This is a genomic window from Enterococcus infantis (assembly GCF_049166715.1).
Classification (GTDB): Bacteria; Bacillota; Bacilli; order Lactobacillales; family Enterococcaceae; genus Enterococcus_C; species Enterococcus_C leclercqii.
This window is the reverse complement of record NZ_JBMHFB010000001.1, coordinates 173,015-230,685: the sequence shown is the minus strand read 5'-3', so window position 1 is coordinate 230,685 and position 57,671 is coordinate 173,015. Positions and strand designations below refer to the sequence as shown.

The 57,671-nt window shown below is 44.1% G+C and carries 47 protein-coding genes and 1 tRNA gene; 33 read left to right on the top strand and 15 right to left on the bottom strand.

The features are described 5' to 3' along the window. Positions 1 to 342 precede the first annotated feature (342 nt). From ACOMA8_RS00995 to ACOMA8_RS00970, 6 genes are all read left to right on the top strand, one after another. Positions 343 to 1,314 (top strand): diaminopimelate dehydrogenase, encoded by a 972-nt coding sequence (locus ACOMA8_RS00995; RefSeq protein WP_421367660.1) that lies wholly within the window; start codon positions 343 to 345, stop codon positions 1,312 to 1,314. Between the two features lie 198 nt (positions 1,315 to 1,512). Next, positions 1,513 to 2,952 carry a glycoside hydrolase family 1 protein gene (locus ACOMA8_RS00990; RefSeq protein ID WP_421367657.1) on the top strand — a complete coding sequence of 480 codons (1,440 nt, stop codon included), beginning with the start codon at positions 1,513 to 1,515 and terminating at the stop codon, positions 2,950 to 2,952. Between the two features lie 44 nt (positions 2,953 to 2,996). Further along, on the top strand, positions 2,997 to 4,148 hold the full coding sequence (locus tag ACOMA8_RS00985) for a glycerate kinase family protein (RefSeq protein ID WP_421367655.1): 1,152 nt from the start codon (positions 2,997 to 2,999) through the stop codon (positions 4,146 to 4,148). Positions 4,149 to 4,224: 76 nt separating this feature from the next. Then, a tRNA-Gln gene (locus tag ACOMA8_RS00980) sits at positions 4,225 to 4,297 on the top strand. A 60-nt stretch (positions 4,298 to 4,357) separates the two neighbouring features. Continuing rightward, on the top strand, positions 4,358 to 4,669 hold the full coding sequence (locus tag ACOMA8_RS00975) for an MGMT family protein (protein ID WP_421367653.1): 312 nt from the start codon (positions 4,358 to 4,360) through the stop codon (positions 4,667 to 4,669). Positions 4,670 to 4,930: 261 nt separating this feature from the next. Further along, positions 4,931 to 5,833, top strand: coding sequence for a cation diffusion facilitator family transporter (locus tag ACOMA8_RS00970; RefSeq protein WP_421367651.1), 903 nt, complete (start codon positions 4,931 to 4,933; stop codon positions 5,831 to 5,833). A gap of 160 nt (positions 5,834 to 5,993) precedes the next feature. Here ACOMA8_RS00970 and ACOMA8_RS00965 read toward each other — a convergent pair whose 3' ends face one another. The 4 genes from ACOMA8_RS00965 to ACOMA8_RS00950 are packed head-to-tail and all read right to left on the bottom strand — an operon-like array spanning position 5,994 to position 9,521. Further along, positions 5,994 to 6,485 carry a C-GCAxxG-C-C family protein gene (locus ACOMA8_RS00965; protein WP_161898123.1) on the bottom strand — a complete coding sequence of 164 codons (492 nt, stop codon included), beginning with the start codon at positions 6,483 to 6,485 and terminating at the stop codon, positions 5,994 to 5,996. Positions 6,486 to 6,498: 13 nt separating this feature from the next. Continuing rightward, positions 6,499 to 7,479: a TDT family transporter gene (locus tag ACOMA8_RS00960; protein ID WP_421367648.1), complete on the bottom strand. Its 981-nt coding sequence runs from the start codon at positions 7,477 to 7,479 to the stop codon at positions 6,499 to 6,501. Between the two features lie 36 nt (positions 7,480 to 7,515). Further along, positions 7,516 to 8,355 (bottom strand): acyl-CoA dehydratase activase, encoded by an 840-nt coding sequence (locus ACOMA8_RS00955; RefSeq protein WP_421367645.1) that lies wholly within the window; start codon positions 8,353 to 8,355, stop codon positions 7,516 to 7,518. Next, complete coding sequence (locus tag ACOMA8_RS00950) at positions 8,355 to 9,521, bottom strand: double-cubane-cluster-containing anaerobic reductase (protein WP_161898126.1); 1,167 nt, start codon at positions 9,519 to 9,521, stop codon at positions 8,355 to 8,357. The genes ACOMA8_RS00955 and ACOMA8_RS00950 overlap by 1 nt, the downstream gene beginning before the upstream one ends. A gap of 260 nt (positions 9,522 to 9,781) precedes the next feature. Here ACOMA8_RS00950 and ACOMA8_RS00945 point away from each other — a divergent pair, with 260 nt between their 5' ends. Then, positions 9,782 to 10,132, top strand: a complete 351-nt coding sequence (locus tag ACOMA8_RS00945; protein ID WP_421367643.1) for a DUF2200 domain-containing protein — start codon at positions 9,782 to 9,784, stop codon at positions 10,130 to 10,132. Between the two features lie 322 nt (positions 10,133 to 10,454). Then, positions 10,455 to 11,309, top strand: a complete 855-nt coding sequence (modA, locus tag ACOMA8_RS00940; RefSeq protein WP_421367641.1) for a molybdate ABC transporter substrate-binding protein — start codon at positions 10,455 to 10,457, stop codon at positions 11,307 to 11,309. 328 nt (positions 11,310 to 11,637) lie between these two features. Here the strand turns inward: modA and ACOMA8_RS00935 are convergent, their stop codons facing one another. The 3 genes from ACOMA8_RS00935 to ACOMA8_RS00925 all read right to left on the bottom strand — a co-directional run bounded on the left by ACOMA8_RS00935 (position 11,638) and on the right by ACOMA8_RS00925 (position 14,240). After that, positions 11,638 to 12,075 (bottom strand): universal stress protein, encoded by a 438-nt coding sequence (locus ACOMA8_RS00935; RefSeq protein ID WP_421367639.1) that lies wholly within the window; start codon positions 12,073 to 12,075, stop codon positions 11,638 to 11,640. After that, positions 12,068 to 13,648 (bottom strand): Nramp family divalent metal transporter, encoded by a 1,581-nt coding sequence (locus tag ACOMA8_RS00930; RefSeq protein WP_161898130.1) that lies wholly within the window; start codon positions 13,646 to 13,648, stop codon positions 12,068 to 12,070. Before ACOMA8_RS00930 ends, ACOMA8_RS00935 begins: the two co-directional genes overlap by 8 nt. Positions 13,649 to 13,907: 259 nt before the next feature. After that, positions 13,908 to 14,240 carry a hypothetical protein gene (locus ACOMA8_RS00925; protein WP_421367636.1) on the bottom strand — a complete coding sequence of 111 codons (333 nt, stop codon included), beginning with the start codon at positions 14,238 to 14,240 and terminating at the stop codon, positions 13,908 to 13,910. 222 nt (positions 14,241 to 14,462) lie between these two features. On the opposite strand from ACOMA8_RS00925, the gene ACOMA8_RS00920 reads away from it, so the two are divergent. Both ACOMA8_RS00920 and ACOMA8_RS00915 read left to right on the top strand, forming a co-directional pair. After that, positions 14,463 to 14,912, top strand: a complete 450-nt coding sequence (locus ACOMA8_RS00920; RefSeq protein ID WP_421367634.1) for a GNAT family N-acetyltransferase — start codon at positions 14,463 to 14,465, stop codon at positions 14,910 to 14,912. A 178-nt stretch (positions 14,913 to 15,090) separates the two neighbouring features. Continuing rightward, positions 15,091 to 15,969, top strand: coding sequence for an alpha/beta fold hydrolase (locus tag ACOMA8_RS00915; protein WP_161898133.1), 879 nt, complete (start codon positions 15,091 to 15,093; stop codon positions 15,967 to 15,969). A 619-nt stretch (positions 15,970 to 16,588) separates the two neighbouring features. On the opposite strand, the gene ACOMA8_RS00910 is transcribed toward ACOMA8_RS00915, so the two are convergent. The 3 genes from ACOMA8_RS00910 to ACOMA8_RS00900 all read right to left on the bottom strand — a co-directional run bounded on the left by ACOMA8_RS00910 (position 16,589) and on the right by ACOMA8_RS00900 (position 20,306). Then, positions 16,589 to 17,458 (bottom strand): sugar ABC transporter permease, encoded by an 870-nt coding sequence (locus tag ACOMA8_RS00910; RefSeq protein ID WP_161899241.1) that lies wholly within the window; start codon positions 17,456 to 17,458, stop codon positions 16,589 to 16,591. Between the two features lie 3 nt (positions 17,459 to 17,461). Then, complete coding sequence (locus tag ACOMA8_RS00905; protein WP_161899240.1) at positions 17,462 to 18,811, bottom strand: carbohydrate ABC transporter permease; 1,350 nt, start codon at positions 18,809 to 18,811, stop codon at positions 17,462 to 17,464. A gap of 226 nt (positions 18,812 to 19,037) precedes the next feature. Next, a complete protein-coding gene (locus ACOMA8_RS00900; RefSeq protein WP_161899239.1) occupies positions 19,038 to 20,306 on the bottom strand; it encodes an extracellular solute-binding protein in 1,269 nt (422 codons plus the stop codon). Between the two features lie 465 nt (positions 20,307 to 20,771). On the opposite strand from ACOMA8_RS00900, the gene ACOMA8_RS00895 reads away from it, so the two are divergent. From ACOMA8_RS00895 to ACOMA8_RS00880, 4 genes are all read left to right on the top strand, one after another. Further along, positions 20,772 to 22,535, top strand: a complete 1,764-nt coding sequence (locus ACOMA8_RS00895) for a glycoside hydrolase family 13 protein (RefSeq protein ID WP_421367630.1) — start codon at positions 20,772 to 20,774, stop codon at positions 22,533 to 22,535. Between the two features lie 128 nt (positions 22,536 to 22,663). Then, positions 22,664 to 24,298, top strand: a complete 1,635-nt coding sequence (locus ACOMA8_RS00890; RefSeq protein WP_421367627.1) for a glycoside hydrolase family 13 protein — start codon at positions 22,664 to 22,666, stop codon at positions 24,296 to 24,298. Next, on the top strand, positions 24,295 to 25,953 hold the full coding sequence (locus ACOMA8_RS00885; RefSeq protein ID WP_421367624.1) for a glycoside hydrolase family 13 protein: 1,659 nt from the start codon (positions 24,295 to 24,297) through the stop codon (positions 25,951 to 25,953). Before ACOMA8_RS00890 ends, ACOMA8_RS00885 begins: the two co-directional genes overlap by 4 nt. A gap of 503 nt (positions 25,954 to 26,456) precedes the next feature. Then, positions 26,457 to 27,386, top strand: a complete 930-nt coding sequence (locus ACOMA8_RS00880; protein WP_421367621.1) for an outer membrane protein assembly factor BamD — start codon at positions 26,457 to 26,459, stop codon at positions 27,384 to 27,386. A 135-nt stretch (positions 27,387 to 27,521) separates the two neighbouring features. Here ACOMA8_RS00880 and ACOMA8_RS00875 read toward each other — a convergent pair whose 3' ends face one another. Then, positions 27,522 to 27,881 (bottom strand): iron-sulfur cluster biosynthesis family protein, encoded by a 360-nt coding sequence (locus ACOMA8_RS00875; protein WP_421367618.1) that lies wholly within the window; start codon positions 27,879 to 27,881, stop codon positions 27,522 to 27,524. A gap of 145 nt (positions 27,882 to 28,026) precedes the next feature. Here ACOMA8_RS00875 and ACOMA8_RS00870 point away from each other — a divergent pair, with 145 nt between their 5' ends. Continuing rightward, positions 28,027 to 28,983 (top strand): cation diffusion facilitator family transporter, encoded by a 957-nt coding sequence (locus tag ACOMA8_RS00870; protein ID WP_421367616.1) that lies wholly within the window; start codon positions 28,027 to 28,029, stop codon positions 28,981 to 28,983. Positions 28,984 to 29,079: 96 nt separating this feature from the next. Then, entirely contained in the window at positions 29,080 to 29,643 is a 564-nt protein-coding gene (efp, locus tag ACOMA8_RS00865) for an elongation factor P (protein WP_161899232.1), read from the top strand. A 286-nt stretch (positions 29,644 to 29,929) separates the two neighbouring features. Here the strand turns inward: efp and ACOMA8_RS00860 are convergent, their stop codons facing one another. Continuing rightward, positions 29,930 to 30,916: a LacI family DNA-binding transcriptional regulator gene (locus ACOMA8_RS00860; RefSeq protein ID WP_421367613.1), complete on the bottom strand. Its 987-nt coding sequence runs from the start codon at positions 30,914 to 30,916 to the stop codon at positions 29,930 to 29,932. Between the two features lie 348 nt (positions 30,917 to 31,264). Here ACOMA8_RS00860 and ACOMA8_RS00855 point away from each other — a divergent pair, with 348 nt between their 5' ends. The 6 genes from ACOMA8_RS00855 (at position 31,265) to gtfA (ending at position 39,474) form a co-directional block, all read left to right on the top strand. Next, entirely contained in the window at positions 31,265 to 32,752 is a 1,488-nt protein-coding gene (locus ACOMA8_RS00855; protein ID WP_421367611.1) for an ABC transporter substrate-binding protein, read from the top strand. Positions 32,753 to 32,838: 86 nt separating this feature from the next. Continuing rightward, complete coding sequence (locus tag ACOMA8_RS00850) at positions 32,839 to 33,732, top strand: carbohydrate ABC transporter permease (RefSeq protein WP_161899229.1); 894 nt, start codon at positions 32,839 to 32,841, stop codon at positions 33,730 to 33,732. Continuing rightward, positions 33,732 to 34,571, top strand: a complete 840-nt coding sequence (locus ACOMA8_RS00845; RefSeq protein WP_421367609.1) for a carbohydrate ABC transporter permease — start codon at positions 33,732 to 33,734, stop codon at positions 34,569 to 34,571. The genes ACOMA8_RS00850 and ACOMA8_RS00845 overlap by 1 nt, the downstream gene beginning before the upstream one ends. 10 nt (positions 34,572 to 34,581) lie before the next feature. Next, entirely contained in the window at positions 34,582 to 36,285 is a 1,704-nt protein-coding gene (locus ACOMA8_RS00840; RefSeq protein ID WP_421367607.1) for an alpha-glucosidase, read from the top strand. Further along, the gene (locus ACOMA8_RS00835; RefSeq protein WP_421367604.1) at positions 36,275 to 37,969 is read left to right on the top strand and encodes an alpha-glucosidase; all 1,695 of its coding nucleotides are present in this window, start codon (positions 36,275 to 36,277) and stop codon (positions 37,967 to 37,969) included. The genes ACOMA8_RS00840 and ACOMA8_RS00835 overlap by 11 nt, the downstream gene beginning before the upstream one ends. 68 nt (positions 37,970 to 38,037) lie before the next feature. After that, positions 38,038 to 39,474, top strand: a complete 1,437-nt coding sequence (gene gtfA, locus ACOMA8_RS00830) for a sucrose phosphorylase (RefSeq protein ID WP_421367601.1) — start codon at positions 38,038 to 38,040, stop codon at positions 39,472 to 39,474. Between the two features lie 128 nt (positions 39,475 to 39,602). Here the strand turns inward: gtfA and ACOMA8_RS00825 are convergent, their stop codons facing one another. Together ACOMA8_RS00825 and ACOMA8_RS00820 are read right to left on the bottom strand one after the other, a co-directional pair. Beyond that, on the bottom strand, positions 39,603 to 41,615 hold the full coding sequence (locus tag ACOMA8_RS00825) for a KUP/HAK/KT family potassium transporter (protein ID WP_161899224.1): 2,013 nt from the start codon (positions 41,613 to 41,615) through the stop codon (positions 39,603 to 39,605). A gap of 161 nt (positions 41,616 to 41,776) precedes the next feature. Next, positions 41,777 to 43,147 carry an MATE family efflux transporter gene (locus tag ACOMA8_RS00820; protein ID WP_421367598.1) on the bottom strand — a complete coding sequence of 457 codons (1,371 nt, stop codon included), beginning with the start codon at positions 43,145 to 43,147 and terminating at the stop codon, positions 41,777 to 41,779. A gap of 461 nt (positions 43,148 to 43,608) precedes the next feature. On the opposite strand from ACOMA8_RS00820, the gene ACOMA8_RS00815 reads away from it, so the two are divergent. The 8 genes from ACOMA8_RS00815 (at position 43,609) to ACOMA8_RS00780 (ending at position 50,879) form a co-directional block, all read left to right on the top strand. Continuing rightward, a complete protein-coding gene (locus ACOMA8_RS00815) occupies positions 43,609 to 44,052 on the top strand; it encodes a DUF3290 domain-containing protein (RefSeq protein WP_161899222.1) in 444 nt (147 codons plus the stop codon). Positions 44,053 to 44,131: 79 nt separating this feature from the next. Continuing rightward, positions 44,132 to 44,794 (top strand): DUF421 domain-containing protein, encoded by a 663-nt coding sequence (locus tag ACOMA8_RS00810; protein WP_421367596.1) that lies wholly within the window; start codon positions 44,132 to 44,134, stop codon positions 44,792 to 44,794. 224 nt (positions 44,795 to 45,018) lie between these two features. Further along, positions 45,019 to 45,780, top strand: coding sequence for an IclR family transcriptional regulator (locus tag ACOMA8_RS00805; RefSeq protein WP_421367593.1), 762 nt, complete (start codon positions 45,019 to 45,021; stop codon positions 45,778 to 45,780). Between the two features lie 121 nt (positions 45,781 to 45,901). Beyond that, a complete protein-coding gene (gene kduI / locus ACOMA8_RS00800) occupies positions 45,902 to 46,744 on the top strand; it encodes a 5-dehydro-4-deoxy-D-glucuronate isomerase (protein WP_421367590.1) in 843 nt (280 codons plus the stop codon). A 70-nt stretch (positions 46,745 to 46,814) separates the two neighbouring features. Next, entirely contained in the window at positions 46,815 to 47,618 is an 804-nt protein-coding gene (locus ACOMA8_RS00795; RefSeq protein WP_161899218.1) for a gluconate 5-dehydrogenase, read from the top strand. Between the two features lie 251 nt (positions 47,619 to 47,869). Then, entirely contained in the window at positions 47,870 to 48,517 is a 648-nt protein-coding gene (locus ACOMA8_RS00790; protein ID WP_161899217.1) for a bifunctional 2-keto-4-hydroxyglutarate aldolase/2-keto-3-deoxy-6-phosphogluconate aldolase, read from the top strand. A gap of 4 nt (positions 48,518 to 48,521) precedes the next feature. Continuing rightward, positions 48,522 to 49,520, top strand: a complete 999-nt coding sequence (locus ACOMA8_RS00785) for a PfkB family carbohydrate kinase (RefSeq protein ID WP_421367585.1) — start codon at positions 48,522 to 48,524, stop codon at positions 49,518 to 49,520. Positions 49,521 to 49,781: 261 nt separating this feature from the next. Next, complete coding sequence (locus ACOMA8_RS00780; protein WP_421367582.1) at positions 49,782 to 50,879, top strand: lactate oxidase; 1,098 nt, start codon at positions 49,782 to 49,784, stop codon at positions 50,877 to 50,879. A 775-nt stretch (positions 50,880 to 51,654) separates the two neighbouring features. On the opposite strand, the gene ACOMA8_RS00775 is transcribed toward ACOMA8_RS00780, so the two are convergent. Then, on the bottom strand, positions 51,655 to 51,825 hold the full coding sequence (locus ACOMA8_RS00775) for a hypothetical protein (protein WP_202622172.1): 171 nt from the start codon (positions 51,823 to 51,825) through the stop codon (positions 51,655 to 51,657). Between the two features lie 296 nt (positions 51,826 to 52,121). Between ACOMA8_RS00775 and ACOMA8_RS00770 the strand changes: the two genes are divergently transcribed. The 3 genes from ACOMA8_RS00770 to ACOMA8_RS00760 all read left to right on the top strand — a co-directional run bounded on the left by ACOMA8_RS00770 (position 52,122) and on the right by ACOMA8_RS00760 (position 57,520). After that, positions 52,122 to 54,557, top strand: coding sequence for a DNA translocase FtsK (locus ACOMA8_RS00770; RefSeq protein WP_421367579.1), 2,436 nt, complete (start codon positions 52,122 to 52,124; stop codon positions 54,555 to 54,557). A gap of 406 nt (positions 54,558 to 54,963) precedes the next feature. Further along, entirely contained in the window at positions 54,964 to 55,713 is a 750-nt protein-coding gene (locus ACOMA8_RS00765) for an ABC transporter ATP-binding protein (RefSeq protein WP_421367577.1), read from the top strand. Beyond that, positions 55,703 to 57,520, top strand: coding sequence for an ABC transporter permease (locus ACOMA8_RS00760; RefSeq protein WP_421367574.1), 1,818 nt, complete (start codon positions 55,703 to 55,705; stop codon positions 57,518 to 57,520). The genes ACOMA8_RS00765 and ACOMA8_RS00760 overlap by 11 nt, the downstream gene beginning before the upstream one ends. The last annotated feature ends 151 nt before the right edge of the window (positions 57,521 to 57,671 follow it).

Sequence of the window (57,671 nt, the reverse complement as noted above, 5' to 3'; positions counted from 1 at the left end):
ATGAGTATGAATCTGGATTGATCTTCTAAAATGATTGTTTAGATTAACGTTTAACAGTTTGGACTGGTCGTGGAAGACATGGCGGTAATATTTTAAAAGAGTGCGCGCCTGAATTATTTTGTTGGTGCAACAGGCTTTCGGCAATATTGTCGGAAGCCTTTTTTCATTTGCGATTAGTTGATGAGGAAAAGAGCTTTTCGAGAAAGAGGACACCATACAAAAATAGCAGATTATTTGGCGATAATTCAGAATTTTTCCACTTTAGTAAACAGAATAGAGTATAATTTCAGTAAGAGTTTTGTATCAAAAATCAGCTTTTAGGCAAAAAAGGAGCGAGAAAAGATGATAAATGTTGCAATCGTTGGTTACGGAAATCTAGGACGCGGAGTGGAGCAGGCATTGGGCTTGAATCCTGACATGGCATTGGTGGGGGTCTTTACTCGCCGCGATCCAAAAACAGTGACGACAGCCGGAGCACAGGCTTACCACCTGGATCAGCTGGTCGAGCAAAAGGAAACCATTGATGTGTGTATTCTTTGCGGGGGGTCCGCCACTGATCTGCCAGTCCAGACGCCGGCACTGACAAAAGATTTCAATACGGTAGATAGTTTTGATACCCATGCAAAAATTCCTGAGCATTTCGCCAAAGTTGCACAGGTGGCCAAAGAAAATAACACTGTCGCCGTGATTTCCACCGGTTGGGATCCCGGATTGTTCAGTTTGAATCGGCTGTATGCTCAAAGTATTCTGCCAACAGGAGCCACCAATACTTTTTGGGGCAAAGGTGTCAGTCAAGGACATTCCGATGCGCTGCGGCGGATTAACGGAGTGGCAGATGCGACGCAGTATACGATTCCCAATGAGACAGTGATTCAACAGTTGCGGGCAGGGAAAAAACCAAAATTAACGACAAGAGACAAACACTTTCGGGAATGTTTCGTCGTTTTAGAAGCAGGCGCTGATGAAAAAAAAGTGAGACAAACGATTGTGACGATGCCTGACTACTTTGTGGATTACGATACAGAAGTTCACTTTATTTCTCAAGAAGAACTGAATCAAAACCACAAAGCCATGCCTCACGGCGGAACAGTCCTTCATACGGGGGAAACTTCTACTGGTGTCCAGCAGGTGATTGAATACAATTTGCATCTGGACAGCAATCCGGAATTTACCGCCAGTGTACTGGTGGCTTACGCCCGGGCTTGTGTTCGACTGGCGGCAGAAAAGCAGTATGGTGCTTACACGGTCTTGGATATTGCCCCAAAATACCTGTCACCGAAAAGTGATGAGGAGCTGCGGGAAACTTTGCTTTGACGAAAATAAAAAGAAGCATCGGTTAACGATGCTTCTTTTTTGTTGGAAAAAAGGCCAGGACCTGATTGAGTGTGATAGTGAAGATTTAGTGCGTTAATCTGAAGGGTTTATTTTAGTCTCTCGAGAAAAACTACGATACAATAATGTTATGAAAACGTTCTTTTGTAACTATAAATAACAAATTGGAGGAAGATAAGGATGAACAAAGCTTTTCCAGATAACTTTTTATGGGGCGGCGCAACTGCAGCCAATCAATTGGAAGGCGCGTACCTGACGGATGGCAAAGGATTATCGGTAGCTGATGCGATGCCAGGTGGTAAAGAGCGCTTCAAGATCATCGGATCAAAAGAATTCGTCTGGCAAATTGATGAAGCAAAGTACCGTTATCCCAATCATAAAGGAATCGATCATTATCAGAGGTTTAAAGAAGATATAGCCTTGTTTGCTAAAATGGGTTTCAAGTGCTATCGTTTTTCAATTGCTTGGAGTCGTATCTTCCCACAAGGAGACGAACAGACTCCTAATGAAAAAGGATTGGCATTTTATGATCAGCTCATCGATGAATGTCTGAAGTATGGAATTGAACCGGTTGTTACGATTTCCCATTATGAAATGCCGCTGAATTTAGCCAAAGCTTACGGCGGTTGGAAAAATCGCCAGTTGATTGATTTTTACGAACGCTTCGCAGCGGTGGTATTGAATCGTTATTATAAAAAGGTTCGTTATTGGATGACCTTTAATGAAATCAATTCGGCTTTTCATTTTCCAGCTTTGAGTCAAGGAATGGTGCCATCAAATGGTGGGGATGATTACCAAAATATCTTCCAGGCTTGGCATCATCAGTTTGTAGCCAGTGCGAAAGCTGTAAAGATTGCTCACGAGTTGGATCCGGCGGTACAAGTAGGTTGTATGCTGATCTACGCAACAACTTACAGCTATGATGCCAATCCAATCAATCAGGTGGCGACTTTAATTGCGAATCAGGAGTTTAATTATTTCTGCGGCGATGTTCAAATCCGGGGGCAATACCCTGCCTTTACACAACGAATCTTTGAAAAATATGGTGTGACAGAGTTGGACATTGTGGATGGCGATCTGTCTCTTTTGGCAGATTATCCGGTGGACTATATAGGGTTTAGCTATTATATGTCTATGGCAGTCAATGAAACGGATCCAGATCCGGAAACTTCTGCCGGCAATCTGCTTGGTGGTGTCAGCAATCCATTCTTAAAAGCTAGCGAGTGGGGCTGGCAGATTGATCCTGCAGGTCTGCGGATTGCCTTAAACGAATTATATGACCGCTACCAAAAGCCGGTCTTTATCGTTGAAAACGGTTTGGGTGCACTAGATCAGCCGGATGAAAACCACTATGTTGCAGATGATTATCGAATTGATTACTTGCGGGCTCACATTGAAGCGATGGCAGAGGCTTTACAGGATGGTGTTGATTTGATGGGCTATACCCCGTGGGGCTGTATCGATTTAGTCAGTGCTTCTACCGGTGAAATGAGCAAGCGTTATGGCTTTATCTATGTCGACTTAGACGACGAGGGCAATGGCACTTGTGACCGCTTTGAAAAGAAATCTTTTGACTGGTATAAAAAAGTTATTGCTTCAAAAGGGCAAGATTTAAGCTAAATAACAAGTTGGTTTTGTTATTATTCAAAAAAGCAGGTGATGAAATGCCGCAGCAAAAAAGCCCGGCAATCTTGATTGCAATGGACTCGTTTAAAGGAAGTGCCACTAGCCTTGAAGCTGGTACGTGGACAGCCCAGGGAATTCGACAGATTGTGCCGCAAGCAACAATCACTGTTCTTCCGGTTGCAGATGGCGGCGAAGGTACGGTAGCGGCATTAGTTTCAGCTTTTTCAGGGGAAATCCAGCAGGTGCAAGTCACTGGGCCCGCTGGAAAGCCTGTAGTAGCGGCGTATGGTTGGCTGGACGCTGAGACGGCAGTGATTGAAACGGCAGCCGCTGCCGGACTCAATCTGACGGCGGGGACCCGCGAAGACGCTGTGACAGCCAGTACACGTGGCGTAGGGGAATTGATCAAGCACGTACTAAATCAAGGAGCAAAGCAGATTTATTTTGGCTTAGGCGGCAGTGGGACCTCAGACGGCGGCGCTGGAATGGCTCAAGCACTTGGCGCCCGTCTGTTGACCGCTGATGGTGATGAAATAGCACCGGGAATCGCTGGTCTGGTTGAGCTGGCAAGCATCGATACGACAGCTTTCGATGCCCGCCTACAACAGACACGACTGGTGATCTTAGCTGATGTGCGCAACCCGTTAGTTGGTGAGCAGGGCGCTATCGCCGTGTATGGGCCACAAAAAGGAATCCCTGAAAATGAGATTGAAATGTGGAATCCTGTGATGGCGCGCTATGGTAACCTTTTGCAAACCACTTTCCAACGAGAAATTGCCGCCCTTCCCGGGGCAGGCGCGGCTGGTGGTTTAGCCGCTGGATTAGCGGCCTTTTGTGGCGCAACAATCGAGCCGGGAATCGATACAATCTTGAAACTGATTGATTTTGACGAAAAAGTTCGAAGCGCGGATTTGGTAATTACCGGTGAAGGGCGAATGGACAGTCAATCGGCGAATGGCAAAGCACCGACAGGAATTGCCCAAGCTGCTAAAAAATACAAGAAGCCGGTCATTGCTCTAGTAGGCAGCCGTGAAGGAGACCTTACGCCAGTTTACCAAGAAGGAATCCGACTGGTTCTGCCTATTGTTCCAGGACCGGTGGATTTGGCAACGGCACTCCAACAGATCCGGCAAAATCTTCTGGAGGCAGGAAAAAATGTTGCACGAATCTGGCAACTACGGGAAAGATAGCGAGGCGGGGCTGTGTGCAGAGGCTTTTTGCTTGAAGAAATCTCTCAACAGCGGTATGATGTCAACGTTGGATTTTTGGGATATGGCCAAACTGGTAAGGCGCCTGACTCTGAATCAGGTAAGTGCAGGTTCGAGCCCTGCTATCCCAATCAAAAAGACCGCAGAGCATATGGTTCTGCGGTCTTTTTCGTTAACGGGGAGGAAAAACTATGACGAAATTAAACGAAGAATTTGCCTTTTTGGTACTTGCAATCGTTGCTGAAATTCCTCGAGGCAAAGTTGCGACATATGGACAAATTGCCGAGTTAGCAGGGTATCCCCGCAATTCTCGATTAGTGGGAAAAGTCTTGAGGCGTGGGGAATACTATGGTCGCTATCCTTGCCAACGTGTAGTGAACGCGCAAGGTAGTTGTGCGAAAAACTGGCCGCAACAGCCTGCACTGTTGCAAGCAGAAGGGGTCGTTTTTAGAGAAAATGGCAGTGTAGATCTGCGACAGTGCCGCTGGAACGGCGATCGATAGCAAAGCAAACCTGGTGAGTATCAAAATAGTCTACGGTTTCTCATAAATGGACCTACAATAACTGTCTGATTGTTGCTGTAAAAAAGGAACGGAAATTCGCAGAAGGTCGTGACTTGTGCTAAAATGCAGTTAAATATGAATGGATATTCATTTGATAGTATCTCTTTTGCGCCCGCCTTCTTCAACTTCGGGAAAGAAGGTAGACACCGCGGGAATACTTAAAAATTGAATTTGCTGCAATTGAAAAGAGGTAATTGTATTATGCATGAACATCATCATGAACATTCTGATGCTTCTGAGGGAATGGATCGTGCCTTTAAAATCGGAATTGTTATCAATCTGCTCTTTGTAGTCATTGAGGCCGGCTTTGGTTTTTCTGCGAATGCTTTGTCACTGGTGGCAGATGCCGGTCATAATCTCAGCGATGTTTTGGGACTGGCGGTCTCTTGGATTGCGCTGCTTTTGAGCCGCCGTCCTCGGACAGTGAAACGGACTTACGGGTATAAGCGCAGCTCGATTTTGGCGGCTTTGTTCAACGGAGTATTTTTACTGGTTGCTGTCGGGGGTATTCTATTAGAAGCTGTGCAGCGTTTGTGGGCTCCGCAGGCAGTCGCTGAAAATCAGGTAATCGTTGTAGCGACAATTGGCATCTTGATTAACGGCTTTACCGCATGGTTGTTTATGAAAAATCAAAAGCGTGACCTCAATATCAAAGGGGCATTTTTACACATGGCTGCCGATACGCTGGTTTCAGTGGGGGTTGTGTTAGCAGCTTTGGTAATCAAGGTAACGGATTGGTTCTGGTTGGATCCAGTCATCAGTATACTCATCGCAGTGGTGATTTTTATTGGCAGCTGGCAGCTTTTGCGAGACGCGTTGGCTTTGTCTGTAGACGGTGTTCCTCCTTCTGTAGACTATCAAGAGGTAGCTGCATTCCTGCTGTCCCAGCCAACGGTGATTGGGCAGCATGACCTGCATATCTGGGCGCTGAGCACGACAGAAAATGCGATGACTGTCCATCTTTGCCGAGAAACTTTAGCGGACAATAACCAGTTTTTGGAACAGCTGGACCATGAGTTGACTAGTCGGTTTGATTTGGCGCATATTACCATCCAAGTGGAGCTGGGAGAAATTAAAGACGAATCTGTAAAGCACAGTATTTGATTAGCTGAAGAGCTTTTGCAGCTGAACACAAGGTACTGGGATTATCTATAAGAGCTTGTTGCTATTTAAAGGATTAAAGGTATTTCTCAACTGAAAACAAAACACCGCAAACAGTAGGCAAAATTAGCTGCCGGCTGTTTGCGGTGTTTTTTATGTGTCATCAAACGTGGGCGTGGATAACCGGTGCTTTTTCCAAATCCAATACGCCTCGTTCAAGTAGCTCATTTACGATCCAAACGGAAACTTCTCCGGTAATGCCGATACAATGCTGTTTGCGGCCTTCTGACATAAAGTCATCCCCTGCCCATTGTCGCGTGATGACGCGGCAACAACAGGAACGGTATTTTTCTTTGATAAAGTCGTGGAGTCCTTTAGAGATTTCAAACATTTCGGGGTTCATTGGTTCCCCCCGTTTGCGGCCGTAGACCATACCCAAAGAGATTTGTCCGCCAGAAACGGCCCCACACAGACATTGTGCCTTTCCCATACCGATGGGAAATCCCGAGGCTAGCCGCACGACATCTTCGTCATAAGGCTGACCCAAGACATCGTTTAATGTCTCGACGACCGCTTCGGAACAATAATAGGTTCCGGTACTGAAATAAGTTTCAGCGACTTCTCTTACCATATCCAGATATTCTTGCTTTTCCATTGTTCAACTCTCCTTAACTAGTGTGATCTTCATCCATTAAATCGTTAGTCATTGCCGATTTTTCCTGCCAGGCTGATTTTAGAGGTAAGATTAGGCCAGTTACCAGATAACCCAAGAAGACATAAGTGATAAACAGGCCGGCTAAAATCATCTCAAAACGAAGCAGGACAGAAAAAAACGGGATTGAAACATTCTGAGCTGCCAGGTATTTTCCCGCTGCCTTTAATGAAAGAGCAGTGATTACTGTTGGAAAAGTGAAGGCAGAAAAACTGGGCAAAAAGGCTTTGGTGAAAAAACTCGGAACTTGTATCAAAATAAAGAAATAGAGCAATTGCGAGATTAGTAGTAATCCGAAAAATACCCCTTTGTGAGGTGTTGCAAAACTGTTCAAATAACCTGCCAGCAACAGGGAAACTGGTGCACAGATGATGGTGATATTGGCTCGCAGCACGGAGGGAATCTTTTTTACTTTGTAAACTCTATACAAAACCAGTGGCAATACAGCAACAATCAAGCCAGCCCCCAGTAAAAAGAAGAGCTGCCCCACCAAAAACTGTTGGTGAATTGGAGCCGTGACGCTGGCAGTGACAATTCCGATATAGACAATCAGCCAGCTGGGATAGACGTTTTCAATGTGAAAATCAAAGACCCAGCGTTTGGTAAAAAGTAACAGCAAGAACAGATGCAACAGGATTCCGAAAATCCAAACCAGCAATGCAATTTGGGAATGAAAGGCAGCAATATAAGTGGAGAAGACCATCAGACTCATGCTATAGGTAGGAAAAACAGAAGCGGGCACTGGCTGCTGCAGCTCACTTTTAAACTGTTGGCGATCAGCGAAAATCCGTAGGGTAATTACTCCTAATAACAGTGTTGCCAAAATTCCTAAGCCGTCATGGGCGAGTTGCGAATCACTTTGCAGCAGATTGCCCAAGACAAACATCGCTAAAATCAAGCCGGTGATGGGCAATGGTATTTTTTTTATCAGTGTCATCTTTTTTCCTCTTTTCTTTGATTGTTAAAAGAAGAGCTAGACTTGTGGAGATGGCGCAAAGCGAGGGTGCCCCGCTGATTTTTTGATCCCGATTTGGGCGGCACCAATTGCACCTGCATACTGTGACAAAGGATTAGTTATTACCGGGGCGCCAATCGTATCTGCCAGGACTGTGGTGAAGGCTTTGCTGGCGGACAGCCCACCAGTAAAGAAGACCGCAGCACCTTTTGGCGGCCGGAGTTTACTGTATTGACCGTTAATCCGTTTAGCGATTGCATAAAGGACGCCTAGTGCGATATCTTCACGTTTTTCACCTTTTGCAATCAAGCTGACGACTTCTGACTCGGCAAAAACAGTGCACATGCTGTTGATAGTGACCGGTACAGCCCCGGCAACAAAGGAATCCAGCACCTCGATTTCTTCCCCTAAGGTTCGCATCATCACTTCCACAAAGCGGCCGGTACCCGCAGCGCAGCGGTCATTCATGCTGAATTCAGCAACACCGCCTTGTCCATTCAGTAAAATTGTTTTGCAGTCCTGTCCGCCGATATCAATAACTTGTTGGGTACCCGTCCGCAGATATTCGGCTCCTTTACCATGACAAGTAATCTCGGTGACAACTAGATCGGCCGGCAGTAATTTGCGACCATAGCCGGTAGTTACTAAAAAGGTGTCTGCTGGCGAGTCTTCATTGTGAGCAGTATCACTTACTTCTGCAAGCTCTGGGAGACTAGGGTCTAATTGCGCTAGCACGGCTTGCATAGCTTTTTTTGGATCGCCGGCTGTGGGAAGCAGGCTCTTTTTGGTCAGACGTCCGGCTTCAAAGAGGACACCTTTAGTGGTAGTGGAGCCGGAGTCTAGGCCGATGACCCGCATCACACGCGCACCTCCAGCATTTCCACAAAGGCTGCAACCCGGGTATTGATCTGCTCGATATCAGCAGTCGAGTAGTCGGTTTCCAGATACATATAAGGCGTTTGTTTTTCTTCTTGCAAGAAACGTTTAATCTGCAAAGATTCCACCGAAAATGGAATACAGTTTTGTAAAACCATATCGATAACGCCGTCGACTTGATAGTCATCAACCATTTGGCTGAGAAGCTCTTTTCGAGGCTGGTTGTTAGACATGCAGGCACAACCAATCTGCAAGTATTTATCAGTCAAAGCTTGATAGACGTCTTCTTGGGTTTCATCGACTAACTTTTCAACCGCTTTGGCTACTGTACAATTTTCAAAAGCTACTACGATGCCGCCATTTTCTTCGATGGCGCGGATGACTTTTTCTGTCACGCCACCAATGGGAGAACCTGTCACCAGAATTCTCGGCTTATCATCAAGGCGGTGTCCCGCTTCATACTGGGCTTTGACTTTGGCGGTGGTTTCCTCTAACGTCTGGATGATTTCTTCTTTATCAAATTTGTATTGGGCACCGTACATCACTCGAAAAATTTCCCCACCAGAAATGGCCGGTGGATTCAGTTGTCCAAGACGATAGAAATTTTGTTTAGCGATTCGTTCCCGATTCTTCAATTGAATTGCAGCTTGAATTTGACGATCAGTGATGGTCACGCCAAAATAGTCTTCCAGCTTTTCTTTAAAGGCGACCAGTTCACTGTACCAAAGGCGGCGACTGGTTTCGCTGTCCCGGTTGTGAGGCAGCTGCATCAAGTAAAGGTCTTTGAAACCGGCCATGTATTCGTACATTTTTTTCTTGCCGTCACAGGTGGTTTCCCCTACCACCAAGTCGGAAAAATAAAAATAGGGACATTTGTCGGTTTTACCAAAGCCGTAACTGGATTTGATCAAGGGACAGAGGTTTCGAGGCAGATCCTCTTCGGCTTCCGGTATCGTTTCGTCAGAAGTGGAGCAGAGACTGATCTGGATTGCTCCAGCAGCTAATACCAGTTCTTCTGGCATAAACGTACAGTAGACACCGACGACCGGCTGACCACTTTCTTTCATTTTTTTGACGGTCAGAAATCCTTGCTGGCGAGCCTCCCCAAACTCGTCAAAAATTTCTGGTAAGGTAGTTTTGACTTCCATGTGATTGATACTCCTTTTATGTTCTATTTTGAAAAGATAGCGTCGGGTTTCGACGTTATGTAAACGTTGTCAAAAGGAGTATAGTAGTTTTGTACTAGTCTGGCAAGAGCTGATGAGAGTCGGGTGAAAGGAGGAATAAAAAATATTAATCTATAATAAAAAATATTTTGTTTGTTTTTTGAATGACATTTAAAAGCGGAGCGCGGGGCATTTTAAAAAGCAAATGGTAAAATGGAGAAAAGCTGAAAGGTGGCGTTTTTGTGACCGGACCACGAATTTATAACATGCCTTTTGCCGCGGTTTATCCTCTCTACGTGGCAAAAGCAGAGAAAAAGGGCCGTAAAAAAGAGGAAGTCGATGAGATAATAACTTGGTTGACAGGTTATTCAAATGAAGCATTGGCGAAGCAGATTGCTGCCACAGTTGATTTTCGGCAGTTTTTTGAAGAAGCCCCCCGGTTAAATCCCCAGCGATCGCTGATTAAGGGCGTTGTCTGTGGCGTCCGCGTGGAGGAGATAAAGGAACCTTTAATGCAGGAAATCCGCTATTTGGACAAATTGGTGGATGAGTTGGCCAAAGGAAAAGCGCTGGAGAAAATCTTGCGCAGCTGACAAGTTTTGTGAAGGGGGACTACAAGGGGTGGCGGCTTTGTTTTGGTTGCTTTTAGGGAAACTAGAGGGTAACCAGAAAACAGCTGAAACCATGATTAGAGCCGAATGGTTAGAAATAAGTGAGTATCGCTGACTATCAAGGGAGAAAAAAACTTGATAGGACAGGGGTACTTTTTTTGGAATTCTTTAACTAAAAAATATTTATTAGAATAAAAAATATTTTATCGGTTGCGCTATCTTTTTGCAGGATATCGTGCTAGACTTTTGAGTGTTGAAAGAAAGCGCTTGATTTTAGAAAAATTGAATTGATGGAGGGTAAAAAATGAAGAAGTTTTGGACAGCTGTAATGGCGGTAAGCTTGGCAGCATTACTAGGTGGTTGTGGTGGAAATAGTGGAAATGCAAATGCAAGTGCAAGTGATAGTACGGGAGAAAGTAGGACTGCCGCCAGTACGACAGCTTCGACAGAGAAAGCGGAACCCGTGAAGCTGCACTTGGCAGCTGCAGCCAGCTTGGAATATGCCTTTCAGGAAAAATTAATTCCGCTGTATCAAAAAGAACATCCAGAAGTGACTATTGAAGGGACTTACGACAGCTCAGGGAAACTGCAGACACAGATTGAATCAGGAATGGAAGCCGATCTTTTCTTCTCAGCAGCGACTAAACAAATGGCTACACTGGTGACTGAAGACTTGATTGACAAAGATACAGTGACAGATTTGTTGGAAAACAAGGTGGTTTTGATTACACCTACCAATGATCCAGAAGGTCTAAAGGCATTCACAGACATCGAAAAAGCCAAAACGATTGCAATTGGTGATCCGGAAAGTGTTCCTGCAGGGCAATATGCAAAAGAAGTTCTCACCAAGCTGTCGCTTTGGGACAAGTTGGAAAGCCGCTTTAGTTTGGGGACCAATGTGACGGAAGTCTTGAACTGGGTGGCAGAAGGGAGTGCCGATGCCGGGATCGTCTATGAAACAGATGCCAAAACGACGGATAAAGTTAAAATTATTGCTGAAGCACCGGCAGACAGCCTGGAAAAACCAATCATTTATCCAGCCGGAATCGTCAAAGCAAGTAAAAATGCCGAAGCAACAAAAGCATTTTTGGCCTTCTTACAGACGGCAGAAGCCGCTGACATCTTTAAAGAATACGGCTTTACACCGATTGCTAACTAAGCTGTCCACAAGAAACGCGGGTTAGCAAAAAGTGTTGGGGGCGCTGACAATTAGGAGGCTGTGACACTCGTTTAGTCACTACCTTTGAAGCGAATACTACCAAACGTGAGTCACAAACAAGAGACGGCGACCTTCCATGAATAATCGGAAGGTCGCCGTCTTTTCATGATGAAAAATTTCAAATGCTGACAAGCCTTGCTTTCATCAAAGGAGATCAGTGTTGTGTACTTTTTTATACATGAGGCAGGGCTCATTTTTCGTTGGAGAATTATCGATACCCCAGCGTCAATTCTTTTGCAGGCAATCGCCGGTAGACCTAAGAACAGCTTTAGCGGACGACCATTACTGAGATGGGGGCATTTTTTGCGATATAGGCTGCGTGAGAACCGAAATAGCCAATCAGCCCTTTTTTGTCATTGGAACCCACCACTAAGAGATCAGCGGTGACATTGGGCAAAATGGTCTTGACGATGACTTCCGCGACATCCCCTTCGCCAGTATAGGTTTCTACTTCTTTGACACCGTGAGCTACCGCATATTGCTGATAGGTCAGCAGCCGTGCCATTAGTTTCTCCCGCTCGCTTTTAATATAATTATTGTCCATTGCTTGATAGACATTCATGTTATCGGTCTCCAAAATCGAGACAATTAATAGCTTGGCAGCATCGATATGCGCCCGTTCAACAGCGTAATGAAATGCTTTTTGCGCATCTTCGGAAATGTCGACTCCCACCATGATGTTTTTGAACTTAAAGACTTCACTCATCTTTTTCACCAGCTTTCAGGCTTTCTTCATAGCGTTTATTGCTCTTATAAAGATCGGTGATAGTCCATGCCAACAACGCCAAGACCCCAGCAATCAGAAAATAAGCAATGCCATTGGCTAACTGAATCTCGCCGGAAGTAGGGGAATCCCCGAAAAATCCTTGAATTGCACTGGGCAGTCCCCTTAAGTTCAGATAAGTCAGGGAAACAACCGAAAACCAACCGAGAATTTGGACGATCAGGCGATTTTTAAAACGATGGCCCATTTCGTTTTCGCTATTGGTCATAATCAATAACGGCAACATGGAGAATGGTAGCGCAAAGGCCAGAAAGACTTGGGAATTGTTCATCAGATTGTTCAAAGCGGTGTGTTCTACCACTGGATTATCACTGCGGGTGAACAACACACAGATCATTACCGGCACCACAGAAATCAAACGGGTTACCAAGCGACGCAGCCAGATAGGAATCCGCAGATGGATGAAGCCTTCCATAATTACTTGGCCGGTCAAAGTCCCGGTAATGGTAGAATTTTGACCAGAAGCAAGCAATGCGACAGCAAACAGCGTCGATAAGAGGCCGGTCTTTGCGACATTCATCAACACGCCATTACTCATAGTTTCTGGATCTGACAGTGCATGGAAAAGTCCGAAGAAAGAAGGATCTTGAACAGTCCCAGATTTGAAAACCGCCACCCCCATGATTAACAAGAGTGCGTTTACGACAAATGCCAGTGAGAGTTGGATATTGGAATCCCAAGTAGTGAAGCGGACAGCTTGTGCCACATCTTCTTCGTCGTTGTGGTCAATTTCACGAGTTTGAGAAACTGCTGAATGCAGATACAAATTGTGAGGCATGACCGTAGCTCCAATGATCCCCAATGCGCCAGTTAAGGGTGTTTGACCATTGACTACGGTATCTTCTGAAAAGGTCTTGGCAGTTGGGATGAAGCCCTTTAAGACGGCGCTCCAATCAGGATGAGACAGAGCGACTTGATAGACGAATACAAATAAGATCACGAAAATCAGACAGACTACAATACCCTCGATCTTTCGAAAGCCGATCTTAGTCAGAAGCAGCAATAATAAGACGTCAAAGACTGTGATGAAGACGGCAATCACCAGGGGAATATCAAACAATAAATAGAGTGCAATCGCAGCCCCGATAACTTCGGCGATATCTGTCGCCATAATCGCCAGCTCAGTGATGATCCAAAGAACAATCCCTAATTGCTTACTCGTACGTGCGCGAATTGCTTGTGCCAAGTCCATTTGGGTAACAATCCCCAGCTTGGCAGCCATATATTGCAAGAGCATAGCAATCAAACTGGAGATCAAGATGACCGACATCAGTAAGTATTGGAAATTTTGCCCGCCGGTAATGGAAGTGGACCAGTTCCCCGGGTCCATATACCCAACGGCTACCAGTGCCCCCGGACCGGAGTAGGCTAAAAGTGTGGGCCAAAAGCCTTTTCCTTTGGGGACTTTGACGGTCCCATTGATCTCCTGCAATGAGAGACCATTGGTGTGTGCCAGCAGTTTATGTGATTGCGGTTCTTTTGGAGAGTGTTGCATGCAGATCCCTTCTTTCTCTTCTTCGGTGCTATTGTACTCCTGCTTTTAGCAAAACAAAAGTAAAAAGTTAGGTTAGCCGAATTTTCATGCGAAAGTTGCATCGTTTATTCTGAAAGGATAAAAATTTTTCTGACAAGTGATGAAACGTTTTCTCCTCATGATAGCATAGAGAGGGAATTTTCTGGAAACGATAGCGATTCTAAAAAGGACACTTGAAAACAGGGGGATAACTGCTTTCAAGTGTCTTTTGCAAGAAGGATTAATCATTGTCTACGATGGTTTGGATATGGTCAGCTAAAAAGCGGACGAAATTTGGTGTGTTTTGCTTGAAGTCGTCAATAAAGGAGCCAGAAGGACTAGCGATGGCACCGACTTCTTTGTTCATGATGTCGAATACGGCTAACTTGCTGTCGCCGTCTTGCCAAGCTAATTTCCAGTAGGGGCCCTCCAAAGCGCCGTCCAGCATCTGTTGGCCGTTGTCTAAAACAGCTTGACGGATAACTTCTTCTTCAGAGACTTCCTTTCCTTTTTCTTCCAGGTAGGCGATTTTTTCGGCTATTTCGGTCATATTGGCTGGTACGATGGGATACATAGGATCATTCCTCTCACTTATTGTGGCTGGTTGAGGGCCACTGGCTACTTCAGTTATACGCAAATACCAAGAAATCTGCAACGAACAACACCTGCTAAGACTTTTTCCTAAGACTTTTTGCCGTCGCAAGCACCTTGAGGTATCATGGAGACGGAAACCTTCCTAGCCATTTTTACAGATGAAAGCGGAAGGAGACAACTTGTTAAAAAGAAGGTACTTGTGATGAAAATTGTCAAAATCAACTATGGTAGTTCCGCATATCAGGAGACGCTGGCTTTACGAGATCGGATCATGCGTAAACCCCTGGGACTGGATATCTTTCAAGAAGATTTCTCTCAAGAAGCAAAGGCGCTAATTTTGGGAGCATATAATGAGGTGGGAAGCAGCCTTTTGGGGGTCGCAGTAATGTCACACCAGCCAGAGGGATGGCAAGCTGTTGACTATCTGTGTGTGGACACCCAACTGCAAAGTAAAGGGGTGGGACGTAAGCTTTTGGCAGAATTAGAAGCAACAGCCCGTAAGCAAGGTGCTCAAGGCATTTGGTTAGAAGCTCGTGTTTCAGCCAAAGGATTTTATGAAAAACTGGGTTACCGCAGTTTTGGTGAAGTCTATGAAATGCCCCACGCGCCGGTGCCCCATATTAAAATGGACAAAATCTTTCCCCTGTCGTAAAACTGACAGTCTGTGCTTGTCGGCGCAGTGGAAAACGGTTACTATAAAAGGCAAAAATGGAATAATCAAGTCTTCAGTCAAATCCAGTCAGCAGCTTTACGTGTGCTACTGGGCATCATTTGACAGCTGGCAAACAACAGCAGGACTGTTGCACTTATCCCACAGGAGGAGAACCCATATGACCCCAGAGTATTATCAACTCAATACCGAAAATCAAACCAAATTGGAATTGGCTGTCTTTGATCATCCGGCACCAAAAGGAATCTTGCAGATTGTTCATGGTGCTTTGGAGTACAAAGAACGCTATTTTGATTTTGCCAACTATATGAATAATGCCGGTTATGTCATTATTTTGTCGGATAATCGGGGACACGGCGGCTCAGTATCTGAAAAAGATCCCCACGGTGTCATGCATGATTTTGACCTGTTGGTTGCGGATCAAGCAGCAATCACGGCCTTTATCAAAAGCAAATATCCTACGTTACCCTTGAGTATGTATGGCCATTCTTTTGGCTCGATTTTGGCGCGTAATTATTTACAACAACACGACAACCAGCTGCACAAATTGGTGCTTACCGGAACCGCCAATTATGTTCCTATCGTTCCACTGGCGATCAAATTGGGACGAGCCTTTACAAAGCGACGGGGCAATATGGAAACCAATCAGTTTTTGAACTATCTTTCCGGAAACTTAGGTGTGGAACAAGATTGGTTATCGAACAATCCAGAGAGCAATGAGCGAGCTAAAAATGACCCTAACATGGTGAAGCTTTATCCGGTGCGTAGTTTACTGACTATCTGGGAAGGGGATCATCAGTTGAAAGCCTATGACAAGTATCAGTGTCAAAACCCGGATTTACCGATTCTAAACCTAGTGGGGGCTGAAGATACCAAAATTACGGGAGGGAAAAAAGGGCTTGCCGATACGTTGGCGACTTTGCAAAAAATTGGCTACCACAACATTCAAAGTGAAGAGCTGCCGGGGATGAAGCACGAAGTCTTAAATGAGATTGATTATCTGCAAGTCTATGAAAAGATTCGTACCTTCCTGGATTGAGGGAGAGTATACAAAAAAAGAGCCGAAAGCAGGGGGGCTTTCGGCAGTTGAGGGAGAGTGTATCAGATATATTATTGGGAGGTTGAGTTGGCAGGTGTCGCTCAGACACCCTGCCTTTGAAAATGAAACAACAGCTAAAGTGAAAACCAAGAAGATCTTTCTCTGCAAGGCAATATTCTTTGACAAAAGACACCAGTCAAAAAAGTTTAAGGTTGGGGAGACCGTAAACCAAATCAATTGTGTCTAGTTGGGGAAATCTCGGAATATCGGGGAAGCCCGCTTGAGCTATCTCTTGTTTACAAGTTAATTTTATCTCCCTTTGGCAGGAAAGACAATTATTGAATGGAAATTTGAATAAAGAAAAGGCTATTTTGAATCATTATTAACTGAGCTAAGCCTGATTTGATAGTGTTTTCATTGGCTTGTTCCTTTTTTTTCTTTAAAATTGAAAAAAATGGGAGGGTTTTGAGTTTAAAGATAGTGAAAAAAGCTACAATGTCGGTCTTTTTATAGAGTTGTTATGCCATAAAAAAATATTTGTTTAATGGTATATCTGTGTTTTTGAAATAATAATAAGAGCAGCTGAGGGATCTCCTTAGCTGCTCTTATTATTGGTTTGTTATTTGACGGAACCGGATGTGATGCCTTCGACGTAATATTTCTGCATGTAGATGAACAGCAGTGTGATAGGGATGGCGATCAGAACACAGCCGGCGGTGAAGGTCATGAATAAGGAGTTGGCGGTGGTGCGAGTCATCATCGTGTACAACCCGATGGCCACCGTGTATTTCTGGATGTTGTCTCCCATGATGACGCGGGCGAAGATGAAATCCATCCAAGGGCCCATAAATGCCATCAGAGCGGTATAGACGATGATTGGCTTAGACAGAGGCAACGTAATCTTAGTAAAAATCTGCCATTTGTTGGCCCCGTCAATCATTGCGGACTCATCTAACGCCATTGGAATGGTATCAAAGAACCCCTTGGCGATATAAAAGCCCAGTGCCGCTCCTGCTGAGTAAACCAGAATCAAAGCGAACAGGCTTTGGGTCAAGTTCAATGCTTTCAAAATGTAGTAGACAGCAATCATGCTCATGAAGCCTGGAAACATGTTCAAAACCAAAGCAACTTTCAAAAAAGGTTTGCGCAGTTTAAAACGTAGTCGACTCAAAGCATAGGCCATTGCAATGGTGATAAACGTGGATAACACACAGCTGCAAACAGCAACGAACAAAGTATTTAAGAACCAACGAACAAAGGGATAGTTACCGGAAGCATCTTTTAGCAAGTTGATATAGTTAGTTAAAGTGAACTGCTTGGGGATGATATAAGGGACAAATGCGCCGCCTTCTTCCCGGAAGCTGGTAAGAATAATCCAAAAGATTGGAAACATCCAGACAACTGCCATGATAATCAAAATCGCATAGATCAAGGTTCGACTCAACCGTTGCTTGCGATGATAGCTTTTGTTTTTTGCTTGTACGGCCATGGGTTAACCCTCCTTGAATGAATTGGTGCGGGTGTACATGATCAAGCTGAACACCGCAGATAGAATGAAGATCAGAATACCAATAACGGAAGCTAAGTTGTAATCCATCGTGTTGACAGTCAGGTTATACAGCCAGGTCACCAATAAATCGGTAGAACCGGCACCGTAGAAATCGGAATTTGAAGGGCCACCACCGGTCAAAAGGTAGATGACATTGAAATTGTTGATGTTTCCGATAAATTGCTGAATCAACGCTGGCGTCATGACAAACAAAATCTGTGGGAAAGTAATGCTTCTGAAAATCTGGAACTTATTGGCACCGTCGATTTCAGCGGCCTCGATTTGATCACGGTCCAGGTTTTGGATGATCCCGGTAGAAACCAGCATAGTAACCGGAATCCCAATCCACATGTTAACAATGATGACTGTAATTTTGGCCATCAAAGGGTCAGTCAGAAACGGAATTGCACTCTTGATCCAGCCCAAATTCATAAGGATGGAGTTGATGGGGCCGGCATCATTGAGGAGATTACGCATGATCAGCAGCGAGACAAATTGTGGAACGGCCATAGTAATGACGAAAATCGTACGCCAGAACTTTTTGTATTTAATTCCTTTTGATTGAATCAAAAGGGCGAGGATAACCCCGAAAAAGAAATTAGTGACGGTGGCAAGCACTGCCCAAATCAAGGTCCAGCCGAGAACAGGGAAGAAGGTATTGGCCATATCACCGGAAATGACATTTCCGAAGTTGCGTAGACCTACCCAAGTGAATAGACTTTTTGGCGGCAAGTGGTTGTGGTCATAGTTGGTAAATGCGATCGAAATCATGTAAAGAAGCGGTAAAACCGTAAAGAACAAGACGCCCAACAGAGGAATCGTCATCAAAGTTGCATGGAACCGCTCGTTCACTAAGCTGATCAGATCATCTTTGGTAGAGGGAATCGTTTGACCGGCTTGTTTTAATTCATAGATGTGGCGAGCGCTCTTGAGATTGATGATATACATAATCAATAAGAGCACACAGACTAAGATAGCAGCGATCCCAAAGAGGAGGATCAGCATGGAGTTATCGCCTTTTTGCAGTACTTCGATGCCGAGACTTTCATTGTAGACGAGGCCTTGTTTTTTTGTACCTAATGATTGCAGCATCGCCAACGCGTGAAAGCCTGAATAAAACAACCAACCGATAACGCCCACTTGGGTGGCTAAAAAGATCAGTCCTTTAGGAATTTGTTTGTTGGCAAAGTTGGCTGAACCCATAATAAGAAATGATAGCTTAGTCGGCAGATCGCCTTCTTTGAACAATTCTCTAAAGGTGATGTGTTGCTGGGAATTTTTTCGTTTAAACATCGATTCTCACCTTACTTTCTGGTAGGTAGGCGCCCAAGTTTCCGAATCATGCGGAAAGCTTCAGCGTTTTAAAAAGCGGGGGGCGCAAATTCACCCCCCGATTATCGTTTGTTTATCAAGTTTCTTCGCCTTGGTACGGCTTAGGAGACTGTCGGTGTAGGGAGTCTGTTCTCACCGGCTTGCCCAATTAAGTCCAAAGCAGCTTTGTCAGAATAGAAAGCAGAACTTATTCTTCCACTTTTTTGGAGATGTCTTGAACAAATTTGTCTAGTTTTGCTTGATAGTCTGCTTCTTTGATATTGCCTTTGTAAGTGTCGTTGATCAAAGCATCCATTGGTGGCCAGAAGGAAACCATTTCTGGCAATTTAGGCATTACGACAGTGTGTTCAGGGTCAGTCATTTCCATAACAGCTTTAGCTACTGCATCGTCAGTCACTTTGCTGTCAGCTTGTGCTTCTTTATTGGAAGGAATCACGCCGTTGGTTTCAAATTCGATCATTTGAGAGTCTTTGTTGGTCAAGTATTCAGCTAATGCCATTGCAGCAAGTGGTGATTTAGTTTGTTGGTTAACACCGTACAGTTTTACACCCATGAAGGCCATCATTTGTTTGGCACCATCACCAAAATCGATGGTTGGGTAAGCAGCTACTGCCATGTTGTCCCCAAGGGCTTTTTCAACGTCGTTTTTAGACCAAGGGCCGCTGAGGAAGGCATCTGTTTTACCAGATTGTAAGTTACTCAAGGCAGATTCAGAAGATTGAACAACTCCTGGATTTGATTTTTGAGCAGCAATCCATTTCAAAACTTGAATTCCGTTGTCGTTGTTAAAGTTGGTTCCTTGCAGGTCTTCGCCATTTTCACCGAAAAGGACGTCACCGTTACTCATAAACAATGGGCCAAAGATATAGTTTGCGCCGGCTTCACCGAAGTTCGTACCGATTTTGCCTTTTGCAGTCAAGGTTTCCCAAGTTTTCACATCATCAGCAGACAGTTTTGATTTGTTATAGTAGAGAACTTGTGATTCAACACCGTATGGGTAGCCATAAATCTTATCGTTCCAAGTCACACCATTGACAGAAGCTTCGGTATTGTTTTCTTTGATAGTTTCAGCTTGTTTGGTTCCTACTGGATATAAGAGACCGGCTTCAGCCATTTGTCCTACTTGGTCATGTGGCATCATGAAGACGTCGGCAGCTTTTTCAGGGTCTTTTGAAACATCGGCTTTCGCATCTGCAGAAGAGCCGGCTTTGACTTCAACTTTTACATCGGGGTTTTCTTTAACGAAGTTGTCGACAATTCCTTGGATAGCTTTGATATGGTCTGTGTCCACCCAAAGTTTCAAATCACCTTCGATTTTTGCTGCGTCGCCGGATCCGGAAGTATTGGTGTCACCGCCAGACGCATCATCTTTGCTACTGCCACATGCAGCCAGCGTCAAAGCTGAAATGCCCAATACTGCGGAACTCATGAGAATCTTTTTCCAATTTTTTTTCATTTCCTGTTCCCTCCATAATTGTTTGACTGATGTCAAAGAATGATTTCGCTTACAAGAGTATTATGCAACCGATTGCGGAAATAGTCAAGGGATATCCTTCAATAATTTGTTTTTTTCGTGAAAAGATTCTGTGGATGAAAAAGGAAATAAATCATTCAAAAACAAACTCCTACTATAATATGTAAGAATGATTTGTTTTTATTGACAGCTGCAATCTGAACCAAGCCTCGTGGAAATACTCAGGAGAAAGTCCTTTTTACAGGAAAATACACCAGATAACGGCTTGTGATTTGTAATGCAAACGATTGCTTAAAATTCTTGAAATACGTTGCGGATTGTGCCATAATGAACGGGTAATAAGGACGAATAATCAGATTTGTTCGGCAAGATTCCTGTGATCTTGGCCAGAAATTTTTTATGAAGGAAGTTTTTGGCACCGACTTTAATTCAGGAGGATGACAATCAATGAATACAGCAGCAATCTATCATCGCCCCGACAGCGAATTTGCTTTTTTGTACACAGCCGATAAGATGCGAATTCGACTGCGAACTGCTCGTGGAGATATCAAGGAAGCCAATCTACTTCACGGGGATACCTACACATTGCATCAAGAAAACTGGTATGAAGCACCCCTCAAGATGGTGCGTTATCTGACCACCAATCTCTATGACTATTGGGTCTGTGAGACGGGTGCCCCTTTTAAACGCTTAGCATACGGATTTCATCTAAAAGGACATGACGGGACGGAAATTTTTTATGGAGATCATGGTGTTTTTCCTTATCAGGAAGAATATCTGCAAATGCCCAATAATTATTTCCGGATGCCTTACCTCCATGAATCTGACCGCTTCAAAGCGCCTGAATGGGTAAAAAGCACCGTTTGGTATCAAATTTTTCCAGAACGTTTTGCAAACGGTGACAAGAGCAATGACCCGGAAGGAACCCTGGCTTGGGGCTCCAAAGCGCCGGATCGCCAAGACTTTTTCGGCGGGGACTTGCAAGGTGTTTTGGACCATCTGGATCATCTGGAAGCGCTGGGAATCAATGGCTTGTACTTCTGCCCGATTTTTGAAGCCCACTCCAATCATAAATACGATACCATCGATTATTTGAAGGTAGATCCGGCTTTCGGTGATGAAGCACTTTTGAAAAAATTGATCCAAGAGTGTCACAAGCGAGGCATTCGGGTGATGCTGGACGCCGTATTTAATCATATGGGGGATGTTTCTCCCCAATGGCAGGATGTACTCAAAAATGGTGCAGATTCAAAATATGCCGATTGGTTCCACGTCAATGAATTTCCGGCGACGTATACACCAGGCAACGACTTTGAAGATGCCAAAGATTTGACCTATGATGTCTTTGCATTTACCCCTCATATGCCGAAATTGAATACTGCCAATCCGGAAGTTCAGGCGTACCTCTTGCATATCGCTCGTTACTGGATTGAAGAATTTGATATTGATGCTTGGCGCTTGGATGTGGCTAACGAAGTGGATCACGGCTTTTGGAAAAAATTCCGGCAAGTCTGTGATGAAGCCAAGGAGGATTTTTACATTCTCGGTGAAATCTGGCATTCCTCTCAATCTTGGCTGCAAGGAGACGAGTTTCATGCAGTTATGAATTATGCCTATACAGACGCCATCATGGGGTACTTTGTCAAAGGTGAAATCCCAATGGAAAAAATGGTATCTGAGATCAATGGCCAACTGATGCTCTATCGCGATCAGGTGAATCAAATTCAATTCAATGTGTTAGACTCTCACGATACACCGCGACTTTTGACAGAAGCCAAAGGGGATAAGGACCTGATGAAACAGGTGGTGGCCTTTACTTATTTGCAACCAGGAGTTCCTTGTATTTATTATGGCGATGAGTATTCGATGACCGGTGAGATGGACCCTGATTGCCGCAAGTGTATGGTCTGGGATCCAGAAGAACAAGATCAAGACATGTTCGACTTTTTCCAAAATATGGTGGCACTTCGTAAAGAATGGCAACCGATTTTGTCTGAGGGACGGATGGATTGGCAAAAAGCCGATGAAGACAGCGGCATGGTCGTACTAGCCAGAGAATCCGCTGACGGAAAAATTCTGGGTATCTTCAATACTGGAACTGTGACACAAGAGATCCCGGTTCCGCGATATAAACTGTTGACGGGAAATCTAGCCACGGTGGAAGAAGAGCGGGTTTTGATTTCTCCTAAGGGATTTCTGCTGCTTCATTGAGTTGTGACCGCCGCGTGATCGTGTATCCGTGGCGGTTTTTTAAAATCAAAATCAATCAAAAAAACAATTATCGCTGTATCAAACAACGCTTAGATAAAGCGCAGCATACGTAAAAGGAGCGAAGGAACATGGAAAAACACTGGTGGCAAGAAGTTGTCGTTTATCAAGTATATCCCCGCAGTTTCAAAGATAGTGACGGTGATGGCATCGGAGACATTCCCGGCATCATTGAAAAACTGCCTTATTTGGAAAAGCTGGGAATCGGAGCTATCTGGCTATCACCCGTCTATCAGTCCCCTAATGATGATAACGGCTACGATATTTCCGATTATCAAGAAATCATGGCTGAATTTGGAACGATGGCAGATATGGATCGCCTAATTGCCGCCGCACAACAGCGGGGAATCAAGATTGTCATGGATTTAGTGGTCAATCATACCTCTGATGAGCATCGCTGGTTTATCGAGGCACAAAAAGGACGCGACAATGATTATCGAGACTTTTATATTTGGGCAGATCCAGCTGCAGATGGTGGCGTACCTAATGGGCTGGGGTCCGCCTTTTCCGGCAGCGCTTGGGAATTTGACGAGGCCAGCAATCAGTATTACTTGCACCTATTTAGTAAAAAGCAACCGGACCTAAATTGGGAGAATGAGAACGTCCGCCAAGCTGTCTATGACATGATGAATTTCTGGATTGAAAAAGGAATTGGCGGCTTTCGCATGGATGTCATCGATTTGATTGGGAAACAACCACAAAAAGAGCTGACCGGCAATGGTCCTAAACTTCATGACTATCTGCAAGAAATGAATCGGGCGACCTTTGGACAACAAGATCTCTTAACCGTGGGAGAAACATGGGGGGCAACACCGGAAATCGCTAAATTATACTCAGATCCAGCGCGCCATGAATTGTCGATGGTCTTTCAGTTTGAACATATGATGCTGGACCAGGAACCGGGAAAAGAAAAGTGGGATTTGATTCCGCTGCAAGTAGGTGCTTTGAAACAAGCATTGGCTCGTTGGCAGACAGAATTGGGAACAGAAGGCTGGAACTCACTCTTTTGGGAAAATCATGATCTTCCGCGAATTATTTCGCGGTGGGGCAATGACAAGGAGTACCGAGAGGCCAGTGCTAAATTCTTTGCTATTTTGCTGCATATGATGAAAGGAACACCCTATATTTACCAAGGGGAAGAGTTGGGGATGACCAACTATGTGGCAGAAGACATCAGTGAAGTAGCCGACATCGAAAGCGTGAACATGTATCATGAACGTCTGGCACAAGGCTATTCCAAAGAAGTAATACTGGCTTCAATCAACAAAAAAGGCCGCGACAACGCCCGCACTCCGATGCAATGGGATGACAGTGCCCACGCTGGTTTTACCACCGGAACACCGTGGCTGGCAGTCAACCCCAATTATCGGGACATTCATGCGGCGAAAGCACTGGCTGATCCGGATTCGATTTTTTATACCTATCAAAAACTGGTTCAACTGCGCAAAAAACATCCTCTGATGATCTGGGGTGAGTTTGAACTGTTGTCAACGGAGGAGAAAATTTTTGCTTATTTGCGGCGCTATGAAGGAGAGACGTGGCTAATCGTGGGGAATTTTTCTGATGACGAACAAACAGTTATGTTGCCGCAATTTACGGTGATGGCGACCATCATTCGAAACTATCCCGGCGATGTAGATGATCTTGCACAAGCCAGACTGGCGCCGTGGGAAGCTTTTGCTGTGAAAGTGAGTGAAAAACGATGACAGACACACTGCCTTGGTGGAAAAATGCAGTAGGCTATCAGATCTATCCTCGCAGCTTTATGGATTCTGATGGCGACGGTATCGGGGATATCAATGGAATTATTGAAAAACTGCCTTATATCAAGTCCTTAGGCGTCGATTTCATCTGGTTGAACCCCATCTATAAGTCACCTAATGTGGACAATGGCTATGATATTTCCGATTATCAAGATATCCAACAGGAGTATGGCACGATGGCGCAATTCAAGGAGCTATTGGTGCAAGTCCATCAAGCGGGGATGAAGCTGATTTTAGATTTGGTGATCAATCATACCAGTGATCAGCACCCTTGGTTTTTGGAAGCAAAAAAAGGAGCAGAGAATCCTTACCGAAACTATTACCATTGGCAAAGTGCTGCTGGGGAAAAGCAGCCGCCCAATGAGTGGCAGAGTTTTTTTGGCGGGCCTACCTGGACCTATGATGCTACCAGTAAAGAAAGTTATTTCCATGTCTTTGCTCCACAACAGCCAGATCTCAATTGGACCAATTTCAAGGTAAGAGAAGAAATTTATGCCATGATTGAATGGTGGTTGGAGCTGGGGATTGACGGTTTTCGTCTAGATGCCATCAGCCACATCCAAAAAGAGTCTTGGGATTTTAAAATCACTGACAATCCGTGGGCACCCTTTATGAATGTTTCGGGTATCGAGGAGTACATGGCGGAATTGAAAGGGATTTTCGCTAGGTACGACATCATGACAGTGGGAGAAGCCAGTGGTGTTTCTAGTCGTCGCGCAGTCGATTGGACCGATGATGAAGGTTACATCAACATGATCTTCGAACTGGAGCACAATGTTCGTGAAGGAAAACCGGGAGCTGAGCGAATCAACCTACTGGGTTTCAAGAAAGTGCTGGCTCGTTGGCAGAAACATTTAGAACATGCTGGGTGGAATGCGCTGTATGTGGAAAATCATGACAATCCGCGTTTTAATTCTGTATTAGGAAATGAGACCGCCAAATCAGCTCAGGCGATTGGCACGGCCTATATGCTGCTGAAGGGAACGCCATTTGTTTACCAGGGGCAGGAATTAGGGATGACCAACTACCCATTTACCGGGATTGATCAAGTGGACGCCAAAGATTCTCATAACCATTACCGACTGTTGCTGGAAGAAGGTACCGATTCATTGGAAGCGTTGAAGTTGGTGACCCATTGGACCAGAGACCATTCCCGCACCCCGATGCAATGGTCGTCGGCTGTCAATGCAGGCTTTACGACCGGTCAACCGTGGCTCGCGGTGAACCCAAACTATCCACTGATCAATGCGGCTGTTGAAGAAGCAGATCCGGACTCGGCGTTGCAATTTTATCGGCGCTTGATTGCCTTTCGAAAGGCAGAGCCGGTTTTTACCACAGGCAGCTTTGACTTAGTGGCAGCCGGTGATCCAGATATCTTTGCCTATGTGCGGCAGACAGAGGAAAAGGCGCTATTGGTATTGGTGAATCTTTCCCAGCACTTACGAGTCGTAACGTTACCCAACCGACTGATTGCCACTGGAGATCAAAACTACCGCTATGTTTTCGGTAATCTTTCAAAACAAGCTGCCAGTCGCAGCCTCACCAAACAAATGAGGTTGGCGCCTTATGATGCCGCTGTTTTTGAACAAGAGAAATAAATGAAAAAAACGGACCTGAAATTCTGAACAGGTCCGTTTTTTTGTGGCGGTGATATAAGAAAAATTGTGAGTGTGACAATGGTTGAGTCACCCTCCTGTGAAGTGAACAATACCAAACGTGAGCCCCAAAAAGCCGACGATCTTCCATTAAAATCATTGGAAGATCGTCGGTTTTTCATTGCTAAAAATTTCAAATCCAGACTTTCCTTGATTTCGTCAAGCTAATTCAACCTCATTCACTTCCCTTTACACGTATGGAATTGTTCTCTCTTCCGACTAAGACATCAATAGGATCACAATTTTTAATCACCCGTATACTTTTTATTAATTGTGGTTAAACATTCGCTGTTTAGCACTTAGAAATTACTTATGTCACATTCGCAATTGTACCTGAGGCGAAGACTGGTATAATAAATTGGAAAACCAGGGTTGGATTTGTGAGGACTGCCAAGGACTATGGACTGATCAAGACAAATCATTGGAAAGAAATGGAGTCAGAAGTGATGGGGAAATTTCGCTTATTGTTGGTAATGGCGCTACTCTCAGTAGGACTTAGCGGCTGTCAAAATGATTCACCGGCTTATAAGTCGGCTGTATCCGCAGGTGTAACGACAGCTGCCAAAGGAAACTTTCAAAAAGCAGAGGCCTACTTTGAGATGGCTTTAAGCGAGAAGCCAGAAGATGAAACAGCTAAAGACTATCTGGAACAAGTTGCAGCCATTAGCAAAAGTCAGCGGCAATTGTCTGCCGGACAACTGTCGCAAAGCCGTGAAACAGTCGCTGCCTTATTGAAGCGCAACGATCTTTCCCGTGTCATACGTCAAAAGGCTCAGGAGCAATCCGAAGAAGTGAAAGGCGTGCAACAGGAGACGGATGCTTTTTCAGGGCAGTTAACCGAAATTACTAAATTGATGGATGAAAATAACTATGAAGAAGCGTTGAATAAGTGGATGGAGGCTCGCAATGCCGCCGATGGCAAACCGGCATTGAAAGAAGAGCGGGGGGAACTGGACAAAATTTTAAAACGATTGGTAAGACAAAAATCAACCTATGACGTGGCAAACAAGGTCGCAGAGTTGACCCCACCAGAAACAGAAGAGACCCAAACACCACTAATTCCGGAAATTTTGCAAGGACACTGGTATAGCCAGCCACCTGCTGAAGATGGCAACTTTGCCGGACAAACGCCGGCTTTGACAATTACCAAAGACAGCCTGCTGTTTACAAAAGAGCAAAGAATCTATCAGATAACTGCAACTGATCATTGGCAGTCACGCTACACCTTGAGCTGGGATATGAACGCCTTTTCTCGTCGTTATGGCGCAGGGTCATTAGGCGAGAATCCGGTACCTTTTCAATTTTACCTGACAGCACCCACCGAAGAAGTCTCCTACACGACACTCACCTGGTTGGAGCAGACATTCTATCGCTGATTTGTAAAAATAGCACAAAAAATAAAGCTAAAACCTCACCAATCGGAACCCTGATCTGTCTGTCGGTGGTTGATTCGGTGAGGTTTTTTAATAGCTGAAAATTGCAGACTGGATAGAAAAAGTCGCCAGTGGAACTCAATGTTTGACAGCTACTGACGCTGTTTTTAACTCTACATCTAGGTCCAAGATACCTTCGTTGCTTTTCAGCTGCAAGGTTCCATAACTTGGCTTGAACTGCAAGGTCAAGTCGCTTCTCAGGAAATTTTTCTCGTAGTCGGAAATATAAAAAGCAAAGGTGTCGTTTTCTAAAGGAATGGTAAATGGTGGGGTGCTGTTTTTCACTGGCTGGAGCAGAAAACGATCACCAATCATACAGCAACCTTGTGCGGAACTGTAGACGTTAGAGCCATCATTTAAAGCAAGAATCAAACGAGTGGCAACACCGAATTTGTTCTCTAAATGGCGAGTTGTTTGTTCATCCATAGTGATTTTCATAAGTATTCACCTCTTTTGCTGCCATCATATAACGATATCGAAAAAAAGGTTATTTTTTTGCCTGAGGAGCTTTTGTTAGGGCCTTTTCTTGAAAAAAAATTATAATGAGGGAGACGATAGCGGTGGAAATAAAGGAGTGAGCCGAATGGAAGAAAAGAAAAACGGAGGCATGATGGCGGTTATTGCCGCCTTGATTGCCAATATTTTGGTAGCCATCAGTAAGTTTATCGGTTATCTACTGAGCGGTAGTGCCGCGATGCTAAATGAATCTATTCACAGTGTAGTAGACTGTAGCAATCAGGCGCTATTGATTGTAGGGGATCGGCGAGCCAGCGTCGGCCAAAGCGAGCTTCATCAGTTTGGTGAAGGACGGGCAAAGTACTTTTTCAGTACTATCGTAGCAACGATGCTCTTTTTCGGTGGTGGGGCATTAGGCGTGATGGAAGCAACTGAAAAACTCTTTCATCCAGCCCATGAAGTGGGAAATCAGTGGCTAGTGATTGGTATCCTGATTTTCGGGATGGTGGTCGAAGGAAGTTCATTGCGAATCGCGTTTAAAGAGATTGCCGAACTAAATACAGAAAAGCTGCCCCTGTTCAAATTTTTACGAGAAAGCCGTCACAGTGAGATTTTAATTATTTTCACGGAAGACTTCTGTGCAGTGATTGGTCTGCTGTTGGCATTAGCGGGGACAATTCTAACCATGATCACCGGCAACGCCGTCTTTGATGCTTTAAGTGGGTTGCTGATTGGCCTGTTATTGATGTTTGCGGCTATCTTTTTGGCGAAAGAATTTTACAGTCTGATTATTGGGGAGAGTGTAACCGCCGGCGATCTTGCCAAAATCAAAAGTGCTTTTGCACGACCGGACATTGAGCGTTTGATTGACATTAAAACACTGCACATGTCAGCAGATGAGATCATGATTGCCGCCAAAGTCGACATCGTGGCTCCCAAAGAAGGCGCCGCCTACAGTATCATCAACGAAATCGAAGCGAATATCCGGGGAGGACTGCCAGATAAGAAAGCCTATATCTACATTGAAGTGGATGAATTTCAAGAAAATTATCACGACCATGGTCAGCCGCAAAAAGAGGAATAAAAAACAAACGTGAAAAGAATTTTTCTTGAAAGGTGGCGCTTCTGCCCGCCTTTTGCTAAAATGAACAAGGACTAATTTACGGAAAGAAGGATTATCATGATTTCAGCAAGTGATTTGCGGGCCGGGATGACATTCATCCAAGACGGCAAACTGATCAAAGTATTGGACGCCAGCCACCACAAACCAGGTAAAGGCAATACTGTTATGCGTATGAAACTTCGCGATGTACGGACTGGTGCAACTTATGATACAACTTTGCGCCCAGATGAAAAATTTGAAAAAGCCCACATCGATACCAAAAATGTACAATACCTGTACACAATGGATGATACTGGTTACTTCATGGATACCGAAACTTACGAACAATATGAAATCCCGGTAGAAACTGTTGCAGAAGAGATGAAATATATCTTGGAAAACATGGAAGTGAAGATTCAATTTTACGGCTCCGAAGTCATCGGCGTACAATTGCCTTCAACCGTTGTTTTGCGAGTAGCAGAAACGCAACCATCAATCAAAGGGGCAACTGTGACAGGCTCTGGTAAACCAGCAACAATGGAAACCGGCTTGATTGTCAATGTTCCTGATTTTGTCGAAGCTGGAGAATTGTTGGAAATCAACACAGCTGAAGGCACTTATGTAAAACGTGCCGGCAAGTAACACTTATAAAGCGGGATCCGATTTTTCGGGTTCCGCTTTTTTTGCGGCTCTGGGATCGGAAATTACAACTTGAATAAAGGTAAGATACCAGTAAAAGACGACAAGCTTCCGTTGAAAACGAGTGGCAGCTTGCCGTCTTTTCGTTACTTAAAATTTCAAATACCGACTAATCTTGATTTCAGCAAGCCAAAGGAAATTTGTTTCCTCTTAACCGGCTTAAAGTATTTGTTTTCTGCCACTTGAAAAAGACTTAATCTGACAATTTCTGTCAGCAAGTTTCAAAAAATCAGACCGTTTCTCGAATGATCAGCTCAGTGGCGAGCGTGGGAATTTCCGGCTGACTGTCTCCTTCAATAGCAGCAATCAGACTTTTTGCCGCCGCTGCCCCCATTTCAGCGATGGGCTGACGGATCGTAGTGATTTCAGGATACGTCAAAGCAGCGATGGGCTGATCGTCAAAACCCAGTACCGCCAGATCTTGTGGGATAGCAACTTTTAATTTACGAGCTTCACTGAGAATTCCGGCAGCTACTTCATCACCATTGGAGAAAACCGCAGTCGGGGCTGTTTCAGGATTCATAGCCGCAAATTTTTGCAGAAAATCTCGGCCCCCTTGAACGCCTAATGTTCGTTCAAAGAAAAGAGTCTCATCGAATGTTAGGCCGTGATCCCGCAGGGCAAAAAGAAAGCCTTTGAAGCGGTGGTCATGGACATTCATCACATTACCAGTACAAAAAGCAATCCGGCGATGGCCTTGATTAATTAAATAGCGGGTGCCTTCATAGCTGGCCTTTTCTTCGTCAATCTTGATGACAGTCAATTCTTCGTCGCCGATATAGCGGTTGCACAAAACAATTTTACCTTCTGCCATCAGTTGTTTAATCTGAGGCGTAGCAGTTTCCAAGTTTGTGATGATGATACCGTCCAATTGCTTTTTCTGGATCATCTGGATATAGAACGCTTCTGACTGGGGATTGCCCTGGGTTTGCAGCACGACCAGATGATAGCCTAATTCCAACGCCGTTTTTTCGATGGTATTTACTAGATTGGCAAAAAAAGGATTGGTGATATAAGAGATGATAACGCCAATCATCTTAGATTTTTTACCCCGCAGCTGTTGAGCGACATTGTTGGGGTAGTAGTTCAATTCTTCCATCGCTTTATAGATTTTTTTCTTCGTCTTATCCGATACATAAGGATGGTCGTTCAAGGCGCGGGACACAGTTGTCACCGATACCTTGGCTTTTTTTGCCACGTCTTCGATACTGGCCATTCTCAAAACTCCTTTAGTTGTATGCAATTTGTATTTCATGTCAGGAAATAAATTTAGTTTTTTGTTCACCCGGGGTCGCCGCAAAAACTTTTTTCTTCTGGTCAGTCAAGCAGTAAGGTTTTCCGTCTGGCCCCCAAAGTAGCAGATTAAATCCTGAATACATAATCTATTCTCCAGTTTAATTATAGTCATATTCACTGATATAGCAACGAAAAAAGTTTATGAAAACGATTGACATATGAAAACGATTGACATATACTCGAGTCAGAAAAAGAAAGCGCGAACAATTATGCTTTTGCTTTCTTTTGACAATTAAAGGGGAAAAAACGTCTAGGAGGAATGAGCAACATGAAAACAAGAAAATTGGTTACTGGGTTGACGACAGCGGCACTGGCACTTTTAGTTTTAGTTGGCTGCGGAAATTCTGGAGGGGATTCTGCAAAAAGTGATGAGCTTTACATTTTTAATACCAAGAGTGAGATTTCCGATTCGCTGAAAGAATTGGCAAAGGATTATGAAAAGGAAACAGGGATTCAAGTGAAAACCTTCTCCCCAGGATCCGGTGCTGATGTAACAGAGACGATGAATACTGAGATGACTTCAAAAAATGCACCGGCAATTTTCGCCACCAACAGCTTGATTACTTGGGGACCAAAAGACGGCGACTTCATGTACAACCTCCAAGACAGCAGCAATGAAGAGTTGAAGAAGCTGGCTGAACAAGTTCCTGAAAACATGCGCTTGTCCGTTGATGATAAAACAAATTTTGGCTTGCCTTATACTGTTGAAGGTTATGGCTATATCGTGGATAAAGATGTCTTAAAGGAGCTGTTTCCGGCAGCAGATCAAGATGCCTTGCTGACTGATTTAAAAACGGTTGATTTCCAAGGATTTACCGATTTTACGAATGGCCTGAATGAATACTTGCAATCTGATAAAGTGGCGACTTTGAGTTTGAACGGTCACGAGTACCCATTGGCAGCTGAAAAAACAGAGTTGACTAAGAGCCTCACAGGCATTTTTGTTGAAGCAGGTGCGGAAAAGTGGACTTATTCTGATCACATGATTAATGTGGCGATGAATACAGTGTTTAGCAGTTATTCCGATGCATTGTATTCTGACCCAAGCAAATTTGATGAAATGAAAGATTCACTGGTCAAATACATGGAGGTGCTGGATTACAACACTTCCCATGCAGCTGGTGAAGATGGACCGTTAGTTCGCGGCTCTGAATTTATCAACGGGACTGTCGGTAGTTATGACAATTCCTTGCAACTATTTGCCGATCACAAAGGGGTATTTATCAAACAAGGGAACTGGATTTATCCTACTTTAAATAAATTGAATCCAGACATGTTGGCAACTCTGGATATTATTCCCATCAAAATGCCTTTTGAGCAAAAAGATATTCATTTAGAAGGTTGGACACCAGAAGATTACAACAAGACGATTCCGACATTTGTGCCTAACTATTGGATCATCAACAAGCAAGTCTCTGAAGACAAAATCAAATTGGCGGAAGATTTTCTGGTTTGGCTGTATTCATCAGACCGTGGCCTGAAATTCTTGAAAGATGAATCTGGGTTCATCTTGTTCAATGACTTGGACAGTGGTGGTAGTAACACGTTAAATGAAGCACTGATTTCCTATTTGAAAACCGGAAAAACATTGTCCAATCCATTCAATGCTTCACCGGGCAATTTCTTGGAATATGTAGGGAACGAGTTGAAAGAAAACTATATGACTAAAAAAGAGTGGGATGCAGGAACTTATCCTGATTTTGCCGACAAAGTAATCAAGAAGTGGCAGGAACTGAAACAAGATAGTTCTTACTGAGTTTAAAGCGAGTCAAAATCGTCTTTTACGGAGGAATCTCCAATGGTTATTCGTAAAAGACGATTTTTGATAGGAGGAAAGAAGTTATGAAAAATATCTATAAGAAATGGTTTGCTCCCTTCACGATTCCGGCAGTTGTCTTGTATTCCTGTGTGGTAATCATTCCGTTTATCATCGGTTTGATCTATTCCTTCTCAGCTTGGCGGGGCGTCTATTTCGCTGGAGGTGGGAATGCCTTTGAAGCTTGGGTAGGGTTAGATAACTATCGTAAAGCATTTGAAAGTGAAAGTTTTCGTCAGGCCTTCTTCTATACAGTTAAATTTACCCTGCTAGCGGTTGTTGTTGTCAACGTCGTAGCGTTAGGATTGGCACTTTTAGTCAACAGTATTGGAAAAGCAGTTGGTTTTTTCCGTGCAACTTTTTTCCTTCCCAATTTGTTAGGCGGATTGGCACTGGGTTTTATCTGGTTGTTCATCTTTGAAAATATTTTCTCACAAGTCTTATTTGGACCAGATGGGCTATTACCAATCAGCTTTTTGACCAATATGACGCAAGACAATACTAAAAATCTGTTTGCAATGCTGATGGTCGTTACTTGGCAGATGTCTGGCTACATGATGATTATCTATATCACTGGTTTAAATAATATTCCTACTGAGTTGTATGAAGCCGCCGCGATGGATGGAGCCAACGCTTGGCAGCGATTTAAAAATATCACAATTCCTATGCTGATGCCGTCGTTCACAATTGTCTTTTTCATGGTGTTATCTGGTTGCTTCAAACTTTTGGATCCCAACGTCGCATTGACCAACGGAGAGTTCAATACCCGGATGCTGGCACTACAAATATTGCGAGCACCGCGGGACAGTTCAAATAACTATGGTTTGGCACAAGCAGAAGCAGTTATTTTCTTTGTTATTATCGCAATAGTTTCTCTGACTCAGGTTGTGATCACGAAACGAAAAGAGGTTGAAATGTAATGAAATCAGTTGGTAAGTTTAAAAAGTTTGGCTTTCTGCGTTATCTGATTTTGACTGTGCTGGCCATCTATACTTTATTTCCCATCAGTTTTTTATTAATCAACTCCTTCAAGTCACAATCAGAAATTGTTAAAACACCGTTGGCTCTTCCAAAGAAAATTGATTTCACCTATATTCGGCGGGCCATTGAAGAGATTGACTTGGGTAATTCAATCGTCTTGACAGTGATTATCACCGTGATTGCTGTGGTTTTGATCGTGTTTGTTTCTTCAACGGTTGCTTGGATGATGGTCCGTTTCAAGTCTAAAGTGTCTAGCATCATGCTGTTGTTTTTTACTTCCTCCATGCTGATTCCATTTCAGGCTGTCATGTACCCATTGATTAATATGTTTGACAATGTAGGGCTTAAAAATACACTGGGCTTGATCTTGATGTACGGTGGTTTCGGAATGAGTATGTCAATTTTCTTATACCACGGCTTTATGAAGAGTGTTCCCATCGCTTTGGAAGAGGCCGCCATAATTGATGGTGCCTCGGTTTTCCAAGTATACTTCAAAGTCATCATGCCATTGGTGCGGCCAACGACGATGACAGTAATTATTTTGAATGCGATGTGGATTTGGAACGATTATTTACTACCGTTTTTAGTTATTGGCAATGGTGAAAAGAAGACACTGACATTGGCCATCTATTTTGCCAAGATTCAATCAGGACAGTATGGGAATGCGTGGGATTTAATTTTCCCAGCAGTACTGATTACGATTGTGCCGATTATTATCTTATTTTTACTGCTGCAGAAAAATATTATCCGTGGTATCTCTGATGGTGCTGTGAAATAAGGAGTAAATTATGACAAGTAAGATGAAATGGTGGCACTCAGCCATCGGTTATCAGATTTACCCGAAAAGCTTTCAAGATACTAATCATGATGGCATTGGTGACATTGCTGGCATCACGCAGCGCTTGGATCATTTGACAGATTTAGGGGTGGATGTTGTTTGGATTAGTCCAGTCAATTTGTCTCCCATGATGGATCACGGCTACGACATTTCTGACTATTACCAAATTGATCCATCTTTTGGAAGCAACGAAGATTTTAGCGAGTTGCTGGCCAAAGCCGGTGAAAAAGGAATCAAGATTTTGATGGATTTGGTAATCAACCATGCCTCTACTGAACACCCTTGGTTCAAGGCGGCTATGGCAGATTTAGATAGCGAGTATGCGGACTATTATGTCATCAAAGAAGGCCGTGAAAACGGAGCGCCGCCGAATAACTGGCGTTCCATGTTTGGCGGCAGCGCTTGGGAAAAAATCCCCGGGACAGACAATAAGTTCTACCTGCATCTTTTTACAGTAGGACAGCCGGATCTCAATTGGGAGAATCCCCAATTGCGTCAGAAACTATACGAAATGATTCGCTACTGGCTGGATCAAGGAGTAGCTGGTTTTCGGATTGATGCCATTGCCCACATTAAGAAAATCTACGACGAGAAGATCATCTCGCCAGATGGGCCGGATGGCTTGGCGACTGTTTGGGAACAATACCGCAATGCTTGTGGGATTGGTGAGTTTTTAAAGGAGATGCGCGAGGCAATTTTTGCTGATTCTGATGTGTTGACAATTGCCGAGATGGACGTGCCTGATCCTGATCAGTGGCTTGAATATTTCGGAGACAATGGGTATTTCTCCAGCATTTTTGATTTTTACCACACGCCTTACACGATTCAAGAGGAGAAATATCAGCAAGATCCCGCCGCCTTCGTAGATCTGTTGAAGCAAAAGTTATACAAAAAGCAAGTGTTGGCCAACGATCGAGTTTTCTTCACCAATTTTTTGGAAAATCACGATTTGTCGAGGATGCCCGATCGATTGATTCCACAGAAAGACATCAGTTTTGACAGTATCACCGCCTGGAGTATGATGTACTTTTTCCTGCGGGGAATTCCAGTCATCTACCAAGGCCAAGAAATCGGAATGCGAGATTACCCGAAAACAAGTATTGATGGTTACTTGGATTTGGCAACCCATAACAGTTACCGAGACTATCTGTTGAGAGGTCTCACACCGGCAGCAGCTTTAGCAAAAATCAATCAGGAGTGCCGCGAAAATAGTCGAACACCGATGCAATGGGACGCTGGCAACTTTGCCGGATTCAGCGAGGTTTCCCCTTGGTTTGCCGTTAATCCAAATTATCCGCAGGTGAACGTAGCCCGGCAAGCCGCTGAACCAGACTCGTTGTTGAATTTTTTCAAAAAGATGACTAGCTTGCGAAAAAGCGAGAAATTAGCACCGCTGATGATTTATGGTCGAACGGTTCCGGTATTGCAAGAGGTAAGAGGACTGGTAGCTTATTATCGTGAGCGCGAGGGGCAGCGATTAGTAGTGGTAGCCAATCTAACGGCAAATATGCAAAAAATTCCGCTAAAAAAAGCTGTCAACGAGCCATTACTGAATAACCTGCCAGGGTTTATACAAACGACAGCTTATGGGGAGCTGCAACCGTATCAGAGCGTAATCTGGTACGAGACAGGAGGGGAGAGCCTTGCTACCTGAAACACGTGAATGGTGGAAAGAGGCGGTGGTCTACCAAATATATCCTAAAAGTTTTCAAGATACCGACGGAGACGGTGTCGGGGATCTGCCCGGCATCATCCAGCGATTGCCTTATTTGGAAAAGGTGGGGGTTGATGTCATCTGGATCTGTCCTATCTATAAATCACCAATGGATGATGGCGGTTATGATATCGCCGACTATTATCAAATTGATGAACGTTTTGGTACCAATGAAGATTTTGATCGCTTGTTGAGAGAAGCTGAAAAACGCGGCATCAAGGTTTTGATGGATCTGGTGGTAAATCACACCTCTGATGAGCATGAATGGTTCCAACAAGCGTTAGCCGATCCTAAAAGCAAATACCGGGATTATTATATTTTCCGTGAAGGACAAGAAGGCCAGCCGCCGAATAATTGGCGAACCTATTTCGGCGATAATGCTTGGACGCAAGTTGCAGGGGAAGAAAACATGTTTTATCTTCATGCATTTACCAAAAAGCAGCCGGACCTGAATTGGGAAAATCCCGAAGTGCGAGAAGAAATCTATCGGATGATTAATTACTGGCTGGATAAAGGACTAGGGGGCTTTCGAATCGATGCAATCCTAAATATCAAGAAGCGACTGGTCTTTGGTGAGCTGCCAGCCGATGGGGAAGATGGATTGGCATTTATCGGTCATTGGATTTTGAATCAGCCGGGAATTGAAGTCTGGTTGCAAGAAATGCAGGAGCGTTGTTTCAAACCTCATGATGCGATGACCGTCGCAGAAGCCAATGTGCCGGCAGAGCGTTTGTCGGAATACATAGGTCCGGAGGGGTATTATTCAATGGTCTTTGACTTTAGTTACACCGATATTGACGTGCCTGTTACTGGGGAGTGGTTTAAACCTAGTGGCTGGACTTGGCAACAGTTGCGGGAAAATATTTTTGACAGCCAGCTAGTGACCCAAAGCGCTGGCTGGGGAGCCTTATATCTGGAAAATCACGATCAGCCGCGCTCTATCAGTAAGTATCTACCGGCTGCTGAAAATAATGACACTGCTAAAAAAATGCTTGCCACGTTGTTTATGCTTTTGCGGGGGACACCGTTTATCTACCAAGGACAGGAGTTGGGGATGTCCAATATCGAGATGACTAGTATTGACGAGTACAATGATGTGGCTACTTATGATCAATACCAGCGGGGGATATTGGCAGGCTTGAGTGAAGGGGAGTCTTTGGCTGCCATGAACCGTCGTAGTCGTGACAATTCTCGTACACCGATGCAATGGAACGATAGTGAAAACGCGGGATTTTCGGCTGCGGAAAAGACGTGGCTGAGGGTCAATCCAAACTATGTCTCATTGAATGCGGAGTCGGAATCGCCTGATCCGTATTCGGTGCTGAATTATTACCGGAAATTAACGGCTCTTCGGAAAGATAAAGACTACAAAGAAGCGGTGGTATACGGTCTGTTTGCTCCCTTGTCGGACACTACAGATGAAATCATTGCCTATCAACGACTGTTGCCAGATGGCAAGGGTTTGACAATTGCAATCAACAACAGTGACCGTTTGATAGCTTTTAAGCTGCCGGCAGCTTTTGAAAAGCGGGTATTAGGTAATTATGAGGATTTTCCTGAAAAGAAAGCTTCTGGAAATTATCTTCTGCGTCCTTATGAAGCTTTGGTTACAACAAATTATTAACAGCAGGCGGCGGCAGTTCTGATAACCATTCGGACAGCAGTCGCCTGCTTGTGAAAAGAGGAATAGCTATGAACATTAAAAACCAAGCCATGCTAATCACTTATGCCGACAGTTTGGGAAGTGATTTGAAAGAATTGAAGAAAGTTTTGACAGATCACTTGCAAGGAGTTGTGGGAGGTGTTCACCTGTTGCCATTCTTTCCTTCTACCGGGGACCGAGGATTTGCTCCTAGTGATTACCGGGTTGTCGATCCCGTTTTTGGGACTTGGGAAGAAATTGAAGCCTTAGGAGAAGAGTACTACCTGATGTTTGACTTCATGATTAACCATATCTCCCGCGAATCTGAGTATTTTCAAGATTTCAAAACTCACCATGAAAGCTCACCTTATAAAGAGATGTTCATCCAAGTACACGAGTTCTTTCCCGAGGGCCGGCCAACGCAAGCTGACATCGACTTGATCTACAAACGCAAAGATAAAGCCCCTTTTCAAGAACTGGTCTTTGAAGACGGGGAGAAGACATTGGTCTGGAATACGTTTGGGGAAGAGCAGATTGATCTGGACGTGACCAAAGCTGTGACTAAACAATTTATCCGTGATACCTTGAAGGACATGGCCAAGCATGGCTGTTCGCTGATTCGTCTGGATGCTTTTGCCTATGCGATAAAAAAATTAGATACCAATGATTTCTTTGTAGAGCCGGAGATCTGGGAATTGCTGGAAGAGGTTCGTGATGAAGCAGCAAAATACGAGATTCAGCTTTTGCCGGAAATCCATGAGCATTATTCGATTCAAATGAAAATTGCAGACCACGACTATTTCATCTATGATTTCGCGCTGCCAATGCTGACTTTACATGCTTTGTACAGTGGTCGCAGCGATCGTCTGGCTAAATGGCTTGCCTTGAGTCCCATGAAACAATTCACGACGTTGGACACCCATGATGGTATCGGTGTGGTGGATGCCAGAGATTTGCTGACACAAGAAGAGCTGGATTATACCTCCGAAAAACTTTATGAAGTAGGAGCCAACGTCAAGAAGGTTTACTCTTCGGCCAGCTACAACAATCTGGATATCTATCAGATCAACAGCACTTACTACAGTGCGCTGGGAGACGATGATGCCAGCTATCTTTTGGCGCGGGCGATTCAATGCTTTGCACCAGGAATCCCGCAAATTTATTATGTAGGACTTTTAGCGGGGAAAAATGATATTCAATTGTTGGAAACTACCAAAGAAGGCCGCAACATCAACCGTCATTATTATAGTCTAGCAGAAATTGCTGAGGAGACTGAGCGACCAGTAGTCAAAGCACTGTTTGACTTGCTGCGCTTTCGTAATACCAGCCCAGCTTTTGACTTGGCGGGAGAAATCCAAGTGAAGACGCCGAGTCCTAGTGAGCTGGTGATTGTCAGAACAGGTAAAGAGGGGATACAGGCTGTTTTAAATGCTGATTTGGCGGCGAAGACATTTACTATTAGTGAAAACGGAAATCGTGTCTTTTAAGAAGAAGCTTGAAAAAAGTAATCCATCTAAAAAAGCAGCAGGACTGTATGCGGGTGTAAACCGTCAGCAGTCCTGTTGCTTTTGATCGTATTGATATGGATGGCTAACTTAGGAAAAGAGACGCTTTGTTACATATCCTTACTTGTTCGTTCCACCAATCGGGTCTTTCTGGGAGCGCCAATCACTAATGGCACGGTTTCATATAAGACATCGCTGTATTCCAAGCCAAACCAGTTTTCTGGTGACATGGTGTGTCGTTTGATAAAGAGCTTGGCTTGAATGACTTGTCGTTCCCATTTGCTGATAACAGTGTTGTTGGAAAGCTCTTTTTGAATCAGAACAAATTGGAAATCACCGACACTACGACCAGGAGTGATGGAATATTTTTGTGGTTGTCGTGGGATACGACCGGTTTTCATCAAGTCGTGGATGATTTGACGGATATAGACGTTGACTTCTTGCTCCACACGAAATCCTAAAAACAGTTTTACTTTGATGACAAAATCGGTGCCCATCGTATCGATTTCATATTCTTGTGTGTAAGGTTCATCGGTGACTTCCACATTGACGAACCAATAAGCTTCTGCTCGTTTTGGTCGTTTGTCCAAGATAGAATAGATGAATTGCCGTTCAATATTGTCGCCGTTGATACGGGGGACTAAAAAGACGACATTGGTTTGATAAACCGGCAGAGATTTATCGTTGCGCAAATTAGTGAGCTGTGGTAAATAATCCCGCAAGTCTGCTTCTTCTGAGACGCTTTCCTCGATAAGATTGCCCCATTCCCAGATAACCATGACAAAGAGAATAGCTAAGGCGATTAATACTGCCACAAAGCCGCCATGGAAGAATTTCACGGCGCTGGAGATGAAGAAGACCGACTCGATGGTGCCAAAAAACAAAGTAATCAATAAAGAAACAGCGATAGAGTGGCCTCGTTCTTTCATAAAGAAGAACAATAAGAAGGTCGTCATCAGCATAGTGACCGTGATGGACAATCCATAGGCTGCTTCCATATGAGAAGAGGTACGGAAGGTAATAACCACTAGTGAACAAGCGGCCCAAAGGAGGCTGTTGACCAGAGGAATGTACATTTGGCCGATAGTTTTTCCTGGGTATAAGATTCTCATACGCGGCAATAGTTTTAATTTGATGGCTTCGGAAACCAAGGTGAAGGAACCTGAAATCAGCGCTTGTGAAGCGATGACAGCGGCAATTGTAGCAAAACCGACACCAATTACCATCCACCCGTCAGGCAACATCCGAAAGAAAGGGTTCAATTGTTCGATGGCTTGCATATCAGCCTCTTGGTAGACGCTGGTCAGCCAGGCTGCTTGCCCCAAATAATTAAGCATCAAACAAATTTTTACATAAGGCCAACTGACGTGGATGTTGCGTTTACCTACATGACCCATGTCAGAATACAAGGCCTCTGCCCCGGTAGTTGCCAAAAAAATGTTCCCTAGAATGAAGATTCCCAGATGGTTTTCAGCAGAAAACAACAGCTTCACTGCGTAATATGGATTCAAAGCCCGGATTACGCTGAGGTCCTGACTGAAGTTGACGATGCCCATAATACCTAAAAAGCTAAACCAAAGAAACATCACCGGCCCAAAGGCTTTCCCCACCAGATCGGTTCCAAAACGTTGCATAGAAAACAATATTAATAAAATGACCAATGTGATGCCGACGATGATGTTTTGATTCATACCGAAACGATCAAAAAATTCCGGAATTCCTCGCAGGCCTTCAATCGCGGTGGTAACAGTGACTGCCGGCGTCAAGACGCCATCTGCCAGTAAGGCTGCCCCGCCGATCATGGCAGGAATGATTAGGAACTTTCCTTGCTTGCGTACCAGCGTATACAAAGAAAAAATACCACCTTCGCCGTGATTATCGGCTCGTAGGGCAATCACGACATATTTGATAGTAGTCAAGAATGTCAGTGTCCAGAAGATCAGTGACACGGCACCAAGGATAAAATCGGGGTCAATAGATGCTAGACCACCGTTTTCTTCTACAATGGCTTTCATCACGTATAGCGGACTGGTTCCAATATCTCCGTAGACGACCCCCATTGCTACCAATAGACCTGCAAAAGAAATCTTATGCAGATGGGGATGTTTCGACTGTTCTTCCATGCTTGGTCTGCCTCCTGAAATATAGGGCTGACGGGTAATGGTCAGCCGTTTTTGTTTGATTGAAATAAAAAAAGCGGTAATTAAGACCACTTTACGAACAAAGAGGGAAATAGTCAACTGAAAACCGGCCTATGCAAGTTTGCATGAGACCGGTAATAGAGTTAAATCAATTTATTGGCATACCATTTATTTCCCCGAAAACGCAAGTAAAAGATCGTTCCCCGCAGTGCCCATTCTGAACAGGTAACAGCGAAAAGTCCCAACAGTCCATAGCCCAGATAGATTCCAAAAAAGTAGCCCATACCAATCCGATAAAGCCACATGGAAAGCAGAGAGACCGCAGTGGTAAATTTTGCATCGCCGGCCGCCCGCAATGCAGCAGGCAGAATAAAGCTAATCGACCAGAATAAAAAGTGGGTGACAATATAGATCAAGAAAATTTGAAAAATCAAAGGCAGAACACCGGCTGGTGGATTGAATAAACTCATACCAACATTAAAAAATGGCAACAGTAGGAGATCCACTGTTAGAAAAGCGGCGCAGCCCAACAGTACAAAAGATTTTGTCAGCTTACGGGCATCTTTGATATTGTCACGGCCGATACACTGACCCACGATGGGCACCAAAGAAGTGCTCAGTGCGGAAGGAATAATTTCCGATAACTGTACCCAACTGACAGCAATGGCATTGGCAGCGATATTTTGTGTTCCCAAAGAAACGATCAAAATCTGCATGATGATTTTGCCACCATTGAAAACCAGCGATTCGGTAGCAAAAGGAATCGAAATCGTAATGATATGACGAATCTTGGTGAAAGAGGGCTGACGAAAATACTGGCGCCGGATATTCAGCAGTTCACGATTGGCATACAAGGTATAAATAGCGAAAAAGACAGCGAGAAAGCGAGAGATGTTCAAAGAATAGGTCAATCCTCTGACTCCTAGACCCAAATGGCTGACAAAGATGACGTTGCCGAGAATATAAAGGGCGTTCATTAAAAGGGAAAGTTTCAGAGAAGCTTTGGTTCGACCAATTCCGCGAAGGCTGCCATTGGTACCTTCGACCACAGCTTGCATTGGATAACTGATCAATAAACCAGTCATATAGATTTTGGCGTTGTTCATCACGGCAGGAGTGGCTTTTCCAAAGAGCAGCCCCAATACGGGATCTCTTAAAATGAGAAAAGTTGCTGTCAATATCAAGGCCATAGCAATACAGCCGAAGACAGTGCTAGCTGCCATCTGGCCCATTTCACGAAAGTTTTTACGGCCGTAATATTGCGCGATTACTACCGTTCCTCCGAGACCGACAGCAGCAAAAATCTGAACCATAAAATAATGAAGAGAGCCGACCATATTCACAGCACTGACTGCTTCAGCACCGGATGAAGAGATCATCGCAGTGTTGATAAAGTTGAAACTGACCAAAAAGAATTGATCGATGATTACCGGAACTACCAGTGAAACGATGAATGAAAAAGAGATGTCTTCTCCGGAGAACCAGTTGCGAATTCTCGAACCTGCTTTTGCCAACCAAACAACCTGCTTTCTATTGTCAATTCGAGCATGTCTAAATTTGCATTGCTCACTACTGGACCTTCCTCACCACAAATTTGCGAGTTTAATTCTAGCGGATGCTAGTTATGAACCTTACAACGAGACGAGGTTTTTTTTTGAGAAGAAAGTAGTGGGCACAGAGGTTTCAAGACACGCCCGTGTGAAACCACTTGCTTATACACTACAAAGCTTATCACAAACTTTAAAAAAAGCACGCCTCATTTGGAAGAGGTTTCAATCCTTCAAGTGGAAATCGTTTTTGTTTGCTGAATTCTCCATCAAGTTCTCTTCAACACAAATTGGAGAAATAAAGGATTAAGAGCGTTAGAAGGCCCTCGAGAGGACTTCGTGATACAATGGCTATAGGAAAAATAAGGCAGCAGTCCAAAGTTTCAAAAAAGTTTGATTGCTGTTATTTATAGGTAGGAGTGATTTTTTTGGACGTTTACGGAATCAATTATCTGCAAGGGTCTGTCGGGGTTGCGGACTATATCAAGTATGGTCTGGTATTTTTTGCAATCGTCATGCTGATTTTTGCTTTCAGTACGTATCTGCGTCATCGGTTAGAGACGAAATATCGGGATTTGTCCATCATCATGTTATTGTTTCTGCTTTTCATGCTAGGTGTCCAATATGAAGAATATACCCAGGCGCAAACCAATTCCACCCAGTCATCACAAGTGGTTTCTTTTGTCAAACAAGTGGCTAAGGATCAAGGCGTGGATCCGACAGAAGTTTATGTAAACGGAACGCGAATGGCTGATCAGATGATTGTGGTAGTGAACGACCAAATTTATCGGGTATCTTTAAGCGGGGATGGGACCAATTACTTGTTGCAAGATGCCTATGTCTTTTCTGGCACTATCAATAAACACGATTGAGGTGGGCTGATTAAGACAGGACTCTTCAAGAATAAGTGAATGAGTTGAAATTTTTCCATAAAAAAGGAGGCAGGCCGCAATGGTCTATTATTTACCGATATTTTTGAAATTTGCCTTAGGGCTGATTTGTTTGATTTTACAAATTACGATTATGGGCAAAGGGAATCTCGCCCCAACTTCGCCAATGGATCAAGTGCAAAATTACGTCTTAGGGGGCATTATCGGTGGTGTTATCTACAACGACAGCATCACCGTCTTGCAATTTGTTTTGGTGCTGATCATTTGGACGCTCTTAGTATTGGTGTTGAAGTTTGCTAAAGAACACAACCGCTGGGTAAAAGCTGTAATTGATGGTAAGCCGGTGACCTTGATTAGAAATGGTCAAGTCAATGTCCAGGAATGTCTGCGGGTGGGAATTTCCGCCAATGATTTGATGTTTAAGCTGCGTTCAAACGGCGTGTTTGAAGTGGAGAAAGTCAAATGGGCAGTGATGGAGCAAAACGGCCAGCTGAATGTTATCGCATTTGGAGATGAAATGATTCGCTTTCCAATTATTGTAGATGGACAGGCCAATTACGATTTATTGGAAATTATCGACAAAGATGTAGACTGGCTGACTCAGGAAGTCTCGGCTCAAGGCTTTGAACATCTGCGACAAATCTACTTAGGTGAATATCTAAATGGCGAAGTTTTGTTGACGCCATATATTGAAAACCAGCTGTCTTCAGGACAGTCTAGCTGAGTTTGTGTGCCAATGGTTAAATCAAGATAGTCAGTCCTTGAACTATTGAACGAATGAAAGACAAGCGACTTCCAATCTTTTTTATGGAAGTCGCTTGTCTTTTACTTGTGGCGCGCACTTGGCAGTGTTCGATTTAGAGGCGGGTGCTGGCTGATTGTCACCGCCTCTTTTCTTTTTCTGAAAAAGCGGTTATAATTTCTTATATAGAAAAAGAGGTGTTTTATATGGAAAAACAGAAACCTTATGGGACGGTGCTGATTAAAGCGTCTCATTTACTGGACTATTTAGCTGAACATGCCAATTCCACTTTGCAAGAAGTTGCCAAAGGAACGGGGATGACAGCATCGACTGCTCTTAAGATTCTAGATACGCTGGTTTTGATTGGCTATGTGGAAAAAACAGTGACCAAGACCTATCGACTCGGCTCAAAATTGATTCGTTATGCTAATCATGATCTGGCTCAAACAGAACTTGTAGAGATTAGTCGGCCCTATCTGGAGGATCTGAATGAAACAGTGGATGAAACCGTCCATCTAGGTGTGTTAGTGAATGACGAGATTCTTTATGTCAATAAGCTGGAACCAAAAGGGCAAACCATCCTCATGTCTTCAAAAATCGGAATCACGCGCCCGCTGTATTCGTCAGCGATGGGAAAAGCTGTCTTGGCAGAATTTTCTGAGGCGGATTATGAGAAATATTTAGAAGAAACCCCCTTGGTCCCTCATACGGCAAATACGATTACTAACCCTTTGAAACTAGCAGAAGAGCTGACCGAAGTTCGACAGACGGCGGTTGCTTATGATGATGAAGAGATGGAAAAAGATATTTTTTGTATCGGAGCGACGCTTATGTCACCAGAAGGAATTGCGGGCGCTTTCAGTGTTAGTGTGCCGAAATATCGCCTAACGCCAGCTTTTCGCCAAAAAATGATTAATCAGATCTTAGAAACCAAGTCAGCCATCGAAGGACAACTCAGCAAAAATTAATTTCAAGAAGGTTTGCCTTTTATAAAAATCCGTGTATAATGAAATTGAAATTTCCAATGAGAAAATGTAAATTTCTTATTTGGAAAAATAAAGTTGTGAAGCACAAAAAGGAGAAGAGACAATGCAAACTATGGAAACCCGCTACACCCACAGCCCGTTAGATATTCGTCATTATTCGACAGAAGAGTTGCGCCGGGAATTTTTGGTGGAAAAGGTTTTTGTTCCCGGTGAGATCAGCTTGACATATACCCATAACGATCGGATGATTTTCGGTGGTGTGACACCGACTGAAACGTCTTTAGAGATTCAGTTGTCTGCGGAATTAGGCGTAGATTATTTCTTGGAACGCCGCGAATTAGGGGTAATCAATATCGGTGGCCCTGGTTTTATTGAAATCGACGGCGAAAAAGAACCGATGAAAAAACAAGAAGGCTATTATATCGGAAAAGAAACCCGCCATGTGGTATTTTCTTCTGAAGATAGCAGCAATCCGGCAAAATTTTATATCAGCTCTGTGCCAGCTCACAAAAAATACCCAAATGTGAAAATCTCAATCGACCAAGTTAAACCGATGGAAACTGGGGAAGGCTTGTCATTGAACGAACGTAAAATCTATCAATATATCCATCCAAATGTCTGTGATAGCTGCCAACTGCAGATGGGTTACACGATTTTAGAACCAGGGTCATCATGGAATACGATGCCTTGTCATACCCATGAACGTCGCATGGAAGCTTATGTGTACTTTGATTTTGCGAATCCCGATACTCGTGTTTTCCACATGATGGGCAAACCGGACGAAACCAAACATCTGGTAGTTGATGAAGGACAAGCAGTTATCTCACCAAGCTGGTCAATCCATTCTGGTGTTGGGACATCAAACTACAGCTTCATCTGGGCGATGTGTGGCGAAAACATCACTTATACCGATATGGACATGGTACCGATGAGCGACTTGAAATAATTAAGGCGACCAAATCATTTTGCAGATAAAGGACAAATGATCACAAAAATAATAAGCGAGGGATAGAGTTATGGAATTTTCAATGGATATGTTCCGTTTAGACGGTAAAGTAGCGTTGATCACCGGAGCAACTTACGGGATCGGATTTGAATTGGCAAAAGCAATGGCAAGTGCTGGTGCAACTATCGTTTTCAACGATTTGAAACAAGAATCTGTTGATCGTGGCTTGGCAAACTATAAAGAAGCCGGCATCGAAGCTCATGGTTATGTTGCTGACGTGACTGATGAAGATGCCATCAACGAATTGGTAGCCAAAGTTGAAAAAGAAGTCGGCGTGATTGATATTCTGGTCAACAATGCGGGTATCATCAAACGGATCCCAATGCTGGAAATGTCGGCTGCTGATTTCCGTCAAGTTGTCGATGTTGACTTGAATGCGCCATTCATCGTCTCTAAAGCAGTCCTGCCAGGCATGATTAAAAAAGGCCACGGCAAGATTATCAATATCTGTTCAATGATGAGTGAATTGGGCCGCGAAACAGTTGCTGGTTATGCAGCTGCTAAGGGCGGGCTGAAAATGTTGACGAAAAATATCTGTTCTGAATTTGGTGAAGCAAATATCCAATGTAACGGCATTGGACCCGGCTATATCGCTACGCCGCAAACTGCCCCATTGCGTGAAAAACAAGCAGATGGTTCTCGCCATCCATTCGACGAGTTCATCGTGTCTAGAACACCTGCTGGTCGCTGGGGTGACACGGTAGATTTGGCTGGTCCGGCAGTCTTCTTGGCTTCTGATGCTTCAGATTTCGTAAACGGCCACATCTTGTACGTGGACGGCGGAATCTTGGCTTATATCGGCAAACAACCTTAATAAAACCGATCGTAACAGGACAGTAACATCCTTTCTTTAAAAATACTCGAGCCCTATCTGTACTGCTGCTGCCCTGCGACGGAGATTGTCGCGAGTCCATAAGGAAAACAGCACTTTTTCAGCAGATTAGGTTCGGGTATTTTTTTGATTATAGAAAAAGCAAATGGGTAGCTGATATACTAGAAGCGACGAAACTGCTGCACATTGTAACAATCAGCAAGTGTGGGCCACTTGAATGGAGGAAATCAAAGATGAAACGTGTAGAAATTTTGACAAAATTGGAAAATGCCGGTGTTATTCCGGTGGTCCGGGGAAATTCAAAAGAACAAGGTCTCAAGTCTTGTAAAGCATTATTAGCTGGGGGAATGAAAGGGCTGGAAATCACGTTTACATTGCCAAAAGCAGATGAAGTGATTGCGGAAATGGTAGCAGGAAACCAAGATCCTGAAGTGGTTATTGGTGCGGGAACAGTATTGGATGCAGTGACAGCTCGTTTAGCTATCATGGCTGGAGCAGAGTTTATTGTCAGTCCAACCTTCGATCAGGACACGGCTGAAATCTGTAATTTGTACCAGATTCCTTATCTGCCTGGATGCATGACAATCACAGAAATCAAAAATGCCATGAAGGCCGGCGTGGATATCGTGAAACTGTTTCCCGGATCTGCTTATGGTTCATCAATCATCGGAGCTTTTAAAGCGCCACTGCCTCACGTCAATATAATGCCAACAGGTGGCGTCAGTCTGGAAAACATGGCGGAATGGTTCAAAGCCGGTGTCGTAACTGTTGGTGTCGGAGGAAATTTGATGAAACCAGCCGACAGCGGTGATTATGAAGGGGTAACTAAAGCAGCACAAGCATATATGGCTGAGTTTAAACGAATCAAGGAAGGAAACTAGCCTGATGAAAAAAGTGGTCACACTGGGAGAAATCATGCTGCGGCTGTCCACTGTGGCAGAAGCTCGGATGGCAGAAAGCACAACCTTTGCCGCTGATTATGGTGGGGGAGAGGCCAATGTTGCGATTTCGTTGGCTAATTACGGGCATCAGGTTGCCTTTGCTAGCAAGGTCCCAGCTAATCCGCTGGGGTTGGCAGTGAAGCAGCATTTGCACAAGTATGGTGTCGATACCTCTTTCTTATTAGAAGGTGGCGAACGTCTGGGAACCTACTATCTGGAAAATGGTGTTGGTCTGCGCTCGTCAAATGTCGTCTATGATCGCAAGTATTCCAGCTTTTCCATGATGGATACTTTGGAGTGGGAGTTGGATGCGCTGTTTGCAGAAACTGAAGTGCTGCTGCTTTCTGGAATCACACCAGCCTTGTCTGCTGTTTGGCGTCAAATGACTTTGTTGTTAGCAAAAGAAGCCAAAACACGAGGTGTGAAGGTCGTACTGGATGTCAATTACCGCGGCAAATTATGGTCAGTCGAGGCTTGTAGCGAATTCCTTCGCGAAATAGCAGGTCTGGTTGATATTTTGTCTGCAGGACAGCTGGACGCCTTGAACTTCTTCAAAGTTCCTGAGCGAGCAGCGGCGGATTTGACTTACTACTATGGAGAAATTGCTAAACGCTACCCGAATATTCAAGCTTTTTATTCGACGACTCGGGAAGTCGTCAATGCCAACCACAACTATTTGCAAGGCAATCTTTATGTCAATGGCCGCCTATATCAGTCGGTGAACTATGACATTCACGACATTGTGGACCGGGTGGGAGGCGGAGATGCATATACAGCTGGGATTTTGCACGGCTTTTTATCTGACTTTGAACCACAAAAAACGGTTGAATTTGCCGCCTTGGCATCAGCTATGAAACATACCGTTCATGGGGATCATAATCAATTTTCAGCACAAGAAATTGAAGAGCTGCTACAAAGTGGCGTCAAAGAAATCAAACGTTGAGTAAAAAATATCCTTAACCGCTTCCCATGTTTAAAAGGGGGGCGGTTTTGTTGTAGAATACAGCGATTGCCAAGTAAAATAGAGCTGATGTTGAGCAGCAACTGTGGACGAAAGGAAAACCGATTCCCCAAAAAAATTGAAGGAAAAGCTGAATATATTAGCAGATTACTGGATGACAACCATTCATAAGTACAATTGGTTGCTTACTTTTTATAAGCGGTGTAAGATGGCTTTGTAAGTTTCGAGAAAGAAGGAATCCTCATGTATCAAGCAAGCAATGAAGAACATCCAATTGAAATCGTAAATATTGCGTCACTAGAAGGAAAAGTCAAAGCAGATATGGAAGTCGGTGCTTTTGGCTATATCCGGGGCGGTTCTGAAGACGAATGGACGATGCGGGAAAATACAGCATCTTTTAACCAAAAGAAAATTATGCCGCGAGTGTTACGGGGCATTGATCATGCCGATTTGTCTACTAAGCTGTGGGACATCGACTTGAAAACACCAATTATTCAGGCCCCTTCTGCTGCCCAAGGCTTGGCTCATGAAAAAGGCGAAGCGGATACGGCCATCGGTGTTGCTGCTGCCGGGTCAATTTTCTCCATCAGCACATATGCCAATACCACGATTGAAGCGGCTGCTGCTGCGGCACCGGGTGCACCGCAATTTTTCCAATTGTATATGAGTAAAGATGACGGCTTTAATGAATTTATTCTGGAAAAAGCGGTTAAAGCCGGGGCGAAAGCAATTATTTTGACTGCTGATTCAACGCTGGGGGGTTACCGAGAAGAAGACATAATCAATCACTTCCAGTTCCCACTGCCAATGCCCAATTTAGCTGCCTACAGTGAACAAAGTGCCAGTGGTAATGGTGAAGGCAAAGGAATCGCTGAAATCTATGCTGCGGCTAAACAAGGTCTGGTACCGGAGGATATCAAAAAAATTAAAGATCTGACTCAGCTGCCGGTTATCGTCAAGGGAATTCAATCACCGGAAGATGCTGAAGTAGCGATTGCAGCCGGCGCAGACGGTATCTGGGTATCCAATCATGGGGGCCGTCAGCTAGACGGTGGGCCGGCTTCATTTGAAGTACTGCCTGCTATTGCAAGTGTGGTCAACAAACGAGTGCCAGTTATTTTTGACTCTGGTGTTCGTCGTGGTGAACATGTCTTTAAAGCGTTAGCCAGTGGTGCGGACTTGGTTGCTATCGGCCGTCCAATCATCTACGGATTGAATCTTGGTGGGGCGCAAGGGGTGACTTCTGTTCTGGAACACTTGAATAAAGAGTTATCCATTACTATGCAGTTGGCAGGCACCAAAACTATCGAAGAGGTAAAAAATACCCAATTGCTGGATTAATAAACGTGGTTGGCTAGCCTTTTAGGCTATAGGAAAAAAGTAGTTAAACCGCTATATCGTGAAACTCTGCTAGACTTGTTGTTAAGACAAGTCTAGCAGAGTCGATATAGCGGTTTTTTGCGTTTAGTGAATCAGGAAATTCGATTTTTGCTGACATCTGGGTTGTGTCAGGCAGAAAATACTGGAAAAAGAAAAAGTGGTATGGCACTTTCTAATAAGATTATTATGGAAAAATAAGCATCCCTTTGTACTTTATTGGTATACACAGTGTTGTCAGACGGGGATTTGAGGGGCTGCGGCATTGGTAGTATTAGAATTGAATCAGTTCAAAAAAGTGAAGAAGCAGGATATTTTAATTAACCGACTTTTTTAATAAAATAACACTAATTTTCGGCGTAGTAGTTATTTCTTTGTTATCCTTAAATAAGAAATTGGTCTATTTAGAGACAGAGAAGGTGAAGGCGTATGCTCCGAAAACAACGGCGATTTTGGCTAGGCTTTATCGTGTTCATTATTGGTTCAACATGTTTGCTTTTGTTTTTTTTATACATAGTTTTGAAATTACTTGGAATCAGCTTTGTCGTCTGAGATAAGGGTGAACCTTTTCTTTGACGTCAAACAATTGTGAACCCAAAAAGACCTATGACAGATCAGAAGAGTGATCTGTCATAGGTCTTTTTCTGTTACCGGAGCTCTTTGGTATTATCAAATGAGCGCCTGTTCATGGAGCACCAAAAAATAGGTGAACAGCAGAGAGTGCCAAGAACGACTGTAATCAGTAAGCAATCAAACGAAAAATCCCTACAAAGAATGCCTTGGTTTTACGAACGAATTCATTTTTATCGTCCAAGGTTTCGTACACTTCACGGATTGTACGTCGAGTCAGCAAATAAAACAAATAGACGCAAATTGCTGTAAAAAATGCCAAAAAAAATAAAACCTTCATATTCTCTTTACCCCTCAACCTTGCTTTTTTACGCATGATAGTAGCAGCTACTGCAAAAGGACACCACATCCTTTCACGAATTTTAGCAGAACCTTTTCCAAAAGAAAAGTCAAACGTTTTGCATCAAACCTTGAGCTGATGTCAGCGATGTGAAAGTCGTTAGTCAAGCGTGTAGCGGAGGGGTTCTTCTTTGCGGGTAACATTTTTGCAAATCATCTATTTTCTTATTTTAGGAAAACTTTTGTTCCCATAGTTTTTTTTGTATAATGAAAAGGATGAAATGAGGGAGAAGAGTTATGGCACAGAAAAAGAGCCAACGTAAAAAGACGAAAAAGGAGCTGGAGCAGCAGGAAAAACTGACGGTAGTCCTAGTGGGGCTGTTGTTTGTCCTTTTTGCCGGCTTCGGTTTGTTCAAATTAGGATTTCTTGGGACTTTGATTGCTAACTGTCTACGAGTCATTGGTGGGAATACTTACCCATTATTATGTGTGGGGTTGGGAGCATACGGCATCTGGCTGATGGTGAAAAACACTCAGGCGCGTTTTAAGAATCGTCGCCGAATTCTTGGTATCTTAATGATCTACTTGGGAATCCTGTTGATTTTTGAGGCGCTGATGTTTTCTAAAGTATTGACGGCAGATTCAGGGATTCTCAAAACGACCTGGTCACAATTGCTAGTGGATATTCGTGGCGGGACAGTTGCTGAAAATGTCGGCGGCGGCATGCTGGGGGCATTGCTTTACAGCGGAACTTATTTTCTGGTTTCTCAAATCGGCAGTTATCTGATTGCGGCACTATTGATCGGTTTTGGTCTGTTTCTGGCGAGTATGCTCAGTGGTGGTGAAGCTGTAGAACACCTGCAGCGGACCGGTCAAAAAATTGGCGATCTGACCGCCGGTAATCCAGAGAAGAAAGCTGCCCGAGTGGCAAAAAAAGAAGCCCGCCAAGCGGAAAAAACGGCTCGTATCGAGGCAGAAAAAGAAGCTGCCCGTCAGCAGATTGCTGCTAATGAGCGCAACCAGGTTCGGCCCATGACAGAAGGCGAAAAGCTAGCGCAAGCCCAGCAAGAGGCGACAGCACCAGTTATTGAACCGCAGCAAACGGATTTGCCGGTGATTATCGACGACTTTACTCAGCAGGCATATGCTGCAGGAAAAACCAACGGGGATAGTCATGCTACGGCGGCTAAAATGAAAGCCGCAGCTAGCGGGAGTGAGGAAAGCGGTGGGGAAGACGACGGTGAAGATCTGGAATTCGAGATTGCTGAAGAAATCGAGGATCGGGATTATCAATTGCCAACTGCCGATCTTTTGGATAAGCTCCCACCAGCAGATCAGTCGGGAGAATACAAAAAAATCGAGCGGAATATCGGCGTTTTGGAAAATACTTTCAAGAGTTTCAGCGTAGATGCCAAAGTCGTCAAAGCCAGTTTAGGGCCGGCAGTTACCAAATTTGAAGTGCAGCCGGCAGTCGGGGTGAAAGTTTCCAAGATTGTCAATTTGACAGACGATATTGCATTGGCATTGGCAGCTAAAGATGTACGGATGGAAGCACCAATTCCTGGTAAATCGCTGATCGGGATTGAAGTACCCAACAGTCAAGTTTCCACAGTGAGCTTCCGAGAAGTCATCGAGGCTCAGCCTGACCATCCGGATAAACTGTTGGAAGTGCCTCTTGGCCGAGACATTTCCGGCCGAGTCCAGACTGCGGATTTAACTAAAATGCCCCATCTGCTAGTAGCCGGTTCGACAGGGAGCGGGAAATCAGTCGCCATCAACGGAATTATTACCAGTATTTTGATGCGGGCCAAACCCCACGAAGTCAAGCTGATGATGATTGATCCAAAAATGGTAGAGCTGAATGTCTACAATGGTATTCCGCACCTTTTGACCCCGGTAGTGACAAATCCCCGTAAAGCAGCCCAAGCGCTGCAAAAAGTCGTCAAGGAGATGGAAGAGCGCTACGAAAAATTTGCGGCGACCGGTGTCCGCAATATCACCGGTTATAATGAGTTGGTGAATCAGAAGAACTTGGAAACCGGTGAAATTCACCCAACACTGCCTTTTATTGTGGTGATTGTTGATGAGTTGGCGGATCTGATGATGGTGGCCTCCAATGAAGTTGAAGATGCGATTATCCGCTTAGCTCAAATGGCGCGAGCGGCAGGGATTCACATGATCTTAGCAACTCAACGTCCCAGTGTAGACGTCATCACTGGGATTATCAAAGCTAACGTGCCCTCACGGATTGCATTTGCTGTTTCCAGCGGTGTCGATTCTCGGACAATCATTGATTCGAACGGGGCCGAAAAGCTCCTGGGTCGAGGCGATATGCTGTTTCTGCCGATGGGTGAAAATAAACCGATTCGGGTACAAGGGGCCTTTATTTCCGACCATGAAGTAGAGCGAGTAGTGGCTTTTGTAACAGATCAGCAAGAAGCCCACTACGAAGAAAAGATGATGGTAAGTGATGAAGAGACAACTGGATCTGGAAGTGGCAATGGTGAGCCGGAAGATGAGCTTTTCGATCAGGCCAAAGATCTGGTAGTTGATATGCAGACAGCCAGTGTATCCTTGCTGCAACGACGGTTTCGTATCGGCTACAATCGAGCGGCCCGTTTAGTAGACGAACTAGAAGCTCATGGTGTGGTCGGACCATCAGAGGGAAGTAAACCTCGGAAGGTACTAATCGAACCGTTACCGGAGGAAAGCGACCAGCTGCCAGAAGAATAGGCTTTTGAAAGTTTAGGCGTCAATATATTAAAGGGCATGAAGGCGGGAGACCGGTTTTCATGCCTCTTTTTTAAATTGCTGGAAGTGGCGGAGATATTTGTCTTTGAAGCAGCAAGTTTAGCCAAAAAAACACTGTACTAATGGACTTAATCAAATGGATGTTTGAAGGTTCCTTAACTTTTTCCAAAAAGGATACAGGAAGAAATCGCCTGTGTTGCAGCGTTTCTTTGAATAGTAACGGCAAAATTGCTGTAGAATAACAAAAATGTTAGGCGAAGTTATCGGTTAACAATGTTCTTTTTGCAATCTTTTGGCTAAACTGGAGTTTGTAATGTAAAAATGGTTTATGCTGTGGGCTGGCTAATAAACACAAGACAGCAGAAATAGCAAAAAAGGAGCGAATATAGTGCTGCAAGTAGAAAAACTAACAAAAGTATACGGGGATACCGTTCGTTATGAAGCGTTGAAGGGCATTGATTTGACGGTAAATGACGGTGAATTCGTCGGTATCATGGGGCCTTCTGGTAGCGGGAAATCAACGCTTTTGAACCTATTGGCCACCATTGATGAGCCTACGAGTGGGAAAATCTTATTGAATGGTCAAAATCCTCATGATTTAAAGCCGGATGAAATTGCCGCTTTTCGCCGACATGAACTGGGATTTGTTTTCCAAAGCTTCAATCTGCTACCGACATTGACCGTGGAAGAAAACATTGTGTTGCCACTAACATTGGATGGTGAAAAAGTAGCTGTAATGAAGCGAGCCGTTCGTTTGGTAGCTGAACGGCTGGGAATCAGTGACCTTTTGCCGAAACGAATTGCTGAAATCTCCGGTGGTCAGGCGCAACGGGTAGCCGTGGCTCGGGCGATGATCCATAACCCGCAGTTAGTATTGGCAGATGAGCCTACGGGAAATCTAGATACGAAAGCTTCAAAAGATGTGATGGGCTTATTGGCTCAGTTGAATCAAGAAGGACAAGCGACTGTTCTGATGGTAACCCATGATCCGTTGGCTGCCAGCTATTGCAAGCGTATTGTCTTTATCAAGGACGGTCAGCTGATTAAAGAAATTCGCCAAGAGCATGGGCAACAGGCTTTTTATAGCGTAATTATGGAAGAGTTGGCCCAACTCGAGGGGGTTGACAATGAATTTTAATCAATTCGTAGTGCGTAATACACTACGCAATAAACACCTCTATTTAGCTTATTTTTTAAGTACGATGTTTTCGGTGATGATCTTCTTTACTTTCAGTGTCTTTGCGTTTCATCCCATCTTGGCTGACGGTCTCAACCAGCAAGCCCAAACGGGGATGATGGTGGCAGCAGTGATTATTTACGGGTTTGCCTTTTTCTTTGTCATGTATTCCATGGGGGTCTTTTTGCAATCGCGAAAAAAAGAATTTGGACTGTTGATGATTCAAGGAATGAGCCCGTTGCAGCTGCGTAAGATGGTTTTCATCGAGAATCTGGTAATTGGTTTCTTTGCGACAATTGGCGGGATTTTGATTGGACTGGGTTTTTCTCAGCTTATCTTGATGTTGTCTAAGCAGATGATTGGCATTGAATTTGCTTTTTATTTTCCTGTGAAGGCAATCGGAATAACTGCCGTGGCCTTTATGGTTTTGTTCTTACTGATTTCTTTTTTCATCCAGTTCAGTCTGCCAAAGCTAAATGTTCAATCGCTTTTGAAGGCTGGAGAGTTGGGGAAAGGTTCTTTTAAAGCATCGTTGTGGCGCAGTGTGGCAGCTTTGATTTTGATTGGTGGAGGCTATGGCGCAGCATTGTGGGCTCAAGGGACGACAGTTTTCATGGTCTTTATCCCAGTGGTTTTCGTGGTGATTGTGGGGACGAAGTTTCTCTTTGATCAGCTTAGCGTCTTCGTCATCCAGCGTCTTAGAAAAAGAGAACATATTTTTTGGAAAAAGACGAACATGGTAGTCTTTTCTGACTTAGCCTTTCGTATGAAAGACAATGCCCGCTCCTTCTTTTTAGTCGCTATCATTTCGACGGTAGCTTTTGCGGCTATTGGAACCTTATACGGATTTCAGGATATGTTGGTGGGCTCTTTGGACCGGAAACCTTACGAGTTTTCTCTGTCTGACGGCAAGCCGGAACAGGTCAAAGCAATAGATGACCAGTTAACAAACGCGAAAATCGCCTATGAAAAGGTGGATTACCGTTATGGCACCACGGCGGAGTATTCCTTTATTACGGAAGCGGATTTCAATCGCCTGGCCAAAGCTACTGGGGAACAGACTGTTTCGCTGGGAAAATTACAAGCTGTTCAGATTTTGACAGAAGGTGGCGGAATTGACAGTAATAATCGGCAGTCAGCAGTCACAATCGACAACACTGCTTACGAGGTCACCGATACCGTCACCAATCATACCTTAGTAACGGGGATGCAGTTATATGTGATCCCAGATGAGACGAAAGTACCAGATTCCAGTCAGTATGAGACGGTGATTTGGCTGACGCCAGATGCTTCTGAGGAAAAACTGATTACGCTTGGTGATGAATTGACCAAAGCAAATAGAGGCATGATTGCCAAGTCGGCGACACGCCATGAAATCATTGGGATGTATGCACCAATTCTATTTGTAGGTATTTTTATTGGAATCGTCTTTTTTGTTTCAGCAGGATCTTTTTTATATTTCCGTCTGTACAGCGACATGGACCAGGATATCGAGAAATTCCAGATGATCCACAAGCTGGGATTGGCCAAAAAAGAGTTGCGAAAGATGATCTATCAACAGATCGGCATCTTGTTCTTTACGCCAATCATCGTTTCGTTATGCCATGGGGCCGTGGCTTTAACAGCCATGTACCATATGTTCAATATGAAGATGCAGCTTGCAGGTTGGCAGGTGTTGGGCATCTTTTTAGTGATTCAAATCGTCTATTATCTAATAGCTCGCAGCTTTTACTTCCGTAAGGTTTATAAAACGTTGGTGGCGAGTTGATATTTCAAGGTCTCTGTCTTTTGGCGCTTGTGCCAAGCAGAGACTTTTTTGTATTGAAAATGGCTGTGGAGTGTCGACTTATGAGATTTTCGGAAATCATTAAGATGCGATAGACCCGATTGCGCTGCGTCAAGATTTCCGTTATAGTAGG

Bases quoted from the DNA above. Each gene is read 5' to 3' on its own strand.
- ACOMA8_RS00760 (WP_421367574.1), top strand. From the start codon at position 55,703: ATGAATTTTAATCAATTCGTAGTGCGTAATACACTACGCAATAAACAC.
- ACOMA8_RS00960 (WP_421367648.1), bottom strand. From the start codon at position 7,479: ATGACACTGATAAAAAAAATACCATTGCCCATCACCGGCTTGATTTTA.
- gtfA (WP_421367601.1), top strand. From the start codon at position 38,038: ATGAACATTAAAAACCAAGCCATGCTAATCACTTATGCCGACAGTTTG.
- ACOMA8_RS00915 (WP_161898133.1), top strand. From the start codon at position 15,091: ATGACCCCAGAGTATTATCAACTCAATACCGAAAATCAAACCAAATTG.
- ACOMA8_RS00805 (WP_421367593.1), top strand. From the start codon at position 45,019: ATGGAAAAACAGAAACCTTATGGGACGGTGCTGATTAAAGCGTCTCAT.
- ACOMA8_RS00840 (WP_421367607.1), top strand. From the start codon at position 34,582: ATGACAAGTAAGATGAAATGGTGGCACTCAGCCATCGGTTATCAGATT.
- kduI (WP_421367590.1), top strand. From the start codon at position 45,902: ATGCAAACTATGGAAACCCGCTACACCCACAGCCCGTTAGATATTCGT.
- ACOMA8_RS00785 (WP_421367585.1), top strand. From the start codon at position 48,522: ATGAAAAAAGTGGTCACACTGGGAGAAATCATGCTGCGGCTGTCCACT.
- ACOMA8_RS00870 (WP_421367616.1), top strand. From the start codon at position 28,027: ATGGAAGAAAAGAAAAACGGAGGCATGATGGCGGTTATTGCCGCCTTG.
- ACOMA8_RS00970 (WP_421367651.1), top strand. From the start codon at position 4,931: ATGCATGAACATCATCATGAACATTCTGATGCTTCTGAGGGAATGGAT.
- ACOMA8_RS00925 (WP_421367636.1), bottom strand. From the start codon at position 14,240: ATGTATCCCATCGTACCAGCCAATATGACCGAAATAGCCGAAAAAATC.
- ACOMA8_RS00920 (WP_421367634.1), top strand. From the start codon at position 14,463: ATGAAAATTGTCAAAATCAACTATGGTAGTTCCGCATATCAGGAGACG.
- ACOMA8_RS00935 (WP_421367639.1), bottom strand. From the start codon at position 12,075: ATGAGTGAAGTCTTTAAGTTCAAAAACATCATGGTGGGAGTCGACATT.
- ACOMA8_RS00905 (WP_161899240.1), bottom strand. From the start codon at position 18,811: ATGTTTAAACGAAAAAATTCCCAGCAACACATCACCTTTAGAGAATTG.
- ACOMA8_RS00770 (WP_421367579.1), top strand. From the start codon at position 52,122: ATGGCACAGAAAAAGAGCCAACGTAAAAAGACGAAAAAGGAGCTGGAG.
- ACOMA8_RS00895 (WP_421367630.1), top strand. From the start codon at position 20,772: ATGAATACAGCAGCAATCTATCATCGCCCCGACAGCGAATTTGCTTTT.
- ACOMA8_RS00795 (WP_161899218.1), top strand. From the start codon at position 46,815: ATGGAATTTTCAATGGATATGTTCCGTTTAGACGGTAAAGTAGCGTTG.
- ACOMA8_RS00825 (WP_161899224.1), bottom strand. From the start codon at position 41,615: ATGGAAGAACAGTCGAAACATCCCCATCTGCATAAGATTTCTTTTGCA.
- modA (WP_421367641.1), top strand. From the start codon at position 10,455: ATGAAGAAGTTTTGGACAGCTGTAATGGCGGTAAGCTTGGCAGCATTA.
- ACOMA8_RS00910 (WP_161899241.1), bottom strand. From the start codon at position 17,458: ATGGCCGTACAAGCAAAAAACAAAAGCTATCATCGCAAGCAACGGTTG.
- ACOMA8_RS00780 (WP_421367582.1), top strand. From the start codon at position 49,782: ATGTATCAAGCAAGCAATGAAGAACATCCAATTGAAATCGTAAATATT.
- ACOMA8_RS00885 (WP_421367624.1), top strand. From the start codon at position 24,295: ATGACAGACACACTGCCTTGGTGGAAAAATGCAGTAGGCTATCAGATC.
- efp (WP_161899232.1), top strand. From the start codon at position 29,080: ATGATTTCAGCAAGTGATTTGCGGGCCGGGATGACATTCATCCAAGAC.
- ACOMA8_RS00850 (WP_161899229.1), top strand. From the start codon at position 32,839: ATGAAAAATATCTATAAGAAATGGTTTGCTCCCTTCACGATTCCGGCA.
- ACOMA8_RS00930 (WP_161898130.1), bottom strand. From the start codon at position 13,648: ATGCAACACTCTCCAAAAGAACCGCAATCACATAAACTGCTGGCACAC.
- ACOMA8_RS00955 (WP_421367645.1), bottom strand. From the start codon at position 8,355: ATGCGGGTCATCGGCCTAGACTCCGGCTCCACTACCACTAAAGGTGTC.
- ACOMA8_RS00995 (WP_421367660.1), top strand. From the start codon at position 343: ATGATAAATGTTGCAATCGTTGGTTACGGAAATCTAGGACGCGGAGTG.
- ACOMA8_RS00875 (WP_421367618.1), bottom strand. From the start codon at position 27,881: ATGAAAATCACTATGGATGAACAAACAACTCGCCATTTAGAGAACAAA.
- ACOMA8_RS00855 (WP_421367611.1), top strand. From the start codon at position 31,265: ATGAAAACAAGAAAATTGGTTACTGGGTTGACGACAGCGGCACTGGCA.
- ACOMA8_RS00965 (WP_161898123.1), bottom strand. From the start codon at position 6,485: ATGGAAAAGCAAGAATATCTGGATATGGTAAGAGAAGTCGCTGAAACT.
- ACOMA8_RS00890 (WP_421367627.1), top strand. From the start codon at position 22,664: ATGGAAAAACACTGGTGGCAAGAAGTTGTCGTTTATCAAGTATATCCC.
- ACOMA8_RS00985 (WP_421367655.1), top strand. From the start codon at position 2,997: ATGCCGCAGCAAAAAAGCCCGGCAATCTTGATTGCAATGGACTCGTTT.
- ACOMA8_RS00775 (WP_202622172.1), bottom strand. From the start codon at position 51,825: ATGAAGGTTTTATTTTTTTTGGCATTTTTTACAGCAATTTGCGTCTAT.
- ACOMA8_RS00810 (WP_421367596.1), top strand. From the start codon at position 44,132: ATGGTCTATTATTTACCGATATTTTTGAAATTTGCCTTAGGGCTGATT.
- ACOMA8_RS00975 (WP_421367653.1), top strand. From the start codon at position 4,358: ATGACGAAATTAAACGAAGAATTTGCCTTTTTGGTACTTGCAATCGTT.
- ACOMA8_RS00900 (WP_161899239.1), bottom strand. From the start codon at position 20,306: ATGAAAAAAAATTGGAAAAAGATTCTCATGAGTTCCGCAGTATTGGGC.
- ACOMA8_RS00950 (WP_161898126.1), bottom strand. From the start codon at position 9,521: ATGGAAGTCAAAACTACCTTACCAGAAATTTTTGACGAGTTTGGGGAG.
- ACOMA8_RS00990 (WP_421367657.1), top strand. From the start codon at position 1,513: ATGAACAAAGCTTTTCCAGATAACTTTTTATGGGGCGGCGCAACTGCA.
- ACOMA8_RS00860 (WP_421367613.1), bottom strand. From the start codon at position 30,916: ATGGCCAGTATCGAAGACGTGGCAAAAAAAGCCAAGGTATCGGTGACA.
- ACOMA8_RS00845 (WP_421367609.1), top strand. From the start codon at position 33,732: ATGAAATCAGTTGGTAAGTTTAAAAAGTTTGGCTTTCTGCGTTATCTG.
- ACOMA8_RS00790 (WP_161899217.1), top strand. From the start codon at position 47,870: ATGAAACGTGTAGAAATTTTGACAAAATTGGAAAATGCCGGTGTTATT.
- ACOMA8_RS00880 (WP_421367621.1), top strand. From the start codon at position 26,457: ATGGGGAAATTTCGCTTATTGTTGGTAATGGCGCTACTCTCAGTAGGA.